General features: G+C 38.6%; 49 protein-coding genes and 2 pseudogenes (2 of these 51 only partly in view). 5 read left to right on the top strand and 46 right to left on the bottom strand.

The features are described 5' to 3' along the window. The 9 genes from dnaG to EZ444_RS07350 all read right to left on the bottom strand — a co-directional run. Nucleotides 1-252: the 5' end (the start) of a DNA primase gene (gene dnaG / locus EZ444_RS07390; protein WP_131608087.1), read on the bottom strand. Its footprint begins 1,737 nt before the window's first position; 252 of the gene's 1,989 nt are visible here — the first part of the coding sequence; the start codon lies at nucleotides 250-252; its stop codon lies beyond the left edge, outside the window. A gap of 76 nt (nucleotides 253-328) precedes the next feature. After that, nucleotides 329-1,006, bottom strand: a complete 678-nt coding sequence (locus tag EZ444_RS07385; RefSeq protein ID WP_225874661.1) for an SGNH/GDSL hydrolase family protein — start codon at nucleotides 1,004-1,006, stop codon at nucleotides 329-331. A gap of 44 nt (nucleotides 1,007-1,050) precedes the next feature. Beyond that, the gene (locus tag EZ444_RS07380; RefSeq protein WP_131608086.1) at nucleotides 1,051-1,989 is read right to left on the bottom strand and encodes a hypothetical protein; all 939 of its coding nucleotides are present in this window, start codon (nucleotides 1,987-1,989) and stop codon (nucleotides 1,051-1,053) included. After that, nucleotides 1,989-3,176 carry a M20 metallopeptidase family protein gene (locus EZ444_RS07375; protein WP_131608085.1) on the bottom strand — a complete coding sequence of 396 codons (1,188 nt, stop codon included), beginning with the start codon at nucleotides 3,174-3,176 and terminating at the stop codon, nucleotides 1,989-1,991. Before EZ444_RS07375 ends, EZ444_RS07380 begins: the two co-directional genes overlap by 1 nt. Further along, nucleotides 3,166-3,624 carry an SPOR domain-containing protein gene (locus EZ444_RS07370; RefSeq protein ID WP_165503551.1) on the bottom strand — a complete coding sequence of 153 codons (459 nt, stop codon included), beginning with the start codon at nucleotides 3,622-3,624 and terminating at the stop codon, nucleotides 3,166-3,168. Before EZ444_RS07370 ends, EZ444_RS07375 begins: the two co-directional genes overlap by 11 nt. A gap of 66 nt (nucleotides 3,625-3,690) precedes the next feature. Then, nucleotides 3,691-6,999: a preprotein translocase subunit SecA gene (gene secA / locus EZ444_RS07365; RefSeq protein ID WP_131608084.1), complete on the bottom strand. Its 3,309-nt coding sequence runs from the start codon at nucleotides 6,997-6,999 to the stop codon at nucleotides 3,691-3,693. Nucleotides 7,000-7,155: 156 nt separating this feature from the next. Then, nucleotides 7,156-7,455 carry a hypothetical protein gene (locus EZ444_RS07360; protein WP_131608083.1) on the bottom strand — a complete coding sequence of 100 codons (300 nt, stop codon included), beginning with the start codon at nucleotides 7,453-7,455 and terminating at the stop codon, nucleotides 7,156-7,158. Between the two features lie 119 nt (nucleotides 7,456-7,574). After that, the gene (locus tag EZ444_RS07355; RefSeq protein ID WP_131608082.1) at nucleotides 7,575-8,201 is read right to left on the bottom strand and encodes a hypothetical protein; all 627 of its coding nucleotides are present in this window, start codon (nucleotides 8,199-8,201) and stop codon (nucleotides 7,575-7,577) included. Beyond that, nucleotides 8,188-8,691 (bottom strand): RNA polymerase sigma factor, encoded by a 504-nt coding sequence (locus EZ444_RS07350; protein WP_205945225.1) that lies wholly within the window; start codon nucleotides 8,689-8,691, stop codon nucleotides 8,188-8,190. The genes EZ444_RS07355 and EZ444_RS07350 overlap by 14 nt, the downstream gene beginning before the upstream one ends. A 117-nt stretch (nucleotides 8,692-8,808) precedes the next feature. On the opposite strand from EZ444_RS07350, the gene EZ444_RS07345 reads away from it, so the two are divergent. Both EZ444_RS07345 and EZ444_RS07340 read left to right on the top strand, forming a co-directional pair. Then, nucleotides 8,809-9,705: a LysR family transcriptional regulator gene (locus EZ444_RS07345; protein ID WP_131608081.1), complete on the top strand. Its 897-nt coding sequence runs from the start codon at nucleotides 8,809-8,811 to the stop codon at nucleotides 9,703-9,705. 74 nt (nucleotides 9,706-9,779) lie between these two features. Beyond that, nucleotides 9,780-10,727, top strand: a complete 948-nt coding sequence (locus tag EZ444_RS07340; protein WP_131608080.1) for a YeiH family protein — start codon at nucleotides 9,780-9,782, stop codon at nucleotides 10,725-10,727. Between the two features lie 186 nt (nucleotides 10,728-10,913). Here EZ444_RS07340 and EZ444_RS07335 read toward each other — a convergent pair whose 3' ends face one another. The 13 genes and pseudogenes from EZ444_RS07335 to EZ444_RS27835 all read right to left on the bottom strand — a co-directional run. After that, a complete protein-coding gene (locus tag EZ444_RS07335; RefSeq protein ID WP_131608079.1) occupies nucleotides 10,914-11,444 on the bottom strand; it encodes a hypothetical protein in 531 nt (176 codons plus the stop codon). 85 nt (nucleotides 11,445-11,529) lie between these two features. Next, the gene (locus EZ444_RS07330) at nucleotides 11,530-11,868 is read right to left on the bottom strand and encodes a hypothetical protein (protein WP_131608078.1); all 339 of its coding nucleotides are present in this window, start codon (nucleotides 11,866-11,868) and stop codon (nucleotides 11,530-11,532) included. Between the two features lie 17 nt (nucleotides 11,869-11,885). Next, nucleotides 11,886-15,311, bottom strand: a complete 3,426-nt coding sequence (locus EZ444_RS07325; protein WP_165503550.1) for a DUF6443 domain-containing protein — start codon at nucleotides 15,309-15,311, stop codon at nucleotides 11,886-11,888. 12 nt (nucleotides 15,312-15,323) lie between these two features. Continuing rightward, nucleotides 15,324-18,854 carry a hypothetical protein gene (locus EZ444_RS07320; protein ID WP_205945224.1) on the bottom strand — a complete coding sequence of 1,177 codons (3,531 nt, stop codon included), beginning with the start codon at nucleotides 18,852-18,854 and terminating at the stop codon, nucleotides 15,324-15,326. Between the two features lie 203 nt (nucleotides 18,855-19,057). Then, a complete protein-coding gene (locus tag EZ444_RS27795; protein WP_225874673.1) occupies nucleotides 19,058-19,246 on the bottom strand; it encodes a helix-turn-helix domain-containing protein in 189 nt (62 codons plus the stop codon). Nucleotides 19,247-19,284: 38 nt separating this feature from the next. Beyond that, nucleotides 19,285-19,818 (bottom strand): hypothetical protein, encoded by a 534-nt coding sequence (locus tag EZ444_RS07310; protein WP_131608075.1) that lies wholly within the window; start codon nucleotides 19,816-19,818, stop codon nucleotides 19,285-19,287. A 3-nt stretch (nucleotides 19,819-19,821) separates the two neighbouring features. Further along, nucleotides 19,822-21,039: a PilN domain-containing protein gene (locus EZ444_RS07305; protein WP_131608074.1), complete on the bottom strand. Its 1,218-nt coding sequence runs from the start codon at nucleotides 21,037-21,039 to the stop codon at nucleotides 19,822-19,824. Nucleotide 21,040: 1 nt separating this feature from the next. After that, the gene (locus EZ444_RS07300; RefSeq protein ID WP_225874660.1) at nucleotides 21,041-23,002 is read right to left on the bottom strand and encodes a type II secretion system protein GspD; all 1,962 of its coding nucleotides are present in this window, start codon (nucleotides 23,000-23,002) and stop codon (nucleotides 21,041-21,043) included. Then, nucleotides 23,002-24,432: a GspE/PulE family protein gene (locus tag EZ444_RS07295; RefSeq protein ID WP_131608073.1), complete on the bottom strand. Its 1,431-nt coding sequence runs from the start codon at nucleotides 24,430-24,432 to the stop codon at nucleotides 23,002-23,004. Before EZ444_RS07295 ends, EZ444_RS07300 begins: the two co-directional genes overlap by 1 nt. Next, entirely contained in the window at nucleotides 24,407-24,898 is a 492-nt protein-coding gene (locus EZ444_RS07290; protein WP_165503549.1) for a prepilin peptidase, read from the bottom strand. Before EZ444_RS07290 ends, EZ444_RS07295 begins: the two co-directional genes overlap by 26 nt. A 20-nt stretch (nucleotides 24,899-24,918) precedes the next feature. Next, the gene (locus EZ444_RS07285) at nucleotides 24,919-25,338 is read right to left on the bottom strand and encodes a type IV pilin protein (protein ID WP_131608071.1); all 420 of its coding nucleotides are present in this window, start codon (nucleotides 25,336-25,338) and stop codon (nucleotides 24,919-24,921) included. 264 nt (nucleotides 25,339-25,602) lie between these two features. Further along, nucleotides 25,603-26,064 carry a hypothetical protein gene (locus EZ444_RS07280; RefSeq protein ID WP_131608070.1) on the bottom strand — a complete coding sequence of 154 codons (462 nt, stop codon included), beginning with the start codon at nucleotides 26,062-26,064 and terminating at the stop codon, nucleotides 25,603-25,605. Nucleotides 26,065-26,741: 677 nt separating this feature from the next. Then, a pseudogene (locus EZ444_RS27835) lies at nucleotides 26,742-26,885 on the bottom strand (RHS repeat-associated core domain-containing protein); the annotation flags it as partial. Nucleotides 26,886-27,242: 357 nt separating this feature from the next. Between EZ444_RS27835 and EZ444_RS07270 the strand changes: the two are divergent. Continuing rightward, complete coding sequence (locus EZ444_RS07270) at nucleotides 27,243-27,545, top strand: hypothetical protein (RefSeq protein WP_131608068.1); 303 nt, start codon at nucleotides 27,243-27,245, stop codon at nucleotides 27,543-27,545. Between the two features lie 52 nt (nucleotides 27,546-27,597). On the opposite strand, the gene EZ444_RS07265 is transcribed toward EZ444_RS07270, so the two are convergent. From EZ444_RS07265 to EZ444_RS07250, 5 genes are all read right to left on the bottom strand, one after another. Beyond that, entirely contained in the window at nucleotides 27,598-28,248 is a 651-nt protein-coding gene (locus EZ444_RS07265) for a site-specific integrase (protein ID WP_131608067.1), read from the bottom strand. Between the two features lie 320 nt (nucleotides 28,249-28,568). Further along, nucleotides 28,569-28,904, bottom strand: coding sequence for a hypothetical protein (locus EZ444_RS07260; protein ID WP_131608066.1), 336 nt, complete (start codon nucleotides 28,902-28,904; stop codon nucleotides 28,569-28,571). Nucleotides 28,905-28,915: 11 nt separating this feature from the next. Then, on the bottom strand, nucleotides 28,916-32,299 hold the full coding sequence (locus EZ444_RS07255) for a DUF6443 domain-containing protein (protein WP_131608065.1): 3,384 nt from the start codon (nucleotides 32,297-32,299) through the stop codon (nucleotides 28,916-28,918). Nucleotides 32,300-32,334: 35 nt separating this feature from the next. Continuing rightward, on the bottom strand, nucleotides 32,335-32,478 hold the full coding sequence (locus tag EZ444_RS27370) for a hypothetical protein (RefSeq protein ID WP_205945223.1): 144 nt from the start codon (nucleotides 32,476-32,478) through the stop codon (nucleotides 32,335-32,337). Between the two features lie 237 nt (nucleotides 32,479-32,715). Continuing rightward, entirely contained in the window at nucleotides 32,716-37,077 is a 4,362-nt protein-coding gene (locus EZ444_RS07250) for a hypothetical protein (protein ID WP_131608064.1), read from the bottom strand. A 536-nt stretch (nucleotides 37,078-37,613) separates the two neighbouring features. On the opposite strand from EZ444_RS07250, the gene EZ444_RS27160 reads away from it, so the two are divergent. Then, a complete protein-coding gene (locus EZ444_RS27160) occupies nucleotides 37,614-37,781 on the top strand; it encodes a hypothetical protein (RefSeq protein ID WP_165503547.1) in 168 nt (55 codons plus the stop codon). Next, nucleotides 37,774-38,035 (top strand): annotated as a pseudogene (locus tag EZ444_RS07245) (transposase); the annotation flags it as partial. The gene EZ444_RS27160 and the pseudogene EZ444_RS07245, both read left to right, overlap by 8 nt. Nucleotides 38,036-38,225: 190 nt before the next feature. On the opposite strand, the gene EZ444_RS07240 reads toward EZ444_RS07245, so the two are convergent. The 19 genes from EZ444_RS07240 to EZ444_RS07150 form a co-directional block, all read right to left on the bottom strand. Further along, nucleotides 38,226-38,993 (bottom strand): hypothetical protein, encoded by a 768-nt coding sequence (locus tag EZ444_RS07240; protein ID WP_131608063.1) that lies wholly within the window; start codon nucleotides 38,991-38,993, stop codon nucleotides 38,226-38,228. A gap of 1 nt (nucleotide 38,994) precedes the next feature. Next, nucleotides 38,995-39,717, bottom strand: a complete 723-nt coding sequence (locus EZ444_RS07235) for a hypothetical protein (RefSeq protein WP_131608062.1) — start codon at nucleotides 39,715-39,717, stop codon at nucleotides 38,995-38,997. An 85-nt stretch (nucleotides 39,718-39,802) separates the two neighbouring features. Then, on the bottom strand, nucleotides 39,803-40,687 hold the full coding sequence (locus EZ444_RS07230) for a hypothetical protein (RefSeq protein ID WP_131608061.1): 885 nt from the start codon (nucleotides 40,685-40,687) through the stop codon (nucleotides 39,803-39,805). Between the two features lie 27 nt (nucleotides 40,688-40,714). Further along, nucleotides 40,715-41,578 carry a hypothetical protein gene (locus EZ444_RS07225; RefSeq protein WP_131608060.1) on the bottom strand — a complete coding sequence of 288 codons (864 nt, stop codon included), beginning with the start codon at nucleotides 41,576-41,578 and terminating at the stop codon, nucleotides 40,715-40,717. Then, on the bottom strand, nucleotides 41,575-42,309 hold the full coding sequence (locus tag EZ444_RS07220; RefSeq protein WP_131608059.1) for a hypothetical protein: 735 nt from the start codon (nucleotides 42,307-42,309) through the stop codon (nucleotides 41,575-41,577). Before EZ444_RS07220 ends, EZ444_RS07225 begins: the two co-directional genes overlap by 4 nt. 1 nt (nucleotide 42,310) lies before the next feature. Continuing rightward, complete coding sequence (locus EZ444_RS07215; protein ID WP_165503546.1) at nucleotides 42,311-43,291, bottom strand: hypothetical protein; 981 nt, start codon at nucleotides 43,289-43,291, stop codon at nucleotides 42,311-42,313. Between the two features lie 22 nt (nucleotides 43,292-43,313). After that, a complete protein-coding gene (locus tag EZ444_RS07210; protein ID WP_131608057.1) occupies nucleotides 43,314-44,204 on the bottom strand; it encodes a hypothetical protein in 891 nt (296 codons plus the stop codon). Further along, complete coding sequence (locus tag EZ444_RS07205; protein ID WP_131608056.1) at nucleotides 44,201-44,566, bottom strand: hypothetical protein; 366 nt, start codon at nucleotides 44,564-44,566, stop codon at nucleotides 44,201-44,203. The genes EZ444_RS07210 and EZ444_RS07205 overlap by 4 nt, the downstream gene beginning before the upstream one ends. Next, nucleotides 44,532-44,915 carry a hypothetical protein gene (locus tag EZ444_RS07200; RefSeq protein ID WP_131608055.1) on the bottom strand — a complete coding sequence of 128 codons (384 nt, stop codon included), beginning with the start codon at nucleotides 44,913-44,915 and terminating at the stop codon, nucleotides 44,532-44,534. Before EZ444_RS07200 ends, EZ444_RS07205 begins: the two co-directional genes overlap by 35 nt. 317 nt (nucleotides 44,916-45,232) lie before the next feature. Further along, complete coding sequence (locus EZ444_RS07195) at nucleotides 45,233-45,925, bottom strand: hypothetical protein (protein ID WP_131608054.1); 693 nt, start codon at nucleotides 45,923-45,925, stop codon at nucleotides 45,233-45,235. Nucleotides 45,926-45,938: 13 nt separating this feature from the next. Continuing rightward, a complete protein-coding gene (locus tag EZ444_RS07190; protein WP_131608053.1) occupies nucleotides 45,939-46,811 on the bottom strand; it encodes a hypothetical protein in 873 nt (290 codons plus the stop codon). Between the two features lie 42 nt (nucleotides 46,812-46,853). Continuing rightward, nucleotides 46,854-47,576, bottom strand: a complete 723-nt coding sequence (locus EZ444_RS07185) for a hypothetical protein (protein ID WP_131608052.1) — start codon at nucleotides 47,574-47,576, stop codon at nucleotides 46,854-46,856. 206 nt (nucleotides 47,577-47,782) lie between these two features. Further along, a complete protein-coding gene (locus EZ444_RS07180; RefSeq protein WP_131608051.1) occupies nucleotides 47,783-48,133 on the bottom strand; it encodes a hypothetical protein in 351 nt (116 codons plus the stop codon). 804 nt (nucleotides 48,134-48,937) lie between these two features. After that, complete coding sequence (locus tag EZ444_RS07175; protein WP_131608050.1) at nucleotides 48,938-49,147, bottom strand: hypothetical protein; 210 nt, start codon at nucleotides 49,145-49,147, stop codon at nucleotides 48,938-48,940. Between the two features lie 5 nt (nucleotides 49,148-49,152). Next, entirely contained in the window at nucleotides 49,153-52,524 is a 3,372-nt protein-coding gene (locus tag EZ444_RS07170; RefSeq protein ID WP_205945222.1) for a DUF6443 domain-containing protein, read from the bottom strand. An 11-nt stretch (nucleotides 52,525-52,535) separates the two neighbouring features. Next, on the bottom strand, nucleotides 52,536-55,784 hold the full coding sequence (locus EZ444_RS07165; protein ID WP_131608049.1) for a hypothetical protein: 3,249 nt from the start codon (nucleotides 55,782-55,784) through the stop codon (nucleotides 52,536-52,538). 353 nt (nucleotides 55,785-56,137) lie between these two features. Beyond that, nucleotides 56,138-56,446, bottom strand: a complete 309-nt coding sequence (locus EZ444_RS07160) for a hypothetical protein (RefSeq protein ID WP_131608048.1) — start codon at nucleotides 56,444-56,446, stop codon at nucleotides 56,138-56,140. Nucleotides 56,447-56,464: 18 nt separating this feature from the next. Then, nucleotides 56,465-57,604: a type II secretion system F family protein gene (locus tag EZ444_RS07155; protein WP_131608047.1), complete on the bottom strand. Its 1,140-nt coding sequence runs from the start codon at nucleotides 57,602-57,604 to the stop codon at nucleotides 56,465-56,467. A 2-nt stretch (nucleotides 57,605-57,606) separates the two neighbouring features. Then, a protein-coding gene (locus EZ444_RS07150) for a prepilin-type N-terminal cleavage/methylation domain-containing protein (RefSeq protein WP_131608046.1) crosses the window boundary here: on the bottom strand, nucleotides 57,607-57,671 show its 3' end. 412 nt of this gene lie beyond the right edge of the window; 65 of the gene's 477 nt are visible here — the last part of the coding sequence; its start codon lies beyond the right edge, outside the window; the stop codon is at nucleotides 57,607-57,609.

Below are 57,671 nucleotides of genomic sequence, written 5' to 3'. Positions count from 1 at the left end.
CTTTAGCGCTTCCGGGTAAGAATACTTCTCGTGGTCCATAATAAAATGGACAGAGTCTCCCCCTTTACCGCAACCAAAGCACTTATAAATCCCTTTAGTAACCGAAACGTTAAAAGAGGGTGTTTTCTCATTATGAAAAGGGCAGTTTCCAATTAAACTGGTACCCCGCTTTTTTAGCGCAACAAAGTCACCCACCACCTCTTCAATACGGGCGGTGTCCATTATTTTGCTTATGGTATCCTGGTTAATCATTCTCGCTTAAATCTCTGTTCTATTTACCATTTTTCATTTTATAGCGGCTGTCTTTCCCAACAGCCGCTGCAATAACTTATTTCACTAAAGGCAGTAAAGCGTCTGCTAAAGTCCGGTTTCCTTTATCATTCAAATGTACCCCGTCAGAAGTTAAAATACCTTTTGCCAAATCCTCTGGATTGTTTGCCATATCGTAATCCGTAAACAGCTTTCTCAAATCAGCAATTGGAAGATTATTCTTTGCCGCTAACTCTCTTACTGCGGCCGAGTATTTATCCAACTCCGTATCCATTACATTTGCGCCGTTCTTTTTCTCGCCGATCACAGCGGGTGTGCAAAGCACAACCTTAGCGCCGCCAGCCTGTATTTTATTAATCAGACCTTGATAAAATTTAACAAACTTATCATAGTCAGTACCCGTTTTAGAGGTCAACTTATGCCAAACATCATTCACTCCGATGTAAATCACCACCAGGTCTGGCTTTTTATTCAGTACATCATCCTCCATTCTCAGGTATAGATCATATACTTTATTACCGCCAATACCGGCACCAATAATTTCATATTTAGCAGGATCTAAATCCTTTTTTATCAAATCAACATAACCGCCCGGCTTTATTCCAGCCGCGGTAATGGAGTCGCCAAAGAAAATAATTTTTTTAGACTTACTTTTCATCGCAGAGAAAAGCACCGCCAAGATTAGTGCAGGCAACAACAACAATAATTTAAAAGAAGATTTCATCATTAGGTTCATTATATATGGTTTAGGGGTTAAATAACTACGACTAAGTTAAAAAATTACTTCCCTTTTCCAAGACGGTAATCTCTTTGCAATACCAGCACACTTGCTTTTTCCGGCTTCTTCATTGGAACATTCCAATTGCCTTGATAGCTCACCTTAGCCGGCAACTTCTCCTCCCCAAAATAACCCATTTCAATATTCATTTGTACATTAAAATCAAAAAGCATATTGCTGTATTTCATATCTACATAACGACCTAAAATTTCAAAGTTGCGTTTATCAAAAATCGTTGTTAGCTCTTTAATCATCAGCCCATCCTTAGTCCAATTGCTTAGATCAGGCTTTACTGTAACCTTAAAACGGTAGACAGGAATAGAATCCAGATAGGTCCCGCTGAAAAAGCTATAATCATAATACTGCCGCATATTGGCTGTAAAGATCTCTGTTTTGCTTCCTATAAAAGGCAAACCCTTAACCGGTCGACCGGGAGAAAAGATCAACGTTTTCAGTTTATCCTTATATCCGGCAATGGCCCCGTCAGACTTTCCCACAGCAGATTCTGAAGAATAGGAAGACTGATAAGCATTCATAAAAATGTAGTCAAACATCTCAACCGTATAAAGATTGTATTTCCCGTTTTTCTTAAAAAGCTTACCGGTGTCTTGCTTTACCAGGTATTCCAACCATGGAGCGGCATTGTTCCGTTTCACCTTACGGTATAAACGTCCGGTTACCTTATTCTTTTTGTCATAGGTATAAATACTATTTTCGGCTACAAAGGAGTACTTCTTCATATTGCGAAAAGCCTGATAGAAGCTCGTATCAGTGGTTACAGCCCTAATAAAAGTCTCCACGCTTAAACGCTCCGAAGTAATGTTTACCGCAGAATCCAGCTGAATGGTTTTAATTGTATCCGGATTAAAGCGGGGAATAACCTGCCCAAAACCATTAAAACACAACATCACAAATGCCGTAAACAAAACTATTTTCTTCATTAATTACCCAGCTGTTTCACTGCCATATAAGCCATTAAGCCTGTCGACAACTTCAAAGCATCCTCGTCAATGTCAAAATTAGGTGTATGTACAGAATAATAGGTATCCTTGGCCTTATTACCGGTACCCAACCTATAGAAACAAGCATCCGTAATTTGCGAGTAATACGCAAAATCTTCCGCAGCCATCCAGATATCCAGATCAAGTACATTTTCCTTACCTAAATAATCTTCAGCACAAGCGCGGGCATTTGCCGTTACCTGCTCTTCATTGATCAAATAAGGATAGCCATCCATGATGGTAAACTCACAACTACCGCCCATGCTTTCGGCAATACCTTCTGCCATTTTCTTCATCAGGCGTTTAGCCTCTTTACGCCATTCTTCATTCAATGTTCTGAAAGTACCTTCCAGTTTTACTTCATTAGGAATGATATTCGTTGCACCATTGGCAATGACTTTACCAAAAGAAAGTACAGATGGCAAACGTGGATCCGCATTTCTGCTCACGATCTGTTGTAAAGCCACAATAATATGCGAAGTAATCAATACAGGATCTATATTTTGGTGTGGTTGTGCACCATGTCCGCCTTTACCGCGAACCGTCACATACAATTCATCTGTAGAAGCCATATAAATACCTGAGCGGAAACCAACCTTACCAGACTCAATCAAAGGCATCACATGCTGCCCTATGATATGCTGAGGCTTAGGATTCTCCAATACGCCTTCTTTAATCATAATGCTTGCCCCACCAGGCAACATCTCTTCTGCAGGTTGAAATATTAGTTTTACTACCCCTCCAAACTCTGCTTTCAGGCTATTCAAAATATAAGCCGTACCCAGCAAAGAAGAGCTATGCACATCATGCCCACAGGCGTGCATAACACCTGGGTTTTTAGAAGTATAAGGCTTATCATTAGCCTCCAATATCGGCAATGCGTCCATATCTGCACGCAAGGCGATGACCTTATCCGAAGGGAGCTCACCCGTAATCAATCCTACAACACCAGTATTAGCCATTTCAGTAAAAGGAATACCCCAGTCTGTCAAAATGCCTTTAATAAATGCCGAAGTCTGAAATTCCTTGAAAGAAAGCTCCGGATTAGCATGCAAATGCTGACGGTAACCAACTATCTGCTCAAAAATATCACCGGAAAGTGCCTGAATCTTATCTTTAATTATCATTGCTGTAATTTAAATTAGGTGCATTAATCTTTTCCCTAAAAATAAATAAGGTAGGGAACATCGGTCTAAGTTCATTCAATAAACGCTGTGCTTCCAGCCGCGTCCTGAAATCGCCAACCCGTAAATAATAATTTGGTTGCTTATAAGTAATGTAGGTATTTAACTCAGGGTAGCTTGCATTGAACTTACTCTGCTCGTTAAAAACCTCACGCCTGTCAGATCCATAAAAGATCTGAACCCGGTATCCCATTTGCGAAACAATTGTTGTTCCCGGCTTAGCACCCACCGCGCCCGAAGGGCTAGTAGCTGTAGACTTTAGGCTCAACTCTATGCGTTTGGCAATTAAACTGTCTATCATAGGGTCCTTTACTACCGAAACCACCCCCCTTGTTTGGGCAAATGCCATAGTAGAAAAACAACACAATAAACCAGTTAACAATTTCTTCATGAAAGGATATAAAAAAAGAATGCCGAATTCTTTACAAAACTCGGCATTCTATATGTTTAATACAAATTACAATCCTGCACCGTGGCAGTTTTTGTATTTCTTACCGCTACCACAAGGGCAAAGGTCGTTTCTACCTACAGTAACTTCTTTACGTATTGGTTGTTGAGGGGCTAGTTCACGGGTATCATCCATGACATCAGCAGTGCTACTTGACTGTCCAAACTCAGGCTTAGACATTTTCAATTTGCTTGGTGCAGGTCTTGGCGCCTGTGCTTCTCTGATATCATTAGGGTCTGCCTGTACAGGAATTCCGCCTTTGTATAAGAAGCTTACTACCTCTTTGTTCACCGCATTCAGCATGTTTTTGAACAAGTTAAAGGCTTCCATTTTATAAATGATCAATGGATCTTTCTGCTCGTAAACTGCATTTTGTACCGACTGCTTCAACTCATCCATCTCACGTAAATGCTCTTTCCATGATTCGTCGATCAAGGCCAACACAATCGTTTTTTCAAACGACTTGGTAATCTCACGACCACCATTGTCTATCGCCTTTTTAAGGCTAACAGGCACTTGGATGCTACGTAGTCCATCTGTAAATGGAACAACGATTTGTTCAATCTGCTCACCACGTTCAGCAAATACCTGGTTCAATACCGGCATCGCCTGACTGATAATTGCATCTGATTTCCTTGCATAGAAAGCCGTAACCTCTTCAAACAATCTATCCGTTAAATGATGAATACCTTTAGAGGTGAATTCTCCTTCATCAATAGCTGTATCAGCAGAGAAGTTTTTAATTACTTCCAGTTTAAACCCTTCGTAATTGCCTTCTTCTTTATATTCAGTAACGATATCTTCAGCAACATCAAATGTCATATTGCTCATATCTACGTCCAAACGATCGCCAAACAAGGCATTTCTACGTTTCGAATAGATCACCGTACGTTGTGAGTTCATTACATCATCATACTCTAACAAACGCTTACGAATACCAAAGTTGTTCTCTTCAACTTTCTTCTGTGCACGTTCAATAGATTTGGTAATCATCGAATGCTGAATCACCTCACCGTCCTCAATACCCATCTTCACCATGATGCTAGAGATCCTTTCAGATCCGAATAATCGCATTAAGTTATCTTCAAGAGATACGAAGAATTGAGATGAACCTGGATCACCCTGACGACCAGCACGACCACGCAACTGTCTGTCTACACGACGAGACTCATGACGCTCAGTACCTACAATCGCTAAACCACCAGCATCTTTAACGCCTGGGCCTAATTTAATATCCGTACCACGACCAGCCATGTTGGTTGCAATCGTAACCTGACCTGCCTGACCAGCTTCAGCAACAATATCAGCCTCTTTCTGGTGCATTTTCGCGTTCAACACATTGTGCTTAATTCCACGAAGTTTTAACATTCTACTTAGTAATTCCGAAATCTCTACCGAAGTCGTACCCACCAATACCGGGCGGCCTGCTTGCGTTAGTTTTACAATTTCTTCTGCCACTGCATTGTATTTTTCGCGTACTGTACGGTACACGTAATCTTGATGGTCTTTTCTTGAAATTACTCTGTTCGTAGGAATCTCTACTACATCTAATTTATAGATGGACCAGAACTCACCTGCTTCCGTAGTTGCAGTACCCGTCATACCGCAAAGCTTGTGGTACATTCTAAAGAAGTTCTGTAAAGTAACGGTAGCATAAGTTTGCGAAGCATCTTCTACTTTCACATTCTCTTTAGCCTCAATTGCCTGGTGTAAACCATCAGAATAACGACGACCATCCATAATACGGCCAGTCTGCTCATCAACAATCTTGATCTTTCCTTCGTCAATGATGTATTCTCCATCAATCTCAAACAAAGTATAAGCTTTCAATAACTGGTTTACAGAGTGAATACGTTCCGCTTTGATTGAATAATCGCGCATCAAAGCATCTTTCTTTGCAATTTTCTCTTCGCTGCTTAATGATGATTTCTCGATCTCAGCAATCTCAGTACCTACATCAGGCAATACAAAGAAATGTGCATCCTCACCAGATTTGGTGATCAGCTCAATACCTTTTTCAGTCAATTCAACCTGATTATTTTTCTCATCAATATAGAAGAACAGCTCCGAATCTACCTTAGGCATATTCTTAGACTGATCAGCCATATAATGATTCTCGGTTTTCAATAAGGTTTGTTTTACACTACCCTCACTCAAAAACTTAATCAAGGCTTTATTTTTAGGCAAACCACGGTGTGCACGTAAAAGTGCTAAACCACCTTCACCTTCTTCGGTTCCGGCTTTACCATCATTAATTAATTTCTTAGCTTCATTCAAAGCTCTGGTTACATATTCTTTCTGAGCATTTACCAGACGTTCAATCCTTGGTTTCAACTCATGAAACTCATGTTGATCACCAAAAGGAACTGGTCCAGAAATGATCAAAGGTGTACGGGCATCATCAATCAATACTGAATCGACCTCATCCACCATGGCAAAATGCAACTTACGTTGTACCAGTTGGTCTGGAGTCTGCGACATGTTGTCACGCAGATAATCAAAACCAAATTCGTTATTGGTACCATAAGTAATGTCAGCCAGATAAGCATTTCTACGCTCTTGTGAGTTTGGCTCATGCTTATCAATACAATCTACCGAGATACCATGGAACTCAAATAAAGGACCATTCCACTCCGAGTCACGACGAGCAAGGTAATCATTCACCGTTACGATGTGTACACCTTGTCCAGCTAATGCATTTAGGTATGCAGGCAATGTACTTACTAAGGTTTTACCCTCACCAGTAGCCATCTCGGCAATTTTACCACTATGCAACACCATACCACCGATCAACTGTACATCATAATGTACCATATTCCAAATCACCTCCACACCGGCAGCTTCCCAACGGTTTGACCAAAGTGCTTTATCACCTTGAATTACTACATTTTTCTTACGCGCAGCATAATCACGGTCAAACTGTGTAGCCGTAACCTCTAATGTTTCATTTTCAGACAGACGTCTCGAAGTTTCTTTAACTACAGCAAAGGCTTCTGGCAAGATCTCCTGCAAAACCACCTCTAGTTCTTTATCACGGTCTTTAATCAAAGCATCGATCTGATCGTACAAAGCTGTTTTTTCAGCTAATGACAATGTCTGACTTTCACCATCGGCTTTTAAACCCGCAATTTTACCATCAATTCCCGCTAATGTTTTAGCAATAACATCCTTAAAGTATACTGTTTTATTACGCAGCTCATCATTACTTAATGACGACAGCTTTGCATATTCTTCGTTTATTTTTACGACAATCGGCTGTAATGCCTTTATATCTCTTTCTGATTTGCTTCCAAAAATCTTGGTTAAAAATCCTAACATATTATGTTTTGTGTTTATATTTCTTTTAAAATGATCAAATTACAACAACCAAGCCATGTAGCCAAATGAGCCACAATGTCAGTTGCAGGGTACGAAAAGTACAGCATACACTATACTTGGGGCGGTTAGCCCGTATTTTATTTAAGAGGGAGTGGGTTAGGGACTGTTATTTTTAGTCTGCTCTTTTATCGTCAGATCGACTATAACATAATTATTGATCCTTTGTTTTTCAATCTTTTTCTCAGGTAACAAACCTATTGAGGTCAATTCACTGGCAGACAAAAAGAAAGGATGTCTCTGGTCATCAGGCAAATTCAACCTGACAGATGCTGCATCTTTGTCTATCTGCTGACTGTTACAAAACTTCGTTACCAGGCGCAATCCTTCAACCCGATCAGCCTTTGCAAGGTTGGTCAGACTAAAAAAGACTAACGAAAGAGTAACAATATGTTTCATGTTGGCGGCAAAAAATTAGTTAATATGCAATGCTCCAGCCCCCAAATCTAATTTTAATCTTTTAAATAATGAAATTCAGGACTCACAAATTACATTACCAGCCCTCTAAATCCAATCATTTATTGAGGATTTAGTTCTCTCAATTCCTCAAGATCTGCTCTGAAGCCTTTTTCTTCTTCTCCCAAATTAGGCCAATTCGGCTTTTTCCCAGCGTAATAAAATGAAAAAACGATCAAGGCACAGAAAACCAGTACAGAAAAAACTGCAGGCCATACTCCATACTTAGGTATATCGGTTATAATACGCGAAAAAGATAGCAGTATAGACGAAAAGAACGTAACCATGACCGTATATTTAAGAAACCCTCTGTATTTTACATAAACGGCAATGATCTGCAACAACGCTTCCTGTAGGTTTTGCCTGTCCAGACTTACTTCATTAAGCGACAGGCGTGCTCTGAACAAAAATATCGCCATCCCGATACAACTTAGTGTTAAAGCTGCAAGTGGCAGGTACTGTGCCCTTGAGGTATAATCAAATGGATTCCCGAAAAAACAAAATGCAAGGCATACGGTGTAAAACAAAAAAAGACATATCATCCCGGTATACCGCCTGCTAATCCCGGCTATTCTTGACACAGACCTTTCCCTAATCATACTTGCAATCACCTTCTGGTTAATTTCTTCTGTAGCCTGTAATCTACTGTCATACTCCAGCCATGCTGTTTTCAACTCATCTAAGTTCATAACGATCTGATTTAATTATTTTTTCCAGCTTTATTTTAATCCTATTGATCCGCACCCCGACATTACTCTTGCTGATCCCAATGATCTCACTAATTTCTTCGTAATTTTTCTCTTCCAGGTATAGCAGAATGATTGCCCTTTCTATCTCTGTCAGGCATAAAATAGCACGATTTAACATCGATATCTGCTCATCATTATCAGAAAAGGTACTCATATCCGGAATCTGAAACTCTTCGCCTGACAATGACATCCGCTCAGGCCTTTTACTTTCTTTTCTAAAAATGGTGATTGCAGTATTCAAAGCAACCCGGTACATCCAGGTACTTTGCTTCGACTCCGATCTGAAGGATGGAAATGCTTTCCAAAGCTGTAACACAATCTCTTGGAACAGGTCGTTCTTATCTTCCTGATTTGCGCCATAGAGGTTACATACCTTGAATATGATTCCGCGATGTGTGTTTATCATTTCGACGAATACCTTTTCCATCATTTTTCAATTTGCACAATAAGTCGCAGAACCCTTTAGGAAATTACACATTCGCTAAAATTTCTCTTGAGTTTAAATTGTGGTGATTTAGTAATTTCGCATATTTGCTAGAAAAACCACATGTCCGATTTCCGTTTAGCTGTTTTTCATACTGTTGCCAAAAGACTTAGCTTCACCAAAGCTGCCGAAGAATTATTCATTAGTCAGCCTGCCGTTACGAAGCATATCCATGAGCTAGAACAGGAATATGACAGCAAATTATTTGACCGTAATGGAAATACCATCAAGCTTACCCCGGCAGGAAACCTATTGTTAAAACATGCAGAAACCGTTTTTGCCATTTATAGGGCTATAGATTTCGACATGAATGCCCTACAACAAAAAGACAAGGGATTGTTGCACCTCGGCGCGAGTACAACCATATCCCAATATATCATTGCCCCAATTCTAGCTGGCTTTAAAAAGAAATTTGCCGAGATTGAATTAAAGCTGATTACCGGCAATACAGAACAAATAGAAAAAGCATTAATCGACAAAGAGATTGAACTTGGAATTGTAGAAGGGCAGTCGAAAAATCAGGAGATTAGCTATTCCGACTTCATCAAAGATGAGATCGTATTGGTTTGTCATAAAGACCACCCCCTTGCAAAAACTACCGAGATTGAGGCTTCAGCACTTCCTTCGTACAACTTTATTGTGCGTGAACAAGGATCTGGAACACGTCAGGTGATTGATCATGCATTAAAAACTCAGGGCCTAAATTTATCCGACCTACCGGTCGAAATCCAGCTAGGCAACACCGAAAGTATCAAAGCCTACCTATTACACTCTACAGCAGTAGCCTTTTTATCTATCCATGCGATTAGCAGAGAGCTATTAAGTGGAGAGTTACGTATCATAGAGATAAAAGACATCAGTATAACCCGGAACTTCTATTTCATTCATCTTAAGGGCAAATCAGACCCCATTGCAGAGAAAATGATGCGGTTTGCAAGGCTGCATTATAACTTGAAGTAATGTCGGATAAACATTCGGAATAACAATACCCCAGCTGACCAAGGTATTTTTGCGGTATTAAATCTGCAATACGAATGGAATACCCTATAAAACATCTCAGTCAGAAAATCATCTTTATAACCGCAGCAGTACTTTCCTTGCTCCCATTTATCTCCCCAGCTATTGCTCTATTAATGGGACTGGTCCTGGCGCAAGTAATGGAGCACCCCTATGCTGCTGCAAGTCAAAAAGCAACACATATTTTATTAAAGATTTCGGTTATAGGTCTGGGCTTTGGAATGAACATCTTTAGCACTATCGAAGCAGGTAAAGAAGGTATATTATTTACCGTTGCCTCCATCTTTGGCGTATTAACCATTGGCTACCTCATCGGAAGATTGCTAAAAATAGACTTTAAAACTTCTTCTTTAATCTCCGCCGGAACTGCAATCTGCGGTGGAAGTGCCATCGCAGCCCTTTCCCCAGTCATGAAAGCCAATCCAAAACAGATTTCTGTTGCGCTAGGAACGGTATTTATTCTCAACTCCATAGCCCTATTCCTTTTTCCGGTGATTGGCCACTTGTTTCACCTTTCACAAACTCAATTTGGCCTGTGGTGTGCTATTGCTATCCACGATACCAGTTCAGTTGTAGGTGCAGCAAGTAAATATGGCGAACAGGCGCTTCAAATAGCGACTACAGTAAAACTGGCGAGAGCATTATGGATCATCCCAGTATCCCTTGCAGCTACTTATTTCTTTAAAACTGACAGAACTAAAATGCAGGTTCCTTATTTTATTGGATTATTTATTCTGGCCACCCTCGCAAATACTTACATACCAGTTGTTGCCAAAGCGGGGCCGTATTTAGTTGACTTTGCCAAAGCTGGGCTAAGCTTAACCTTATTCCTCATCGGTTCCGGCTTATCGTTTAAAACCTTTAAAAGTGTTGGTATTAGTCCGCTTGTTCAGGGCACTGTCTTATGGATATTGATATCAATTGCTAGTCTTTGTACGATTATGGTGTTGAACCGGATTAATTAGCTGAACTTAAAGATCGCCATATAATCTTTAAGTTCCTTAATACCATGCTCCCCAAAAAGAAATCTAAGAATTCTTTAAGCGCAATATTATTGCATTACAGCGACTTTTACTTTACACAATAGGCAGACCAAGTGCTTGGCTTTGTTTTTATCTAATCTTAGCCAACCCATAAATGTTTTTTTATCACTATTTCTCCTCTTCCATTGGCAGGTCTAAATAGGTAATCAACAAACTGGTTGCCGCAAAAATTTTACCATTCTTCAAATAGATAACAAAATGGCTATATCCATACCAAGGCAACACAGATGATCTAGGCTCCGCCTTTGTTGATATAGCTACACCTAAAGCAATAACAGATTTAGCTGCCTGAAAAGAAGCGCCCATACTTCCAGTTATTTGACTTCCGTCTGTTTGAGCTAAAATAGAATCAGTCTGACTTTCGCCTAACAACAGAACTGCTGCTCCTGCAAGATCCAACCCATAAGTACCCAAGCCTATTGCATCTGCGAGAGCATTATCAGCCTTAGATATAATATGAGTTTTCCCACTTACAGAGGTTGTGATCTGGGAGGAGAAAGCACCAACGCTTCCTTTGATAAAAGAATGTTTAAGCCGATGCAACAGATAGAAGGACTCTTTGATGATGACAAGTCTCACCTGATTGCCATCATTGGCGCTTTTATCCGGGATTCCAATACCAGAAAAGAATACAATCAATAAACAACAGAGCCCAGTTTACAACCAGGCTCTGAGATTATATTTTTAGGGTGGCTATAACTCCACCAATGTGACTTTATAAAATCTAATCAAATAAGGGTGGTAATTCTTCATAATAATCCTTTTGATATTTATACTCTTCAACGCTACTCAATCCAACACTATATTCAAATAAATCAAAGTCAAAAGTAAAAGGAACTTCCTTATCTAAATAGTCTTTATGCTTTTTATATAGCTCTTTATTTATTAAATAACCTATAGAATCATCAAACAAAAATCTTTCATCGGTGACTTGATCCTTAAAAAGCTCTTCGAGTTTCTGATAAGTTATGTGTGATATATTAATAAATCCAAAAACAAAATCAGTTCCTTTTAGAACAACCTCTAAATCAACCTTATAATAATATTTCTTTTTCACTTTCATAAAATTCAAATTAATAACTAGTTCCCTGAAAAAGCAAGAATTAATACTATAACCATTAATGTTGTTGCCATAGCCCCATTTCTAGCAGCCGCACCTGTAGCTGGGTAAGTAACCTTTGGAAATTCAAATCCTTTTTGAATTATAGTACTTCCGGCATCCGGCTCTTCTGTACTAAATCTATTATAAGAAGGCCTTCGACCTTTAACCTGACTGTTTTCAATCTCATCTCCTGTCTCGGGATCTCTAGCTCCTTGATGTTCTCCTTGAGAATTATAGATTTCAATTTCGCCATGTTGAGAGTCCCATTCCCCCCAAGAACCATTAGATATTTTATTTTTCCTATTCTCTTCATCCGCTTTCTTACCGCCTTCCTTTTTACCACCTGCATAAGTTTTACCTAAATCCCATGCAGTCCTTGCTCCCCCTTGCCTAGGTAGCATTTTAGAGCCGGGGAATCCCGGAAGTCCCTTTTTAAATTCTGCAGGAACAGGGTGGTGATCACCTTCCTTTGTCTTTTCCTTGCTCTTTTTCTCCTCCTTACTTTTCTTATTCTTATCTCCTGGACCACCAAACCCTCCTACCAACTCTCTGAACATATCCTGAGCATCTTCTGCTGATTCAGAAAACTGATTCCCATGGGAATCAGTAGTCCACATTCCATCAGGATCAATATTTCGTATGGGATTATTTAAAGCGTAGTTATATGGAGAGTATCTTCTTCCCAACTCAGCCAAGGGATCTATAGTATTCCAGCGGCCTATCACCGGATCATAGAATCTTGCCCCATAATCAAGCTGTCCCAGCTCTTCCTGCAACTCCTTGCCGTTATAAAGATATTTATTAACTCCACCATCACCAAATCTTTTCCCAAATGCATAATAATCGTCACTCTGCAATCCCTCCAACAAATGTGTGACAGGATTCTCATGGAAAGTATAACGAACATTGCCCAAATGATCCCTCAGGTTATATTCATAACTGTACACCCCGCCACTGTTCCTAGCCACCCCTTCTTCAGTATGAATGATATCAATCACACTCCCATTGTACTCTATTCCATTGATGTAATCACGATTAACCCCATTACTCACCTTTTTAAGCTTCCGACCAATTGCGTCATAAGTATAAGCCAGATTTACCCCTGTTCCCGTCGCACTTACCGGAAGGCTTAGCAGATTATAGCTTAAACTAACACCCAATCTCCCATCAGTAGTCGCACTCCCATTTTCATTATATCCATACAACCCGGTAGCCAATGGACCATTCAGAATTTGCTTTAAACGGTTACCATGATAATCATAGGTTGCAGTCGCCCCACCATCCCTGCTCATCGTAGCAATATTGCCCATGGCATCATAAGTTAAAACTTCACTACGCGATATTGTTCCTGTACTGGTACCATTCAACAACCGATTTAAAGGATCATAACTATAGGTAAAAGTATTTGGATAACTATCCGAAGCTCCCCATTCCTGATTGGCAATATTACCATTGTATTGAGGAGTGGTACCAAGATCATATTTCAACTTAACGCTGAACTCATTTGACCTACTTTTGTTTAACCAGCCCCGCTCGTTATAAGCATAATCAGTATGCTGTAAAAAGCTAGTCCCATTGTCTATACTATGCAAATCCTTTCTCAGCAACTGGCCTACCTCGTTATATGTCAGTTTGCTCAGCACAACCTCATCTGCACCATTGATGGATTCCATAGTAGCTAATTTCCTGCCCATATGATCGTATTCATAACGGGTAGCAATCGTAGTAGTTGCTCCGTTCCCAATATGTGTACGAGTGCTGGCCATCAGCTCCCCGGCAAAATTATAGTTGTGATCAACCACATCGCTGCCACCTAAATGGTTCTCGCTTTTACTTTGGATCATCCTTCCTTCTGCATCATAATAGCTTACGCTTAGGGATCTTGTTGTGGTACCCGGAATGTAAACGTAACTACCGGTCAGCAGGCCTTTAGTTCTTTCGGCAGTAACCTGCCCTAAGCCTGTATTGGGAGCACCAAAGGTATTGCCCGGAAAAGCATAGTCATCGTAATAATTGACAATGTGGTAATTGGTAATAGTTTGTGGAAAGGCATCTGTGGTATAACCAATTTCGCTGCCACTTCTACTTTCCCAAAAAGAACTCTGGCCATTCACTATACCTTGCAGGTGTGCTCTTGAATTACCATCGGCATAAAGACCCGTGATCACTCCCCTCCCCAACGCATCATACTTGGTAAACAACCATAGATTGCCCAGCTTCTGGACTCCATCCCGACTCAGCACTACCTGATCCAGCTTATTATATACCAACTCCTCCCAATCTTTACCTGGGATCCTTTTTTCGATCAGCCTATTGCGCCCATCATAACGATACTGATAACAATAATCATTGAGTGCAGTTTGATTAGGTACCACCTCCGCATCCGGATTCGCACCAGGAGGCAAAACGAAACTTAAGTTACCCAGATCATCATAAACATAATAGGTGCTCAAGGCTCCCGTTTGGTCGAAAGTTCTTTTCAAAACGACACGGCCTTCTTTATCTTTGTATTCTTCTACAGTACCAGCTTTAACATTTGCTGTTTTCCAATTCTCATCTTTACTGATGCTGAGGTAAAGCTCATTCGGATTATAAAATCCAGTACCCGAAAGGACTCTTTCATGCTCATGATCAACTGTAGTCACTGCAGCAGCCGTATATAACCGTACCGCAAAACCGGTGCTGCTATAAGCCGTCGAACTGTTATTTGATCCATATTCTATCTTTTGGGTATGACCAGCAGTCAACTGCCAGTTAACCCCAGGGGCACCTTGCTCCAACACCCGGTTTAAGGGCGAGGCCTCGAAGCGGGTTTCGGCAAAAGCCGTATTGGTGATACTTGCTACGCCTGCAGGTGGAGCGTTATAAAAGGCGACCTGTTCGCTTACTGAGGAGGGCCTAAAGCTACCGTAACCTCCCGCATTGGTGGTATAAGGCAGGTATTTGTATTGTTCACGACCAAAAGCATCGTAAACTACAGGCTGTACCAAATCTTTAAAAGAAGGACTACCTTGTACGGTAACAGTTTGCAGCGGGCGGCCCAATCCATCAATGTATTGAATGGTTTGATTGACAGCACAAACGCTTCGGGTTTGATTGATATTACCTTCATTTACACCTGCTGTTTTAAATACTTTAGTGCTGATGTAATTCTGAGTCGTACTCGCACTGCCAATCAGGTCAACACATTCCTGAAAGCTAGCTCCTGTAAAAATCCTTACATTGCTTCCTGCCGGGATGTAAAAACCATCTGTGAGCGTTACACTGCCTGTGGCTTTAATTTCAGTCTGGTTACTATATGTGTTTAAACTAATATGTTGAAACTGTTGGGCTCTGACTTTTGCACCGAATAACGTCGAAAAAACAAAAATTATGATGGATAAAAGTTTAAATAGCTTATTCATAAGAGCGCGCGTTTAAGGTTTATAATGGTATTCGTAGCTTTTAACAATATTCCCTTGCTGATCTTTAATATGCTTTAAACGTTGAAAACCATCATATTCGTAATAAGTAATCATACCCTTGGCATCAGTCGCACTGGTCATGCCCACTAAAGGCGTGAAAGTATATGTTGAAATTTGAGCAGTTGGAAACGCAACCTTTAAAGGATTGATAAAACTGTCTATACTAGCCTTATTAGGCATTGACAGGCTAAAAGCGTTTAGAGCTGATTCGCCCAAAAAATTTACGATTGATGCATAATCCAAGTTTTTTATTTCTACTACCGGATATTGATAATTATAACTCCAAATCGAACAAATAGAAATTTCATTTTCTTTGTGATATTCTACGAGATTACCTTTTACATCAAATTTATCATATGTAACCTGTCTTTCTAATTGTCCCACTGGTGGGTCAGTAATGTTAGGATGGGTATTTGGAAAATTAGCCGCATAAACTGATTTAGGCAGCACCAGATTGGAGGTTGAGGCATCTTTAGCATAGACAAACTTCTCTTCATGTAATTTTTTTAACCCATTATATCTTTCTGTTTTAACTGGAGCCCCTATTCTATTTGAACTAATCAATTCCGGCATCAATGGCTCAGTTGGTAAATCATGAGGGTAATAAAATCTTGAAATAAGTGTCTCATTTAGAGAATTAGACCTTTCTATCCGACTTAATCCTTGATAGGCTGGAAGTGATTCATAATAATAATTCTCAGTTTGTGTAATGATATTTGAACCGTTATAATCATTAGTTGTTTTACTTTTTAATTTATCAAACCCAGAATATATTCTGAAATAAGGAATCTTTACTGGAGGTGATACAATTTTATAGGGATACCCACTAGCTTTGCCCCCCTCATCATAAACGGTCGAAGCATTATCAAAACTATATAGAGGCGTTAAAAGGTTTATGCCATAACTAATAACTGGATTATCATGCCTTCTGTCAATTACGATATCCCATTTATCTTCATTAAAACCAGCATAACCATATACAGCTCCTTTAATAAGAGATGTATTAATTTCTTCAACACTCCCCTTATCTATTTCGTTATTTAACCCATAGTAGTCGAATGTATCTTCAGACAACAAAACATTGCCTTTGTACTTTTTATTCGATAATAATTTACCGCTTTGCCAAGGCTTTGGTTCAGTTTCTTTATAGTATTCCTTCAAATATCCAGCCTGAAGACTTGGCTTATAACTGAAAGAAAATTCTTCCTTAATTTCATCAGAACCTCCAATTATTCTTTTAACAACATTAGTATATCCTACAATACTGCCTTGCGTTTTTGTTATCGGCAATACTGATTCCGAACAGATACGATATCCATAATATGGACTCCAGCCTTGCGGACTATTAGAGTTTGGTTGAATCGAGACTATGTATTCTTTATAATGAGGAATACTAAATAAATGACCAGAAGAAAAATTACCCGCTTCAGTATAATCATAGGTTGTCTTATACTCACTTTGGTTTTCTCGGTCTATTATTTCTTTTATTCTCAGCCCCCCAACGCGTATATCACTAAAGTTTTTATTCCTATAGGATAACCTAACAATAGTGTTATGACCGTAATTTACAACATGTCCGTATTGATCGTACCAAGTGCTCATCACATATGAAGGAGGAGTAATCATTTTTACATAAATCCTGTACACCCCATCAGGTAAAAAAGGCAATTTCGCTTTTACTTTGGCTCGGCTGTAATCATCCCTGTTGGCAGAAGTCAAACTTTGATAATGACTAAAAACTCCTCCTGATTTTTTCTCTAATCCAATTTCGATACTATATGCCCATAAATTTAACTGAGAATGTGTAATTGCAGGATTGATAAAAGTAGTTTCTACAAACAAGCTTGGATCTCCGAGAAATACATCATTGTAATCCTGCACAGTAAATTCATTCCCATAAACAGTTCTTTCTGTGTTGTTCGAATTAACTACGTCAGGGGTAGGAAAACAATCTGAAAGCGATTCCCCCCGCACGAGCAATTCTTGTTTAACCACATCATAGCCGTCATTTGAAAGATCTTTCATCTGTGAAAACAATTCATACCATCTTACTTTATTATCCTCAAAATTATACTCCCTCTCAAACCCCGTGGGGAATTTTATTTTTTTTATCGTAAAAACCTTTTTAGTAGCAGAATTAATATCTCTAAAAGTATTTAAGCCGGTAAGATTGCTCTCTAATGGGATCAACGACGAAGGAATTAAAGACTGATTATTATCTGCCCCATTGTAATAGCCCCAATGATCTCTCCCGCTCGTTCTTTTTGAGGGAATATTACCATCTGAGTGATACTCAAACCTATACTTTTCAACGCCGTTTGATACATTGTCCAATACATATAAAGAATCCAACTTCAAACGATCGTCAAAAATAGGATCTCGAGCCACTGAAGGTCGATTTCCAACAAAGTAACTTTGGTAAAACTGCCAAATCCGTATTTGATTATTACTATTATCAGACAATATAATCTTGCTTAATCTGGGTGCTGGCAATCCCGCATTAGGATTATTAACATCATTTGCTGTAGCATTTATATCTAAGCGATCCCTTACATACACAAAATCTAATTTCCCTTCTTTGAAATTAATCGAATTTATTAGTTTTTCATAAGCTATATGCCCCCCCTCTTCTGTCCCAATATACCCTCCCCCATTAAGATATGGAACCCTTAATTCTGAACTATACAGACCTTTCACACCATACTCATTATCAACATACAAAAAGTCGATAGTACTATTTTTAATTGTTGTGATTTTTTTAACAAACCAACTCTGATCAAAATGATCACCGAACATTCTAGTAGACTCAGTAGCTCCATCCCCTAATGTAATTTTAACACCATCACTTTTAGTAATTACAAATTTTTGAATCCTGTTATCCATAAGTGTTTGATCTATTCTTATATCATCCAATGGAAAAGTCACAAATTTCCGTTCTTGTTGATTAAATTTAAAAAGACCGCTCTTACCCAGAAAATTGTAATAAAAATCATCTGGTCTTAAATCAGTTGCCCTCCCCCCTAATCCAGTTTTATATGGATCGTTATAAGTATTCACAGAGTGATATTCCTCCGCTCTATTACCAAAAGTTAAAAGACTATTAGGATTATTACAATAAGGAAAACAAACGACTGGAATAGGAGTCGTATTGGTGGCATAGTCTTTCACCAAATCCTGTTTCAAAACACCAATTTTATAACTCTCGTTAAAAAACCCTCTTTCATCCGGCCTTCCATTAGCACTTCGAACAATTGAACCACCCCAATTTAACCTTACCCCAATTCCAACATTTGTAGCCTCTTCGTTTACAAATATTCCACTGGTATTAAATGAAATACTAATAGGCACTTGTACTCCATCTTGCGAAATGGTATATATAGGAATAGAAACATCGGGCTGTCCAGTGTAATACGATACCGGGGCGGCGACACTTTTAAATAGAGCTGTAGTTTGCGGAGTTGCTGGTATATTGTTCATATCCATTAGTCGTTGGGCTATAGCCTCTTCCAGCCCAACAAATAACAATACAAAAAAAACAATGAATCTACTCATAAATCAAGCGTTAGTAAACAGAATAAAACTAAAGTTCTTTAATAGAAGAACAAATTAATATCACATAGCGGGAGGTTTTAAACCATAGCTAAATGGAATAAAGTATAGTAAAGAGCTATAAATGAAATCTAATATTAGTGTGACGGCCTACTTAACATATCTTGGGGAGAAATTTCCAATAAATTAAGAATAGCTATCAAGCGGTAAACCGAACACCTACACTTTCCAGCTTCAATTTTACTATAAGCGTTTTGAGATATTTTCAATTTAGCAGCCATGTACTCCTGTGAAAGATTTTTAGAACGCCTATTTGTCCTAATCATTAAACCTAATTCAGAATAAAATTTTTCCTCCATGAGCTCTATTTTAAATTTCCCCTAAAATCCAGCCTCAGCACGCATTTCTTCCCTCTATCCCCGACCACATCCGTCTTTGGCGCCTTTACCTGCAACGCAGAAATCTTTCCTATCCCAGTACTACGCTCCAGCGTATCCACTAACTTAACCAGCTGTATAAACCCACCGTAAAAATACAAGGACTGCGACCTTCCCACCGAAGTGCTATCCACCTCTACAGGTGGCCTCTCCAATGTAAAATCAACCGAAACATTCTGTTTCGCCGCAATGGCCGACGACTGCATCCACAATTTATCGTTCCATTGCTCATCTACTTTATAGCTTTTCAGTATCAAGTTCAATGCAGCTAATTTCTGTTGCACATAAGCTGGATTAAAAGAAATGTCATTAACCTTTTCCGATTTCTCCTTCAACTTACGATTCAGCTTTACCGCCTCAAAAGTTTTATCAAAGGCTAGAAACCAGCACAACAATAGCCCCAACACAAATAGAGGAAGCAACAACTTGTTTTTCTGAATATGATCTAACCTACTCAACATAGCCTAATATTTTAAAAGTATAGTAAACATCTGTGTCTCGCGCTGGTCATCAGCAGTATATTTCTCCAGCTGCACATCCTTCACCCAATTCTTTTGTTTCAACTCGTAAATCCAGCCATTAATGGCATATACACTACCCGTCTGCCCTTTTATCTTCATGCTCCCTAGTTCAAGGGGAGCCTCCTTAATCAAACCAATACGACTTCCAATTAAAGGGTTAATATGCAACTCATCCAGCGTAACATCCTTCGGCATAGAAGCACCAATCTGATCACACAAAAAGGCATACTTATAGCTCTTATTCCAACCTAACTTCTTTACCAAAGCCTCTTTCTCCTTTACATCCTGTTCTAGCTTTGCCCGGTTCTCAAAAATGTACGACTGCCGCCCTGCCTTACTCATCAATTCCTCATTGCTCGAATTATACCCAGTCAATAGAAAAAAATTAAGCATTAGCAGGATGAAAAAGAAAAATACCATGGCCATGCCATATTGCTTAAACTTCAACTTAGCAGAAAGCCCTATCAATCTATCTTTGATAGCATCAGCCTCCACTTCAACCACATCCAAACGATCGTGTAAAATCAACTGAAAAGCAGCAGCATAAGCCAGCAAAAATTCCTCAGGAATCGTTTCTATATCTATCTTCAACGGAAAACCAGCATTAGTTCCAGCGGCATAACTATAATCAATCCATTCCTTAGCCTCATTCAGGACCACCTGGTGCCCATCAAATTTCAAAGTATCACCATACGAATTCAACTGAGGGATCACCTGATCAGTGGCAAAAGGCCCCAAACTTAACATCAATACCTCTGCACCCTGCTTCTTAAAAACCGCCATTACCGCATCTGCTATTTCCCTTCTCACAATGGCTACAAAAGAGTGCGCCCCTGCCGGAAAATGCTGTACATAAAACTCATCCAGTTTCAGTGTCGGAAAAAGATGTTGTAGCGTTTGCGCAGAAGCCACCTCTAGCCTTGCCGTCTTTTTAATCAACACGCCCTTACCCATCAAAGTAACCGCAAGCGGCTCATCCAATACAAAATCGGTAATCTTCGCCGAAGTACCCGAATAGCGCTTCTTCCCATCTATTTGGATCAGCTTTTTACGAAGCGATAACTTCAATAACCTTACATCATAGCTGCCATCCTGCTTCAAATGCACTTCTGCCCCTGCGCAACTGTTAAAACCATGATGTAAACCCAACAGCGAAGCCATACTAATAAATGATTGTAGGCTTAATAAATACGATCGTCACCACTTTGCTGTTCGATTTGCTTTTGCTGCTAAACAACCATTTCAAGATTGGTATCCTCGATAATATCGGAACCCCAGAACCGCTCTCACTACTCTCCGTACGTTCCAAGCCACCCAAAATAATCATATCTTCATTTTTAGCTCTTACGATCGATTCGAACTTACTTGTTGAGGTTGGTGGCGGCGCATTTTCAGGTGGATCACCGATAAAGTCAGAAATATCAACCTTAATATTTAAAGTCACCTGACTATCGCCCGAAACTAAAGGCTTAATCCTAATTTCCAGATTTGCATCCACTGGCGTAAACTGCTCTGTTACCACAGTCTGGGTGGTTAATGATGGAATTACATTCTGTGTTTTCGTGCTATAATACCTTTTACTACCGATACTTAGATTAGCCGTATGCCCGTTTAAAGTCGAAAGCTTAGGAACAGACCTGACTTCAACATTGCTGTTGTTTTCCAATGCACTCAGCGTCACATAAAAATTAGGAGTCACCCGCCCAATATTGATGGAATTGTTCCGCCCTAACCTGCCCAACAGATCATTGATCGCACCCGAACCAAAAGTATAATTTAAACCAGGAAACACCGTTCCTCCTCTTTTAATACTGTCTGATACTCCAGCCGTAATTCCCGTCTTAATGCTCTTGCCTTTGCGAACATCTATTAACGTCACTTCTATTAAAACCATTGGCACCAGCTTATCCAACTGTTTCACATAAGCTTCAATTTCTGCTATTTGTGGCGCAGAACCCGATAAAAGGATGGTATTCTGCTCCCTAAATTCCTTGATCTCCACCCCCTTGCGCCATTCCGTAGGGATCATATTCTGAATCGTATCAATAGATCGATTTTGAAGCTTCAATAATTTATGTGTGCGCAAGCCCTCATTCCTTCTGTCGCCAATCAGGTAAACACCATCCTCAACCCGATAGGTATATTCTGTGCCCTGAAATATAGAAGCCAATAAATTATCAAAGCTGATATCGTTTACCCGAGAGGTAATGCTCCCTTTAATATCCGAATACAGAAAATAGCTGACATTGATTTCCTGTGCCCCATTCTTCACCACATCCATGATAGGCACATTCACAGCGTCTATACTCAAAAGCTTTTTCCCTTGAAGAATCCGGTTCGACAATCTAAAACCACTATTGGATGTCCCACCTGCCGAATTTAAAGGTTTAGGATTTCTCCTGATTGCCGTATTCTTTTCACTGTTGATGTAAAGCTCTTCTCCATCGCCCAAAGCCTCAAACACATACACATTGTCATTCGTTTTAACCAGCTTCAAGTCGTTGGCATAAGCAATTTTTTCTAAGGCCGTTTCAAAAGGGGCATCGGACAAAAAAGCAGTCACTTTTTTAGAAAGCAAAGCATTGGGCACTACCACATTCTTTTGCGAAAGCTGTGTAATTTTACGCGCCACCTTTGATAGCGTATCACTATTTAACTCTACACTCAGCGAGTTGTCGGCCTTGTTATAGCGGACATTAATTTCTTTCATAGGCACAACTGGTCGTACTTCCTGCACCTTGGTGACCGACATAATCGATCCCACCAGGTTGATGTCCAAACCATATTCCTTAGTTAGAAACACCAGTACATTCAGCGCCGTTTCGTTGGTAAAATTATTGTAGACCTTAAAATTAAGGCTAGGATCAATATTAATATTTAGGTTGTTAGCCTGTGCAAGGGCACGTAAAAACTCCTGTGCCGAAACGTTAGATACATTCAACTGTACCTTCTGGTTTAATCCCGGAACAGTAATGGCCAGATTCTTCAATCGTTCTTCCACTATCCGTACCCGATCTGTAGTTGTAGGCATTTGTGCCATAGCTACGTTAAATTGAAAAAACAACAGCAATGTACAGATCATACCTTGCACTAATCCTTTATAACTGATGGTCTGAGCGTTCATTAATTTGTAAATAATAATGGATAAATTTCTTCTATGGTGGTCTCACCCGAAGCAAAAAGAGCGAAAGCATTTTCACCCAAAGTTTTAATTCCCCTTTCGGCAAGCAAAGGGTTAATGTACATGTTGCCTTGTTTTATTTCATGTGTTAATTCCTGATCCAAGGGGATCACTTCATATACTGCCTTACGACCGCTATATCCTGTATAATAACAATGTTCACAGCCCTTAGCTACATAATGTTCTGTAACCGCCGAAAACGGCTTAAACTGTCTAGGATAAGCAACCACATCAAAAGCTTCCTGCACCTTACACTTACTGCACAGCAAACGTAGCAGACGTTGCGCAACAGAGGTATTTAAGGTATTTGCCACTAAAAACGGTGGAATGCCCATATCCATTAAACGCGACACCGTTCCCCAAGCCGAGTTGGTGTGCACTGTAGAAAGCACCAGGTGACCAGTTAAGGCTGCCCGTATAGCCATATTCGCGGTCTCAGGATCTCTAATCTCCCCCACCATAATCACATCCGGATCCTGCCTTAAAAAGGTGCGCAATGCCGCAGCAAAAGTAAGCCCAATGCTTTCCTTTAACTGAACCTGATTAATGCCTTGTAAAGTGTATTCAATAGGATCTTCTATGGTCAATATATTGCGGGTTTCTTTGTTCAGGTATTTCAACGTAGCATACAGGGTCGTCGTTTTCCCCGATCCGGTAGGTCCACTAATTAATATAATCCCATTAGGTCTTTTTACCCCTTGGAGGTAATTGGCCAAATCAAAATCCGAGAAACCAACATGATTCAAGTCAATATTTGCGGCGTTGTTGTTCAATAAACGCAGCACGACCTTCTCGCCATGTAAAGTAGGCAGTACAGACACCCGGATGTCAAAAGCTTCTTCACCTTCTTTAAAATTGATACGACCATCCTGTGGCAAACGCTTTTCGGCAATATCCAGATTCGCCATAATCTTGATCTTATTGATCAAAGCAGGATACTCTGTTTTTTTAAGTACATAACGCTCCACCATCATCCCATCTATGCGGATCCTTACACGACATTTCTCCTCATAAATCTCTATATGAATATCACTGCTTTTCAAGCCCCTGGCCTCACGAATCAAGTCGTTCAAAAAACCATCCCCCTCAATGGCCAATGCTATTTTCTGAAACTGATGCTGCCCGTTTTCTTTTAAGTAATGCTTGTTGAGCAACATGCTGATGGTGGCCAAAGGCTGCTGTTCCAGACTGATATTTTTACCCAGCACAACTTCTAACTCATCGCTTAATTGGCTTACATCTGTGTCATCATCACATAAGAGTATCAGTCCCGAAGAATTACTTTCTTTTGGCAAAATCCGATAGTGCCATGCCTGCTCCTTGCTAATTGCATGGATAAATGCGGGATCAAAAGTATAGCCAGCTGTCATCATATAACATAAATTTTGGAGAGACAAAATCAACCAGCATGACCAGAACCAACAATCCAGCCTGCAATCCTGCCAGAGGAATATGGGGGTTGTTGGTTTTACCTTTTAACGAAGCGACAACAATAGTATATAACAGTACTGCAATCAAGCTTATCACATAAAATAAAATGTAATTTACTGGCGATAGGTAGAAAGGAATGGCTGCTAAAAACAAAACATCGCCCCAGCCCAGATAATCATTAGTCAGATTTATTACTTTCTTATTTTTAATAGAAAAATAACTCCAAAGGATCAGTAGCTGAACCATTAGAAAGGAGATACCATACGTAGCATTTATGAATGCTTCTTGTAAGCCCTTCAGATTATATTTGGACATAAACATCACTGCAGCTAATACAGGAAAGCACAGCCAGTATACCGCCCGGTAAACGAGATCCTGATAGCAGATAAAAGCCAGGCATAATAGCATTACAACTTGCAATAAGACCATTAATCTGCTACTACTTCTTTCAGATTCTTTGCCTGATCGATCTCCCAGACATTAAAAGTTCCATCCCCATCGAAATCAGTAACCGCTGTAGCACGAGCAAGGAAAGTATTGTTTGTGGAATTGACTATTTCAATTTTGTAATTAGCCCTGCCGTCTTTTCCATCTGTAGTTAACTTCTCCTGGATAAAACCAAGCTCGGTCAGATCGGAACTATACTTAGATTTCTCGTAGAAGAAACTTTGCTGCAAAGTTGAAAGGTGCTCTAACTGAACTTTAGCTTCTGTACTTTTTGCCTTAGTAATTAAGGGCAATAAATTAGGGAGTGCCAGTAAAACCAAAATACCAATAATAACCAATACAACCAGTATTTCTGTAAGCGTATATGCTTTAACCTTTTGTTTTAGGAGCCGTTTAATCATGAGCAGCGATAATTTTCACCTAATTTAATATTTTAATTGGATAGGGAGAGAAAATATTAAATTTAATTCACTTCACCTCCTTTGAGCCTCAAATAGGCTATAAGCCCTCTCTTGAACTAAAATACGTACCTAATCATGTACTGAATTTCCCCGAATCCCTTTCATCTAAGCAATTGGACAGCCACATTCTGGCGAATCTATATAACACTCTTGATCCCCAGTTCCAAAGATTTGAATGCAACCCAGAACCCTTTATTATAACATCTAATTACATACATTCATATCACCTTCTTCAATCCCTCCAGCACCATAAGAAAGATCAAATTCTTCTGCATCTCCATTCTTATAAAGAAATTTCTCCTTCCCGCTATTATTCATATTAATCTCTACATAATTTATTATTTTATCTTTCATAAAAATTCCACCAGACATTGTTGCTATTCCATCTTTAATTTTTAAACCACGAGACTGTTTAAACAAATAGAAATCACTAACATTCGAATAATCGAGCTTAATACAAATCATATAATATTGTTTCCCATAGCGATCTATAATAGAAAAATGAATAACCTTTCCCTTTAATTGAATCCGGCTTAAATTTTCATCTATAGATGCATTATTTTCTGCTTTTATTTTATCATTGCCCTTTTCCACAATGATCATAATTAATATAAAAACGATTACTATTCCTAGAATGAATAACAAGGTTTTCGAGTTTTGTTTCATATTATATTTTATTAAAAAGGTAAAAGATGAGTTGCCCAATTTGCTACTTTGCTATACCAAGGCATTTTGTTAGATTCAACACCTGGGCTTGTGAGCCTGGTAGTCCCTTTATGTACCCCTCCAGAGACGCTACCACCTCCAAACACCCCACCAGAAGGACCAATAGCAATAGATGCACCAAGTGACCACACAGTCCAAGACTTATCTGAGGACGTAGAATATTGACCACTGACATTAACATCTCCAATAAGTGGCTTATAAGAACCTGAAACTCCTCCACCACTATAATCTCCTGCAAACCCCATCGGTGAATTTGAATTATTTACCCCAGCCTCAGGATGATTAAACGCCAAAAAATAGCTTTTTCCTGCACCAATGCTCGCTTCGGCACTTGTTGTTCCCAAGACAGCCTGCCCTTCTACACCAACATAATCATGCCAAACCCCAGAATATTTTCCTCCAAGAAACATTGTACTTAGTTTATAACCGCTACCACTATATCCTGTTCCAAATGTTGCTGTCGCAATTGCAGATGTTTGATATCCAAAAGCGACGTTAGATACATCAGCAATAGAATGATTACCACTGAAATCAACTTTTGCATTTAATTCCAAATTAATGGCTGTTGTTTTTATAGTCAAACTAGATTTATTTAAACCCCTAATTATAATATCGTTCGATTCCCTACCATCAGGATCAATAAAACGGATAGGGTTACTACTTCCATATACATAGGGTGAAAATTCTCGGCTCTTCTCCGCCAGCGGATCAATCACATTCCATCTTCCAATCACTGGATCATAAAACCTTGCTCCATAATCTAACACCCTTACGCAACTTTTTCAAGGTTCACCGGATTCGCTGGCAGCGACTTTTCAGCTTTATAAAGAACGTTCCTTTTATCGTAAAGTTAGTTTTTTGTTCGGGTTTTACAAGTGGAGTAATTTCGTTCTTCGGAGAGTTTCTGCGGTAGGTAAGGCTGATCATATGTTACAGCAAAGATAGCCTCAGAAGGAAAAGCAGTAAAGGGACTTTCGCGGCATAAACGCTCTTATCCTGCCCGCAATGGCCATTTATTCCACGTTCCCTTGACAGCTCTCCCTTCTTCCGCTTTTGGGGGCTTAACAAATGATCACCCCAAACCTCTATTCTCGTTGGAGCATTGATGGAGCAAGTTTATGTTTTTGCTATACAAAAACTACTTTTACTACTCCCGTTGGTTGCTTTTGGGTGGTGACCTCTTACTGATGGAAAGTGCTTTGGCAGTGAGGAGGAAAGAGCGGCTCTTTCTATCAGTAAGAGGTTCCAAAGGGGTTTGGGGAATGGAAGATTCCCCAACTACTATACTGCGAAGCACCATGCTGCCGCAGGCTTCTGGTACCAGAGTATACCGGCGAGTAACTCTTTTCGGCCTTGCCGATAGTGTGAAGGTGGTAAAGTATACCCGGAGTATACTTCAAACCCCTCTAGCGGTAGCGTAAGGGCAGAGAATAGGGCTGCTGCCCAATTCCCGCTTGCTCATTTTTTATGCTCTTATTTTAAGGGATGGTGTTTGTTCAGGGCTTCTTTCAGATCCTCCAGATTACTGGTCTGGTAACGCTCTGTAGAGCTTACATATCGGTGGCCAGCCATATACTGGACTGTCCGTAAGTCCTTTTCCTTCAGCCATTCAGTGATCACACTCTGGCGGATCTGTACCGCATTTTTATACTTAGGATTTAGTTTACGCAAAGCCTGGTTAATGTGGTATAAGCTGTTTTTGATATTTTCACAACCATTCATACTGATAAAAAGCTGGTGGATCTGCTTAGCTGCTTTCATTGCTTTGGGTTTTCTTCCTGAACGTTCTTTGCTACGTTCCGACAATATCTTTGACCTGGTCACATGGATGTATTCATATAGTTCCATAACCTGGAAGGCTTCCAGCTTCAATATCCTGCTGTTACTCTGTCCTGATGCCGGAACATAGAGTTTCCCTTCCTTTAATTTAACATGGCCGGCCTCCAGTTTATGCAGTTCCGCATTGCTGACACCCTGATAGATCAGCAGGGACAACATGACCTTATTTCGCTGGCTGCGTTCATCTTTAACCGCATAGCTCTCATATAAAGCTTCGAGTGGCAAGGTTGCAAAGGCTTTAGGCGTTACACCCCAGGCCATCAAGAGCTTCACTGAAGATGCCATTATCAACTACTTCCACGATCAGAGTTATTTCAACTACCAGTGCACTTTTAACCCGCTGGACAAGGTAATGGAACTCTATGAACGTCTGTTACAAGCTGAAAGGGAAAAGAACGAACTCTTAAAAGGCAGTAAGTAACCCTCTGTAGCAGAAACCAAGTTGCGAAGGTTTCCTCTCCTTCGCTCCTAAGCGAAGGCAAGCAGGTTTTTGGGTACCCAAAAACACAACTTGCAGGTATAAAAACAACAATAGGCTGCATAAACAGATATGCAGCCTATCGGCTAAATAGTAAAGCGTCATACTTAAAGTGCCAAGTTGATAGCTATTTCTCCCAACAACTAATACATAATACGATTCCTAATTCACCAATTCTCTTAGTGATATCAGGCCAAAACTCCATATTGCATTGCTGCTCATATTCATATAAATACCAAAAGGTTATCATATCGGTTTTAATTCCAATCTTATTTAACTTCTGTAGATTACTTGATATTAAATCAGTAAAAACATTCAAAGCATCTAAAAATTGGGGAGAGCTTTCTTCAATTGTCAAGCTCCATCCCATTGATGAATCATCACTGGATACCCCCAAAATACCTTCAATATTTTTTTTCCCCTGCTCATTGCAGTTTATCCTTATTTCGTATGCTGTACCCATATATTCTACTTTTATTTTAAGTATTCCGAAGCTTTAAGAGTGGTTTGAAAGGTTTTACCCTTATATGGTCCATTACCGATCAACTGTATATTACCTCCAACAACGCCCACATCGGGATTCCCCCCAACCTTTTTCACAAAATCTCCTGCATTTCTTAATATCTCTTTCTTTATTACTCTATGAAAAACATCTCTATTTACGGCAATTTTCCCAAAATACAATAACTTACTCCCTCCTTTCGCTCCAGCAAGCATCACACCGGAAACAGAAGGTTTTTTACCTCTAAACAATCCAATTAAAGAAGCAGTTAATCTAGTCTTATCTTCCAGCGATCCGTCTGAATAAATGTCAGAAATATTACTTGGGGCACTTTTTATACCATCCCACCATTCACTAAGAGATTGCGGATCATCTTCTGTTGCTGGCCTAATTGGAGCAAGTGCATTAGCCAAATCTTTTAAACCAGAAACAAGACCATCCAACAACTGTTCACTTTTAGGCTTCTCTTTCTTCTTTTTATCATCCTGATCCCCTTGCTGAGATGCTTTTAGCTGTCCAAATAAAGCTTGGGCATCAGCTCCCGTATAAAGATCTCCACCACCAACACCTTGACCATAAAGAATATCCATTCCATCTGGATCAGTATTATTCACAGGGTTGTTATCAGTATAATTATAAGGGGATAAACTTTGAAACTTCTCCGCCAGCGGATCCACTACATTCCACCTTCCAATAACCGGGTCATAGAACCTTGCGCCGTAATCGAGCTGTCCCAGCTCCTCCTGCAACTCCTTGCCATTGTAAAGATATTTATTATCATTCGATGCTGCAAGGGATTGTTTCCTCAGCCCAAATGAATAGTAATCATCTTTTTGAAGCACCTCCAAAACACCTGTCGAAGGATTTTTGTAAAATGTAGCTCTGGTATTACCCAAGTGATCTGATAAAGTATATTCATAAGTATAACCATTACCATTCCTTCTCGCCAGCCCTTCTTCTGTCTGAATGAAATCTATAGCGCCATTCAAATATTGGATCCCCGATACATAATCGGTAATCATACCTCCACTAACCTTCCTTAATTTATTCCCGACAGCATCATAATTATAAACAATATTTCCCTCCCCATCCTTATTAACCAACCGGGGAAGATTCAGAAGGTTATATTCAAGGACTGCTCCGTTTCTACCATCTTTAACTGCGTTACCATTATTATCATACTCATAAATACCGGTATTCAATCCTCCAGTGATCCCGTTAAGCTTATTACCAGAATAACTATAAACATTTGGACTGCCCCCATCACGCAGCAGCGAACTAATATTACCCATCTTATCATAAGAAAGCACCTCGCTCATCACAATACCAGAACTAACACCACTTTTTAACCGGTTCAGTTTATCATAACTGTACAAATACTTATTGTTGTACGCGGCTCCCCATTCCTGGGTCGCAATATTTCCATTGTATTGCGGAGAACTTAAAGTATCATAACCCAGTTTCAAACTAAACTGGTTAGAAATACTTTCTTTTAGCCAGCCCCTTTCATTATAAGCATATCTGCTCTGCTGCAATCCATCATGTAATTTCTTCTCTATCAGTTGCCCCAATTCATTGTAAATATTTTCACTCAAAAGCACTTCATCATCCGAATTGATCTTTTGATAACTTCTCAATTTACGTCCCGCATGATTGTAATCATAGCGGTTAGCTATAACTGTACTCACCCCATTAACAATATGAGTCCTGGTTGTGTTGAGTAATTCCCCAATAAAATCATACGTATTTTTTTGGATGTCTGTCCCCCCCAAATGATTGGTAGATTTCAAAGTTATTAGCCTATTTTTATCATCATAACAGTTTACACTAAGTAACACCTTTGGAGTGCTTTCTAAAGTCCAGATTTTTTTACCAGTAAGCTGCCCCCTTACATAGTCTCCCGAAATTTCGCCAACGCCGGGCTGGCCAAAACTATTTCCGGGAAAATCATAGTCATCATAATAACTAATTGTTAATGGACTAAAACCACCAGAAGGATAGCTATTAGTTGTATAACCATAATTCAACGTATTGTCCCTCTTATCCCACATCACAGTTTCCAATTCCAGGATAGCCTGCAACGCAGCACGACTCCCCCCATTAGTAAGAATTCCCGTCATAATGGTTCTTCCCAAGGCATCATAGCGCATAAAGTTCCACTCCTGACGTCCCAATTGATTCGCATTCTGACTCAACACCAACTGATCGCGCTTATTATAAACCAAAGCAACCAAACCTACACCCGGAAGTTTCTTTTCTATCAATCTCCCAAAGCCATCATAACTATACTGATAACAATAACTGGCTAAAACCGTTGAATCAGGCAAACCCGAATCAGGTTCTGCTCCTGGAGGAAGTACAAAACTCAGATTACCAAAATCATCATACACATAATACGTAGAGAGTGACTCAATACTGTTGTCATCTCTTCTATTAAAATAACGTTTCAAAACAACCTGACCTTCATTATTCTTGTATTCTTCGACGGTCCCCGTCTGTCCATCAGCAACAGTCCAGTTCTCATCCTTGGTAATGGTTAAAATCAGCTGACCTACCGCATACCAACCACCATCTATCAATGTACGGATATGATCTGTACCAGCAGCAGCACGATATAACTTGACCCCATAATTACCACTTTGTGTAGTATTACTCCCATAAACAATCCTCTGGGTATGACCTGCCGAGATTTGCCAACTAGCACCAGGAGCGCCCTGCTGCTCTACCCTATTTAAGGGAGAAGCTTCAAATACGGTTTCTGCAAAAGGAAAAGGGTTTCTGACCACTCCGTTAGCCTGTTGGGGGCCACTACCTCCTGCCGGATTATAGAAAGCGAAAACTCCTTGCCCGGCTGTCAATGCATTACTCCGATAACTACCGCCCGGAGTTCCCTCATCTGCATAAGGAAGATACTTAACCGGCTCACGTCCCATTGTATCATATACTACTGGAAATACCAGATCTTTTAAAGATGGACTACCTTTTACCTGTACAGTCTGAATCGGTCTTCCCAGGCCATCTAAGTATTTAATGGTTTGACTAAGCTCGCAGGCATTCAATCCCAACAACTGTTCAGGACTCGTTACACCGCTTTTTTTAATAGTGCTGACAAGCTGGTAATTCCGACCGACGCTAGGTACAGTACCCAATGGCATACAGTAATTGATAACAGGGACTGAAATATAAGCTCGAAAGTTGCTGCCTGCAGCAACGTGAAATCCAGATGTAAAAGTTATGCTTCCCGAAGCAGTAATTTCACTTTGATTAGCATAATTATCAAAAGTTAAGTGCTGGCAAAAAGCATCTGTAATTAAAGTATGTAATCCTATTACAAGGATGAGTAAATATTTGATCATAAATAGTTTAATCCGGATAAAGTTTTATATCTTTTTTAAAAGCGAGTACGTCTTAACGACCGTACATTTATCGTATTTTCTTTATCCGTCTGCAGTTCTTTCAGCTTCTTAGTCTTCTCGGCTATCAATTGATCAATTTTAGTACGTCTCTCAGCTTCTCCCAATTTTGTATTGGTCATAGCAGCAACAATTAGTTCCCTGTAATCAGAATTTAACCGATCAATCTTTTCAATTCTTGTAGAATCCTTATGAACGAGTTTACGATAATTATGAGTCTGTATTTTATTTTTTAATGTGTCAGAGGGAGTAGGCTTCTGTCCATAACTCTTAAGACCAAGATTTGTCAATGCAAGTAATAAACTAAAACGTAAAATATCTTTTATCATGTTATCTGGAATTATTAAATGGATAGATTATTATGGGCCTACAGTAATTGAATAATTTTGATTGGCAGAAAAAGTTTCCATAACATTTGCTCCGGTAGCATTAGTAATTATTTTTTGACTTCCAAACCAAACTGTACCAATGGGTGCGTCCGTGTTTAAATAAATATTATAATTACCTGGAGATAGCTCAAATGATTGATTATATCCAGGAATTATCAACGCATCTCTTCTTATCAATTCAGAAGTTGCAGTATTAAAAAAAGTTACCGATTCAATATTACATTGTGCTGGTGCATATTCATAATAAGTATTTTGTATTGTTACCCTGGTCTTTTTCGGCATTTCAGCTCCAATCTTTGAGTAAACCAATTTTTCAACCTGAACCACGGAATTGTTTAGGTCCTTTATAAAATGTCGGTTCATCTTCTCATCATAAAAAGTTTCGGTATAACGCTTGCTTTGATCAAAAGAAATATAAGGAGTGTGGTTCGGCAAGTAACCAGTAGCTTTAAAAAGAGTGTTTTCTGGTACAGCTAGAAATAACCCCAAATTATACAGCTCTTGTTCATATCCAAATAAAAATTCAATCGATTTTATTTGCGAAGCATTTGTTAATGTACTTAAGATCAATTTACTCTTAACTATATTATCACTAGAAGGCAACACTATTGTTTCCAGCGGTGAGTATGTATTATTTTTATATTTGATTCTATAAGCATATTTGTTTCCTACCCGACTCCCTACTCTGGAAGCATATAAGTCTAAATTGACATTTGTCGAAATCAGATTATCCACATCTATTGACAGAGGTATGTGACTAACCGGTAAATCTTGTTTAGCCATTGGCACAACAACTGCAGTAGCAGAATCATTAAATAAGATATCATAATACTCAAAATCAGCATAGAAAAAATTTCCTAATATATCTAAGTAGGCATTAACTTCAAAATAGTTAAACCCATAGTCAGTAAGTGTACCAGACATCACAAGAAATTCTTCGGATGGCATCAAGTTTTTTGCCTTTTTATATTCCACGTATGCTTTTATAAAGCCGTTCATGCTATTTATATTAGCCATCATAAAAACCAGATTATTTAAAGCTCGAAAAGTAGGATTCTGCATGTATGTAAAATACATTTGCGGGTAATTAATCTGAAAATTGAGCATAGCGGAATCAATACCCAATGCATAAAACCTGTGATTGATACTAAGAAAAATCTCACGCCTGTTATTGAAAAATGGAGCGTCAGAGAACCTTACATTCTCTTTATATGAGGGACCATAATATTTTTGAAAGAGCTTATATTTATCGTAATACTCATGTCGTTGATAAGGGCTGGAATCAAATGCGAGCAAATTTTTGGGGTCTACATTCTCGGCTTCCAATAACAGATCTCCATTAAAAGGATCATATTTAACAGCTTTTAAGTTATTCCCTGTTCGACCTTTTCCTCCACTCATTCTAAGAAAATTGCTTCCTTCATCCCACAATTTTAAATGAATAGGAGCGCCGTAAAGCTGGTTAGTTTCCCAAAAAACAGTAGTATAAGGAGCATTAGTGTTAAGGGATTGAACATATCCTTGTGCACCAGGAGATAAAGGAGCAACAACATTTAAACGATACTCTTTTTCAGGCAGAAGATAAGTTTTTCCTTTTACAATACGACTGACATATTCATTAATAGTCCCAGAGACCAGCCTAAAACTTGCCCCTACATCTATAGATTTCCACAATTGCTCTTCAATAACCGTGGCCTGCCTACCCTGGTTTTTTAACATGCTTATTGGATTTTCAGCAGGCAACTGATAATCAGCCGCGTATTTAATTTTTTTGGTCAAAACATCCCCATTACTGCTTGTTGTTCTTATTTCTGTAGGATTTAAATGAGCGGGATTGCCATAATTATAAGTTATTATAGATTGAACAGGTTTAATCCCAGATGAATTAAGTAACCATGTATATAAATCTGGTTTCTCTACGGGGGAGTTACTAGTCCCCAAAGGTATATTGTAATCTGAATTATAAATATTGGTTTCTTCTTCCTTTAACAATGACAAATAACCTGTAGTCAGTTGATACTTTATTGGCCTTTCGGATGAGTGTACACGAGGCTCATAGTTAGGAATATATTGCCTAAAATATGGATTTATAGAATAAAGGCTACCTTCAAAATTAATTTGAGCGACTTCTGTATTCTGATAAATTTGTTTAAGGTTCTCCTCATCATATGAAATAATGCTTTTTTTTAACTGAGGTAAGGACTTAATTGAACTACCAAAAGTCCCCATTGTAGGCCATCCATATTCTGAAAACGGTGTATTTACGCCATAAGTGTTTTTTTTAATGCCTACAATTTTACCAGCAGCATCATAATCGATTTTTGCCGTTAACAATTTATGAAAAATAAACTGGCAAGACTCAATTTCAAAACTCGGAGTGGCTAAAGCCTGAAGGTATTTATATCCTGTGGCCGCACCATCACTCCGTACTTCTTCAACGTAATGATAAAGCACACCATTATTGCTATTATCTACATACAGCGTTCCCATATCAACAAAATCAGAAAAAACATGAACATCATATCCCCCTTGGTAAAAATATGGAACTGCGAATGTTTTCTTTTCCCACTCGGTAAGTGCTCCAGTGCTTTTAAGAACAGTACTGTTATTAAGCAAAGGGAATTTGTATTTATAAGACACCGTTTGTTCTTTGCTACCATCATAAGTAGTAATACTCTTAATGCGTATTCCCCCTATTGGTATATTTTGATTTAGCTGAGGATGGTAAATTTCATTCCCTTCATATTTAAAACTTATAGTTCCCCCGAGTAAATTGGTCACTTTCTTTAAACTATGGTAAACAGCAGCACTATCAACAGGGTTACGGTCAGCATAATAATTATCCGATGGTATTTCAGGTGGTATTACACTAGGTAAAATGTTAGTTGAAAAATCGCTTCTTAGAAAATTCTGATTTTTTGAAAAAACGCTAGCAGCCGAACCACTATAATAAGAACCATATGCAAGATCAAGGCTAAACCTTGCCATACTCCATTTCCCATTGTAATAACCCCAATAATCTGTTGAAGGGCTAGAAACGTTGAGCGTCTCATGATAATAATCAAAATCATATTGCTGCTCGGCTTTTCCGGTAGGTGTAAATACCATTACTTTTTTCAGAAACCCCATATCCGACTGTACATCAAACAAATATGTCTTTAGAAGCTCTCCTGCAATTGTCTTATGTTCTATTTTTGAAATTAAATAATTCTGCTTATTGCTACTGTTTTTTTCCACATAAGAGAAGTCAACAATATCCGTTCGTGTAATGATTCTTTTAATTAATTTATTAGAAAACAACGTATTATGCCGATATCCCGAAATTTCAAATTTCTTTTCATCATTTAATCCATACATTTGACTAAGTACTCCCTTAAGATCACCTATGTATTGATTATTTTCAAGATATAAATTACTAAATTCTCCAACTAACATATTAAATTGATTCATATATGAATTCCAGACTGACTGATTCATACTTGAGAAATTGCCCAAACTATCGGTATATTGACTTATATATAATGATTGTTTTAAAGAGGTTAGGGTAGAATTAGCATTTTGAAGTTGGTTTCTAACAAAATTAAGTTGAGCACTGCTATTGCCATAATTATTATTAAGAGACTCTAACTGAGCATTTAAAGCGCCGTCATTATTCAACTTTGGAGATAACATAGGCATACCATATTGCACATATGAAAATCCAGCATTATCTTTTTCCTCCAAATAAGAATTAGTGTATTCAAAATTAATATCCCCATTATTTATAACCGATATTTTGGTTAAATACCAAAATGTTACAGCACTAATTAAGCTTGAATTTCCATCTGCGGGACTCTTTATATATGAATTAGATGGATCTCCACTTTGAAAAGTATATACAGTCCCCTGTGTGTCTGTAATCTTAAAACCATGAATGTAATAAAAACTATCTGATAAGCACTCGATCACTATATCAGTTCTCTCTAAAGGATTTACAACCAGCTTTCCAGCCTCTAAAGTAATTACAAACTTAATTGCAACCCCATTTATGTTAACACTAAAGATATCAGACTCACCATCTACCTTCCCTTTCCCTACTTTAGCTTCATGAGCCAACAGCGCAGTTGGATCTGTAGGAATTGGATTTAATAATATACCATAAGTCCTATCTTCATCCGCAAATCCACCACGTATATTTCTGTTAACTATTCCTCCACCATAATTCAGAGACCAGCCCAAGCCTGCGATATCCACCTTGGTTGATAACTTTATTCCAGAGGCGTTATAATTTAAAGATATAGGAATTTGATATCCATCTTGTCCGATACTTAATAAAGGAATGTTGTAGCTCATGATCCCTGTAGTATGGTCTACAGAAGATGACCCTTTAAAGTTTGTAAGCCCCTCAGAAATTGTTCCCACACCAACATCCTGGCCAAAACTGTAAGAACAAATTAAACATAAATAGAAAAAAACAATTGAATGAAAGCTCCTGAGCATAGAAACGGTTAAGTAATAATACAGATAATTTTGCCTTAAAGATCAAACTCTTTAAGGCATACAGCGTGCACTAAAGAAAATAAGTCAAAAACTTATCCTATTGAAAATCAAAAAGAAAAATCAAAAATTTAGTTTTTTATTTTTTTAAAGGCACAAAAATGTATTGAGGTCGCCTAAAGTAACTCCAATAAAAAAACAAATCATAAAATGATAAAAATTATAATTAAGACCATTTTATTCAAGAGGGCGTAAAATAAACTGTGTCAACTGGTTAATTATTAACTTAGAGACACAGTTTATAAAATGAGAAGATGAGCAGCTCGATCACGAGCAAATGAAGCAAAAAGCCCTAGAGCAATTGCGTTCGGGCAAATCACTGTATGGTAAAGATGGGGCTTTCGCTCCTTTACTCCACTTCCTCTGGTACCATTACCATAGAAACCCCAAGCGATCGGAGTTCTACCTTTGAACCAGGGTTGATTCGCAAACGTGAAACTATTCTTGCAGAGAGTCTGGAGCATAAGATTATTGGCATGTATGGTCTTGGATGGATATAAAATGCTTTTAGGGATGTATGTCTCTCAAAATGAAGGTGCCAATTTTTGGCTATCTGTGCTCACTGATTTACAGAACAGCGGTGTAAAAGATATTCTGATTGCCTGTATTGATGACTTGAATGGCTTTCCCTGCTATAAATACGGTATTCCCTCAAACCGAGATTCAGACCTGTGTAGTACATCAAATCCGCAACAGTTTGAAATATGTGGCCTCTAAAGACCAAAAAGCATTTATGGTTGACCTAAAGCCTGTCTAATAATAACATCAGCCAGAAGTAGACTATGCCATTAAGTAATTGGGGGGGGTACTGCACAAAAACTTGCAATTTGGTTTCCTGACCGGATGGTGTTAGATTTGAATTAAAACGAGCAAGACGGTAACTCTAATGAATCACCGCCTTGAACACAGTTTATTTTACATACCCTTATTCAAAGAAATATCATTTATTCTCCCGTCGATGGTGAGGCCATAATCTTAATTGGCTTAAGCTCATCTATCTCTTTTTGCTGTATTTCATTTTTCTTTTCTAATGCAATCAAATGCAAAGTCAACTCTTCTATTTTTTGTAGAAGCTTAGCATTCATCTCACCTAAATCAATTCCATTTGCTTTTACTTCTGCAGCAGAAGGAATCCCAGGTAAATGGCCTTTTTCTTTAATATAGGCTTCTGTTTCCCGAAGGGTAGGGAATTGATAAGATTTGGTAAATACATAATCTGGCCAGTTTGCGGTTTCTACTTTAATCTCATGAGCCCTAATTTTACCATTTACTGAGAGCTTTTCTGCAGGCAATAAGGTTCCTATTCCGATATTGCCAATTGGATCAATTGCAAGCGCAGAAATATCTGTTCCATCGCCACTAACTATATTAAGCCTCATTCCTTGATCGAGCAACCTGATATAAGACCCACCTTTAGAATTACTAATTCTACTTACGCCAACCAGACTGTTATATACATTATTTCCTATCCCAGTACCAGAAAATGTCCAGCCTGGCTCACTTGCCCATAACGTAAGATCTGCAACCTTTGTTGGGTCTGGGTTAAAATAGTGCATATTCAAATTTGTAGCCCCATGACTTCCCACAAGCTGAAGTAGATTCTGTGGGCTTGTCGTACCTACCCCAACATTTCCACTCATTGGAAATGCATTTGTCTGTGCTATGGAAACTGAAAAAGACAGCATCCCAATTAGGAAAAAATATTGTTTCATTCTATTTGAGTTTTGATTTCAAGTATTCAATTTCCTTGTCATATTTTTCATTTTGAAGTTTACTCTGTTTAGTCAGTTCGATCATATGCAAAGTCAACTCTTCTATTTTTTGTAGAAGCTTAGCATTCATCTCGCCTAAATCAATTCCGTTGGCTTTTACTTCTGCTGCCGATGGAATACCTGGTAAATGGCCTTTTTCTTTAATATGAACTTCTGTTTCTTGCAGCGTTGGGAGTTTATAATCTTTCATAAACACATAATCTGGCCAGGGAGAAGCTTCTACTTTAATCTCTTGTGCTCGAATTTTGCCATTAACGGATAATTTCTCTCTTGGCGATGTTGTTCCTATACCTACGTTGCCATTGGCCGCAAGTCTCATCGCCAAATTACCATCTGATGCTAGATGTTGATCTACAGTATTGTTAGTGAAAAAATCCAAAAAACCTCCGGCTAAACTATTACCTGCCCTTATTTCATTTTGAGAGTTGTTCCCAAATATTAAAAAAGCCTGGGCACCAGGTTGGACGCCAAATGAAGTTTTATAGTTGCCTGGATAGCTTGCCGGCGTTAGGGTAATTTTAGGGGCAATATTATATATTTCAATTTGTGAGGAGGGTGTAGTTGTTCCAATACCTACATTCCCATCTGGAGGAAATTTATTTGTTTGAGCAAAGGGAGCCATAGAAGAAAAAACAAGGATGAGCAAGAGATAATAGTGTCTCATAATTATTATGGTTTTGATTTTAATTTGTTTAACTCAGTTTTAAATTTATGTTATTGCCCCATAGAGGGGAGGACTTTTTTTATTTTTACTTACATCTTTTTTCAAGGCTTTCCAATCGCTCAATCAATTTTTCTATCATTTTATTTTGATCTTTAAACAACAGATGTTGCTTCTGTTCATTTTTATCCTTTTCAATCAAATGCAAAGTCAATTCTTCAATCTTCTGTAATAACTTTGCATTCATTTCCCCTAAATCAATACCATTGGCTTTTACTTCTGCAGCTGATGGGATCCCTGGCAAATGCCCTTTTTCCTTGATATACTTTTCTGTTTCCTGAAGAGATGGGAGATAGTAAGACTTTGTGAATACATAGTCCGGCCAGGGAGAGGCTTCCACTTTAATCTCTTGTGCTCGAATTTTACCATTAACTGCAAGCTTGTAAGCTTTAGGATCGGCAGTTCCAATGCCAATATTTCCATTTGCTGCAATAGTCATTCTTGGAATATTAGATGTCATAAATTGAAGTGGTGTAAATCCGCTATCGTCGAGGTAACTCACCGCAATAACGCCTTCGCTACCTGTATGGCTCATCCCTATAATACATTGATTTGTACTTGATTCGGTTAAAAATGCCCAAGGACTGGGATTCGTGGCTTTAACATGAAGTGTAGATCCACCATAAGCTCTCACAGATCCTACTCCAACTTTCCCATAAAGCCTAATGGTTCCAAGATCAGGGCTAATCACTAAATCACTTCCGTCATGTTGTATATATCCATTTCTGGAAATATTCCCTATGTCTTTGAAAGATAAATAAGAGTTTCCAAGTAGTGACAAACCTTCAGCCGCAGTATTTATGGATATCTTGTTAGTTGTGGTATTACCATTATCCGTTACACTTTGAAGTGTTTGTCCTTTTAAATTAAAGGACAATACAAATAGGATCATTATTGGTATGATATTTTTCATTATTGTTTTTTTTAAATGATCCACTATTTATTTCTTCTTTAATTCGTCAAGTTCTTTCCTCATTTTAATGAGATGCAAAGTCAGTTCCTCAATTTTCTGAAGTAACTTGGCATTCATTTCACCCAAATCAATTCCATTGGCTTTTACTTCTGCAGCAGAGGGGATCCCAGGCAAATGCCCTTTTTCTTTGATGTGCCGTTCGGTTTCTTTTAATGACTGTAATTCATGATCCTTAGCAAATACATAATCTGGCCAGTTTGCAGTTTCCACTTTTACTTCTTGAGCTCTGATCTTACCATTTACTGAAAGCTGATTATCAAAACTGGTCGTATTAATGCTAAGATTGCCTTCGGTAGATAAAACCGCATAGTCGATATCATAAACATTTACAATTGTACCCTCAGCAAAATCTGTGTTAAGATTTGTAATAGATAATGAGCTGGAAGTATATGGTCTTGATGAGGCTGAAATATAAATATGCTGATTACGACCATCCTCTTCCTCAACCAAAATTTTACCAGTGGAATGCTTGCTCCAATCTCCAAATGAAATGACCTGATTAATTGAATTTACAGTCGCATTTATTTTTGGAGCACTTACAATCTTAATCAAGGGTTTTACTACATATACAAGTACCGGAGTGTTTTGAGCAAAATCTGTATCAAGACCTCCAACATACATAGCATTCACATTATAGTTAAGTGGTGCCTGACTATAAACATGTCTATTCGTTCCATCCAAATGTTCGACAGATATGATACTATTTGCAAAAACGACCCAATTTGTAGCCAAAACAAGATGCGAACCAGAGGCGACTATGGCTTGCACTTTCTGGCCAAAAGATGGATTGGTTACTATAATTAATAATATCAGTTGAATAATCTTTTTCATTTTTTTTCTGCGATTAATTGTTTTAATTCTTCAATTTCCACCTTGAAAGCCGCTTGATTATTTTCGATTTGCTGTTTTTGTGTAATTATTTCTTTTTTCTGCTCTATTAAGTAAAGAGTCAGCTCTTCAATCTTTTTTAACAATGCTGCATTCATTTCTCCTAAATCGATACCATTGGCTTTCACTTCTGCTGCTGAGGGAATCCCAGGTAAATGACCATTATCCTCGATGTGCTTTTCTGTTTCCTGAAGAGATGGGAGAATATAAGTTGACTTAAATACATAATCAGGCCAGCTTCCTTGTAGTTGAACTTTAACGGATTCGGCAATCATATTTCCTGCGACAGCCAGTTTATATCCTTTGGTATCTGATGTTCCTATACCTACATTGGAACTACCTGGGCCCAAATTCACGAAACTAAACCCTTTTTCTGGATCTATTATAAATTGCGAGTACGCCGATCCGCTACCATTTTTTGATGTTTGAAACCTGATCTTACTTTTATCAGCATCGGTTCCAACCTGCTCAAAGTATCCTCCAATTCCATCCTGACCTGAATATAAGTAATTGGTATCATCACCTCCCCACCTAATGATACCTGTTAGATGCAAGTTAGCAAGGGGATTTGTTGTTCCGATTCCAACATTCCCACTCGAAGGAAAAACATTAGTCTGGGCAATGGAAGCTGAGATTGTAAATATTAACACTATTGGTAAAAAATAATATCTCATCTTATTTTAATTTGTTAAGGATTATAGTTTCTTCCAGTTTGTTTATCTTTTCACTTTGAATCTCATTTATCCTTTGCTGAGTTTCATTGTTCTTTTTCATCTCGATTAAATACAAAGTCAGTTCTTCAATCTTCTGTAATAATTTTGCATTCATTTCTCCTAAATCAATGCCATTGGCTTTTACTTCCGCCGCTGAAGGGATTCCAGGCAAATGGCCATTCTCCTTGATGTGATTTTCTATTTCGCGAAGAGATGGCAGAGTATAAGTTGACTTAAATACATAATCGGGCCAAGGAGAAGCTTCCACTTTAATCTCTTGTGCACGGATTTTGCCATTAACAGCTAACTTGTAGTCTTTTGGATCATTTGTTCCAATTCCCACATTCTTATTAGCCATAATGGCTATTGCGGCATTATTTACAGAAATATCAATTCCCTGGCCAATAAACAAAGAGTTTCCACCGGCAATTTGGCTGGCCGAAAAATCCCAATAAGATGTCCCCGAATAGCTACGAAGAACAGAGGCTCCTCCTGCAGAATTATAAGCTTGCACCAAGCTTAAGTCATTTATGGCAGAGGAATTTGCATAGATTCTATCTCCTGCTTTTATTCTACCGTTTACTTCCAATTTTTCAGATGGAGAATTGGTGCCAATACCTAAATTCCCAGATTGTGCAAATACCATTCTCGACGCGAACGAACCACCATTATAAGTCCAAAACTCTAAAGGCGATCCGATACCTGTATTGTTTTCAGAATATATAATCCCAGCTTGTGAAGATTGGTTGTAGCCTAAAGATATCCCTTTAGAGCCACTTGGATTCGTAAATGATGCCATGAGTGTCAAATCACTGGTAACATTATTGCCATTTAAAGAAACATGAAGGGGTACATTCGGATTAATTGTTCCGATGCCAACATCTCCATTGGTAGGAAATGTATTTGTTTGGGCATGAGAAATCGAGAATGAAAAAAGCGACATTATTATAAAAAAACTCTTCATATTATCTAAATTTAGATCTCAACTTTGCGATTTCCTTGTTTTGCTTTTCATCGCGTAATTCACTCTGTTTCTTGAGTTCAATTAAATGCAAGGTCAGTTCTTCAATCTTCTGCAACAGCTTAGCATTCATTTCGCCTAAATCAATACCATTGGCTTTTACTTCTGCTGCAGAAGGAATCCCCGGCAAATGGCCTTTCTCTTTAATATGCTTTTCTGTTTCCTGAAGAGTCGGTAATGAATAAGAATCGGCGAACACATAGTCTGGCCAAGGGGAAGCCTCCACTTTAATCTCCTGAGCTCGGATTTTGCCATTAACTGCTAAACGGTAATTTTTAGGATCTGTGGTCCCAATTCCAATATTTCCCGAAGCGCATATACGCATGGCTTCAGACCCTACTGTTGTATTTTGCCCATTAGGATAAAATGTTAGGTAACCAATAAAGGATGACCTATTATCTATCCTAAACTCCCCACTTGAAGCTGAAGAACAAAGTAAAGTAGGATAAGCATCATCTCCCAAAGCTATTGTACCAGTATGTGGACCATCTTTCACATGTAACCGACTGAAGGGGTTACTTGTTCCAATCCCAACATTACCTATCTCAAAACTATAAGAACTAGCAAAGAATTTGAGATTCTGATTGGTTGCTTGGTCACGAGCTTGAATAAATGCATTATTTCTATCAAAAGTCCCTAGATATAGCCGGGCATTACCCGGAGTTCCGATAGTTCCTAATCCACTTACATCTAACTGAAACCCATTTTCAGGATTTAATGTTCCAATCCCAACATTTCCACTTGCTGGAAATGTATTAGTTTGAGCAATAGAAGGTGAAACTAAAAACAATATCGCTATTGATAAAAAATAACTTTTCGTAAGGCTTCTTTTCATTTTTTAGATTTTAAGTGATTTAATTCTATTTTTATTCCCCTAACTTCTTCTTGAAGCGCCTTCTGATTTTTATCCTGCTCGATCAAGTGCAATGTCAGTTCCTCTATCTTTTGCAATAACTTAGCGTTCATTTCACCTAGATTAATTCCTTCGGCTTCTACTTCTTTTGTAGATGGGATGCCTGGTAAATAGCCTTTTTCTTTAATGTGCTTTTCTATTTTCTGAAGGGATGGGAGTTGATAAGATTTAGTAAAGACATAGTCCGGCCAACTTCCTTGCAGTTTAACGGTTACAGCCTCTGCAACGATATTACCCGCTAATGCTAGTTTATAGCCCCTCGTGTCTAGTGTCCCAACCCACATTCCCAGCTGTTACCCGCAATCCAGCTCCTTGAATATCTACATAACTCTTTCCAAACAAAATACCTGGATCTAATATTATCCCCGTATCCCATGAAAGCCTTAGCTGTTGAAAATTTGGCCCCGTCCAAGCACCTGCGGTTCTATGTATTCCATAAGCCAAGGGATTAGGATTATACCAGGTAATTCCATCTGGGTTGTCAGAATGATCTTCTAAATTATTGAAACTAATTTTTGCAGTTGGATTGGTTGTTCCAATTCCAACATTGCCATTCGAAGGAAAAACATTAGTCTGGGCAATAGAGGGTGAAACTGAGAATATTAGTACTATTGATAAAAAACAATGTCTCATCTTACTTTAATTAAAAAACGTCTTTTATTGATTACCCAGACTCCAAAATTTGGATTGTCTTTCCAATATTAAAAAAACCTAGTGCAGTCTACATGCACTAAAGAAAATAATTAAAAAGTACTCGAAGAATAAAAATCGATGGATTAAGCCATCCAATGCAATAAAAACAAAAAACTAAAAAAAGTCAATATACCTCAGTGCATAAAACCGACAACCAAATTCTTAAAACAGCATTATATTTACCGGCCCCCTCAAACCCCGTCCTGTAATAAGTAAGCTTCCGGTTCGGCTTCTTAAATAGACATCAACAATAATTATTATGGTTTTGATTTTAATGCATTGATTTCGGCTCGAAGCATTTGATTTTGATCATCATTAACCTTTTGCTGAATTCTATTTTCCTTTTTCATCTCAATTAAATACAAAGTCAGTTCCTCAATCTTCTTCAGAAGTTTTGCATTCATTTCTCCCAAATCAATCCCGTTGGTATTTACCTCTTCAGCAGAAGGAATTCCAGGCAAATGCCCTTTTTCTTTAATATGTTTTTCTGTTTCCTGAAGAGTCGGTAATGCATAAGAATTCGTGAACACATAGTCTGGCCATACACTCTGCAGCTTAACCTTTATAGATTCAGCAATCATATCCCCCGCGACTGCTAGTTTATAACCTTTGGTATCTGTAGTGCCAATTCCCACCTTTCCATCTGTTTCCAACAATACTCTGCTCCAGGCAGTAGTAGGACTATCATTTGTTTTTCGAAAAAACAATTCCTGATTAAAAAAACTCCCCGCAAATTGCATTGCAAAATTGTTAATCGTATTACTATGCCTTACGTCTAAAAGATGCCACCAACTACTTGCTCCAGTTGGAAAATTTACCGGAACATTTGCGTCATAGAATCCCGAGACTGCACCCGCATCACCTTGCAGCCCGGCATCATTTCTACTTTGACCTATGCTTAATATTGGAAGTAGTAAAATGATAACTAATAGTTTGTAGCTCTTTTTCATTTCAAGTGCTGGTTTATTTTTTAGTTTCAATTGTTTTAACCCTCTTTTCAAGATCAATAATGTAAAGTGTAAGCTCTTCTATTTTTTGTAGCAGTTTAGCATTCATCTCTCCCAAATCAATACCATTGGTCTTTACTTCTTCAGCCGATGGGATCCCCGGCAAATGCCCTTTTTCTCTGATGTGTTTTTCTGTTTCCTGAAGTCGGGGGAGTTGGTAAGATTTAGTGAAGACATAATCCGGCCAGTTAGCTGTCTCTACTTTGATTTCATGTGCGCGGATTTTACCATTAACAGCAAGCTTATAACCATTCAGATTAGTTGTACCAATTCCTACTCCATTATCATTCCACCGACTACTTCCTGGCATAAACACATCTCCTGCAAGTCTGTTTCGATAAGGGATGCTAACTGTATTCGTTCCAGTAAGCGGTTCATCAACAGCTGTCCAGCCCTGAAACCAGCTTAACGTTTCATTATCACCCTGCCCGAAAGCGCTCACGGTGAAGCGTTGAAAATAAGATTTATCATTGATGTAGATAACGACCTTTCCTCCTTCGTTGGATAAATAAACCGACGGAGTATAAGCGCCTGAGGATGAAAGTCTAGGATTGTAGAAGTAATAAGTCCCAGGATCATTTGAAGCTGGATTCCACCACACATAATATACGAGTGTTAAGCTTATAGGATCCGAAGTCCCATAATTATACCCTTTAATTGTAATTGTAGGCATCCCTCCATCGGGTACAAACGGGAGGTTCGTCTTAATTTTGACACCATGGAGGGGCGTCCCATTGAGGCTATAACTTAAGATATTGTCATAATTCTGAGCAAGAGCAATGCCTGACAAAAGCGTTCCTGCAAGAAACAGGATTAGAAACTTTTTCATTTCTTTAAGATTTGTTTATGTAATCAGGAAATAATTATTCTATTATTTATCCATTCTGGATTTAAGCTTATTAATTTCACTTTGATATTGTTGGTTTAGCAACTCCTGCCTTTCATTTTTCTTCTCCATCTTTATCAAATGCAATGTCAACTCCTCGATCTTTTGTAAGAGTTTCGCATTCATTTCCCCAAGATCAATTCCATTGGCTTTCACTTCCGCAGCTGACGGAATACCAGGCAAGTGACCTTTTTCTTTGATGTGTTTTTCTATTTCCTGAAGAGATGGGAATTGATAAGATTTAGTGAAGACATAATCCGGCCAGTTTCCTTGAAGTTTAACTGTCACAGCCTCCGCAACCACATTACCTGCTACAGCCAATTTATAGCCCTTAGTGTTTAGTGTACCAATGCCCACATTTCCAGATGTCACCCGCAGTCCCGCTCCTTGAACATCTACATAACTATTTCCATACAAACTGCCCGGGTCTAATATTATCCCCGTTTCCCATCCAAGCCTTAGCTGTTGATAACTTGGCTCAATCCAAGGACCTGCGGTTCTGTGTATTCCATAGGCCGTAGGCCTAGGATTATACCAGGTAATTCCATCTGGATTGTTAGAAGCATCATTTAAATTGTTAAAACTAATTTTTGCAGTAGGATTTGTTGTTCCAATTCCGACGTTCCCCGTTTCAGGAAATGTATTTGTTTGCGCAGAGGAAAATTTGAAAAAAATAAACAAGAAGGAAAAAAGAAATATGGATTTCATTTAATTCTATTAATTGTAAAACTGATATAAGTTGATTGTTTGAGGCATTATTAAGAGATCAATAGAAAGATTCCCTTTGGTGGAGTTCGAGAGCATAAGAGAGTATTAAACAAGTGTAATTATATTAACTAATATATATATATTAAAAAATAAAGAAATTAAATTATGATTGATCCGAGGAAAGAGTCTAATACAACACCTTGAGTTTATTTTAACCCTTTAACATTATCCCGTCTTAGTATAAAGCCCTCAAAAAATAGATTGTCTCCTTTAAAAACTATTAATTTCTCATTAAGACTTTTATAATGTCTTTCATCTTTGTATGGAATATCAAATCCCATTACCTTACTAGTAAGCTTAATGCTCTTATCATTTACCCATTCAAAAGTACCTTCTGAATAGCCTAACCGCTCGTAATAGTAAAACTGATTTGCATTCTTAAACACAAATACATTTTCTCCTGACATCCCCATGTGTCCTGTGGAATATGTACTCCCTGAAACATCAATCCTGTTAACATACAGAAATCGCTTAGAAATACCAAACTTTTCGGCCATACAATCCGAAGAACCTGTTGCCTCTCCGGAAATACACCCACGAATTCTTTTTAAAGCGTTAAAAACTATTACTCATTTGAAATATTGGCAGATACATGGCTATTAGTGTGATGCTATTTTTTCAAAGAAATAAACCTTTCACCTCTTCCCAACCCTGATGAGCTGGATCATTTTGGCAGGTAAAAATCAAAAGCAGAAAGGCTTTTATGCAAAGATTCCCCTTGTCCAGCGTAATCCCCCTCATGCAACTACTTATTTTTGATTATTAGTTTTTTCTATCATAGTTATAGCTTCAACTCCGTTATACTTGCAAGAAATATATCAGTGGCAATAGGCAGATGATCAATTGAATCAGCAAAAACTTCATTTTTGCAGTGGTTTAATAATCTCAAACCATTCAATTTAACATGAACAATATGATTTTTTTGTCAATAGACATTATAATCACTCTTGAATCTGATTCGTTTGCTCTGGTTTTATACTTCCAGATTTGTCCCGATTTAATTTGTCTAATCATAATAGAGGGTTAATCTCCAACTATTAAAACCCCACCAATAATACCCAACAAGTTCTCCTTGAAGTCTGTTATTCTCCCAAATAATAATCGATCCTTATTGACATAATTTATATTAATTTGTAGATGTTATAAATTAGTGAAATTGCCCCAATAACAACAAAAAGAAGCCAATATTTTTTAATTGCACTCCATCCATCATTATTTGAGAATTTTGCCATTAGGCCAATTGATAAAAACAAAAATGATGAGAGCAACTTGACAAATATTTCAAATTTCATAATCTACAGTTAAATTTGAGCCGGCAATGATTTAAAAATAAATCCTATACCAACCATAGTACACATAATAACGCTACCCCATAAACCAATATAGGTAGAAAGTGTGGGCCCTTCCCAATTTGTTTCTTCTGAAGAAGGTTTTTCATTCTTAACATTCCGATATATCAGATATGCCGCTATTAAAAAGCCAACGCCAATAAAAAAAAGTTTAAAATCCATATTATTTATTTTTTGTCCCTTAACTTATCTAACGTTTTATCTGTTTGCGATTTAATACCACTTTCTACAAGCCCCACTGCCTGTTTAACCCCTTCTTTAATTTGTGGTGAAATACTCGGTGTAGGCCCTGGTATCAGTTGGTCTACCGCTTTATCTCCTATTTTCCCCACAACCTCATAGGTTGCTTCATTTGCCGCAGTAATTGCAGCATTTTTACCACTTCCCGCAATTAATTCTACAGCTATTTCTAAACCAGCCCCAGCGATTGAAACGGCCTTACCTGCTGCCGCAAGTCCTGCACCAGGTGCGGCGCCTACCCCCGCAATGGGCGCCCCGGCCACAGCTGCAACCCCTCCGATAACAGCTGTTTTGTCACCTACATCTTGCATGCCTTTCGCCACGCTTAAAAGAGTTTCCTTATTTTCAGCAGTCCACTTTTGAGTTGCGACCCCAGCTTTAGTAACCGCAGATGCAGTTTGATTATAAGCGCTTTTTGTGGTTGATAAGGCTTTATCATAAGTCTTGGAAACGGTAGATACAGTAGAAGTATATGCTTTCTTTAAATCAGCCATAGATGGCCACGGCCACATCCCATCCGGGTCAATAAACCTAATGGGATTATCAAAAGTATAGGTATATGGTGACCATCTTCTACCAAGCTCAGCTTTAGGATCTATGACATTCCACCTTCCAATAACCGGATCATAGAATCTTGCCCCATAATCAAGCTGTCCCAGCTCTTCCTGCAACTCCTTGCCGTTATAAAGATATTTATTAACTCCACCATCACCAAATCTTTTCCCAAATGCATAATAATCATCACTCTGCAATCCCTCCAGCAAATGGGTGACAGGATTCTCATGGAAAGTATAGCGAACATTGCCCAAATGATCCGTCAGATTATATTCATAACTGTACAACCCGCCACTCTTCCTAGCCACCCCTTCTTCAGTATGAATGATATCAATCACACTCCCATTGTACTCTATTCCATTGATGTAATCACGATTAACCCCATTACTCACCTTTTTAAGCTTCCGACCAATTGCGTCATAAGTATAAGCCAGATTTACCCCTGTTCCCGTCGCACTTACCGGAAGGCTTAGCAGATTATAGCTTAAACTAACACCCAATCTTCCATCAGTAATCGCACTTCCATTTTCATCATATCCATACAACCCTGTTGCCAATGGACCATTCAGAATTTGCTTTAGACGATTACCATCATAATCATAGGTAGCCAGTGCCCCACCATCCCTGCTCAATGTAGCAATATTGCCCATGGCATCATAGGTTATGACTTCACTACGCGATGTCGTTCCTGTACTGGTACCATTCAATAACCTATTTAAGGGATCATAACTATAGGTAAAGGTATTTGGATAACTATCCGCAGCTCCCCAGTCCTGATTAGCAATATTACCATTGTATTGAGGATCGGTACCATCGTCATATTTCAGGTTAACACTGAACTCATTTGATCTACTTTTGTTTAACCAGCCCCGCTCATTATAAGCATAATCGGTATGCTGTAAAAAGTTGGCACCGTTATCCGTACTATGTAAGTCCTTTCTCAGCAGCTGACCAAGCTCATTATAAGTCAGTTTGCTCAGCACAACCTCATCCGCACTATTGATGGACTCCATAGTTGCTAATTTCCTGCCCATATGGTCGTATTCATAACGAGTGGCAATGGTCGTGGTTGCCCCGTTTCCAATATGCGTACGAGTACTGCCCATTAACTCCCCAGCAAAATTATAGTTGTTATCAACCACATCGCTGCCACCTAAATGGTTCTCGCTTTTGCTTTGGATCATCCTTCCTTCTGCATCATAATAGCTTACGCTCAGGGATCTTGTTGTGGTACCCGGAATGTAAACGTAACTACCGGTCAGCAGGCCTTTAGTTCTTTCGGCAGTAACCTGACCTAAGCCTGTATTGGGAGTACCAAAGGTATTACCCGGAAAAGCATAGTCATCGTAATAATTGATGATGTGGTAATTGGTAATAGTTTGCGGAAAGGCAGCTGAAGTGTAACCAATTTCACTGCTGCTCCTGCTTTCCCAAAGAGAGTTTTGCCCATTCACTGTACCCTGTAAACTAGCTCGTGAGCTACCATCGGCATAAAGGCCAGTGATTAAAACCCTGCCCAATGCATCATACTTGGTAAACAACCATTGATTGCCTACCTTCTGGACTCCATCCCGGCTCAGTACCACCTGATCCAGCTTATTATAAACCAACTCTTCCCAGTCTTTCCCTGGGATCCGCTTTTCGATCAACCTCTTGCGCCCATCGTAACGGTACTGGTAACAATAATCATTGAGTACCGTTTGATTAGGGACCACCTCAACATCCGGATTCGCGCCAGGAGGCAAAACAAAACTTAAGTTACCCAGATCATCATAAACATAATAGGTGCTCAAGGCTCCGGTTTGGTCGAAAGTTCTTTTCAAAACAATACGGCCTTCTTTATCTTTGTATTCTTCTACAGTACCAGCTTTACCATTTGCTGTTTTCCAGTTTTCATCTTTGCTGATGCTGAGGTAAAGCTCATTCGGATTATAAAATCCAGTACCCGAAAGAATTCTTTCATGCTCATGATCAACTGTAGTCACTGCAGCAGCAGTATATAACCGTACAGCAAAACCGGTGCTGTTGTAGGCTGTCGAACTGTTATTTGATCCATATTCTATTTTTTGGGTATGACCAGCGTTCAACTGCCAGTTAACCCCGGGTGCCCCCTGTTCCAACACCCGGTTTAATGGCGAGGCTTCATAACGGGTTTCGGCAAAAGCCGTATTGGTAATGCTTGCAATTCCTGCAGGTGGAGTATTGTAATAGGCTACCTGTTCGCTTACTGAAGAATGCCTAAAGCTTCCGTAGCCCCCCGCATTAGTGGTATAAGGCAGGTATTTGTATTGTTCACGTCCAAAAGCATCGTAAACCACAGGCTGTACCAAATCTTTAAAAGAAGGACTGCCTTGCACGGTAACCGTTTGCATAGGGCGCCCCAATCCATCAATGTATTGAATGGTTTGATTGACAGCACAAACGCTTCGGGTTTGATTGATATTCCCTTCATTTACACCTGCTGTTTTAAATACTTTAGTGCTGATGTAATTCTGATTCGTACTCGCACTGCCAACCAGATCAACACATTCCTGAAAGCTAGCGCCTGTAAAAATCCTTACATTGCTTCCTGCAAGAATGTAAAAACCATCTGTAAGCGTTACACTACCTGTGGCCTTAATCTCAGTTTGATTACTATAAGTGCTTAAACTAATATGTTGTAACTGTTGGGCTTTGACTTTTGCACCGAATAACGTCGAAAAAACAAAAATTATGATGGACGAAATTTTAAATAGCTTGTTCATAAAGAGCGCATTTAAGGTTTATAATGGTATTCGTAGCTTTTCACAATATTCTCATTCTGATCCTTAATAAACTTCAACCGTTGAAAACCATCATATTCATAATAAGCAATCATGCCTTTGGCATCTGTAGAGCTTGTCGTACCAATCAATGGGGCATAGATATAAGTAGTTATATGAGCATCCTTTAACCTTGTGTCTGTTCTTAGGGCAGCAAGGAAATTATACACATCGACATCACTTGGGTTGTGATTATTGCAAAAAGAATTTATTGCAGCCACCCCACCAAGAACAGCTTCTACTGTTGCATAATCTGCATTTTTTATTTCTGCAATAGCCTTACTTTTACCATAACCCCATACATAACAAGTTTTATTTCCACCATCAATATTTACTGAAAGCAAGTTCCCCATATCATCGTACTGAATATAGTTTTGATTAACAAATTCGTTAAGTCCATAGAAATGTTGCTGTTTAGAAAGGTTAAAATGCCCGAAATTCGAGAGCGCGAAAATATACTTGTCACCACTAATAAATGATGATCCGCCGATATCACTTACCTTTTTAACGACCTCAATCGGCTGTAAGTAATTCGCATTCCTTAACTCTTGCTTAACCAGCAATTCAGGCGGCGTTAACCCAAGGTCGAAGCTTAATGAATTATCGGATGCATACCGATAGTTTATTTCAAGTGCCTTATTGGAGCTAGTTAGGAAAGTTTCCTTATGTGGATATAACGCAGCTATGTCCTCATTAAAAAAATACTCCTTAGAAGTGCAGATTGAGTCCGTGCCATAGTAATAAACTTCAGATGTTGATTTTAGATACTTAAACCGGCTTTGCAAATAGTAAGGTTTCCAACATCCGGAAAGCAAGGGAGCACCAGCGCCGTTGTCATCACCTTCTAAAGAAACCCTGTATGCAATTATTGTTTTTTGATATGGATTATGGGAGTATTCGTCCATGTAATTATATAGATTCCTTACTTTCTTTAATAGTGTTTTATCTTCATTGTAATACTTCGAATATATTAGATCTCCCCTAGAATAAGCTCTATCTGTAATAGGTGTGATTGGGGAAAGTCCATCGTCTTCCCCCATTAGATCTCCATCATAATTAAAACTGAACTTTTGTTCTATGCGTCCATTTTTGCTTCTTATCGTCGTTACATCTGTATAAAAAACATAAGAGCCAGACTGACTGGTTAAAGGATAGCAACTTTGGGAAGAGAGCCCCGAAATAACACACGATCGGCCAGCACAAGTTTTTCTGAAAAAAAATTTCGGGTTTGAAAGCAACATCCCGCTTGTTAATAAACTATCATTGAATAAATTATATTTATATTCCGTTATTTCAACCTGGTTATTTTCAGGTTGATAATCTTCAATCTTTTTTATCCGTAGTCCCCCGGCTAATTCATTATCTTTTAAAAAAAGCTTCCCCAATCTTTCAAAAGTTTGTTGGGGAACTTTGTTTTCAATCCAACCAAGATCCAGTATATCAACAGAACAGGGATAATAATAATCAAGCTGTAATTCATACACGCCATTTGGTAAATTAAGTTCTTCTTCAAGCGTAACTTCGTATGGAGATGTCCGATTTACCTGTGAACTAGTTAATTTATTTACAATTCTAAAATGAAAGTCGCAGTTATTTCTAACATCGCCAATTATATAATATAATAATTTAGCACTGCCAGTTGCACTGTTAATAGTAATATCCTGCCTGTATCCAGAATACGGTTGATCTATAGGCGCTAACATATCGAGGTAAATTATATGACTCTGAGTATTGTCACCCTCTTCAACGATCTCCGAAGATGGGTCGTTCAAAACATAATTTCCTTCATAAAAATATTTTCTTTCGGCACCTGTAGGATATATCACTTTTGATAATATACAGGCAGCATTATAGCCAGATTTCGGTCTTCGGTCAGCTCCTTGCGTGTAATTTATTTGTGAGTAAGAATAGGTTCCATTAGGAATAAGTGTGTTACCATTTAATAAAGCTGGCCCATTGTAATAGCCCCAATAGTCCATGTTGGTAGATGTTCTAACCGGAAGCACCCCTTCATCATATTCGAATCTATGAGTGATACTATCTATACCTGAACCAGAACCGTAATCGGAAAAAGACAATAACTTTAATCTTTTATAAAGGTGCGATGACTGCGGCACATCTCCTCCTCCTGGAGGAAAATATCCGTAATTAAAATGAAAAGTCCTTGTCAGGGAATTTGCTTTATTAAACAATTTAATTCGGTCCAATTTCCGCCCGCCCATAAGATCAAGCCTTCCTGAATACTCCAAAGAAATTCTTCCTTCCCGAAAAACAATTTCCTGCAAATTGCTCTCTTGATTTTGAACATGGACTATAGTGCTTAGATTATCACCATCATTTAGGGTACACGGTCCCGTGATAGTTAATTTCCTAAACTCAACACCCCTACTCTCATAAGAAATTGTATTAAATGTGTAATTATAGTCAGCCAATCGAACGTCATTAACGTCATCGGCTTGAACTAAATGCCACGTTGAACTAAAGATTGGAATAGGACTTGCATTAGTATATGGATCCGTACCATTAAATGAAGGTTCAGTAAAGTCTACGGCACTCCTGGTACGGTCTGCGGTAGTACCGAAATAATATTTATTTCCCTTTTCATCTCTAAATATCCAGCCTAAAAAACCTACATTACCTGTACCAACAATTGGAACTATACTTATTCCATTCTGCTCTGTCATTACAACGTTTTTGTTCTCATCGAAGAAAAAGGATCCACTATTACCATTAAAACTGTACAAATACAGGTCGGGCTCAAGATCCAATAAATTTCGGCCTGCATTATAAGCTGGAACTAAAGAACCTGCAGAACTAAAGTTTGAAGGCTTAAACGTCGAATGATAATAACCTCCAGATAAATCACTACCAGGGACATCATCGGGTATCCCTCTCATAACTCTGGTAACGTTTCCACCCACAGGCAATGTCCACCCTAAACCAACTGAACTAGCAATTTCTTCGACCTTAATACCACCGCCATTATAATTTAAACTTATTCGTGCATGCGGATTTAAGTCCAGAACCGGAAAACTAACTGGAGGTATTCCGGAAAAAGTACCGACAGGTTGATCCATGAATTTATATAAGGCCGCCAAATTTGGCGTGATTGGAATATCAATTGCCTGCGGAAAAATAGTCTGCGCAACAGCTGAACCAATGAAATTCAAGTAAAGAATTGTGAGAAAAGCAAATTTATTCATTTATAAGGAGTTGATTGAATCTCCCAATTTTAAAAAACATCAGTGCAGCCCGTATGCCCCCAAGAAAATAATTTTTAAAAAAATTAAGCGGAAAAACAGCAAAATGACAACGTTAAAGCGAATAAATTGAATCATTTATTGAAATGGCTCAATTTATTCGCTGCAGAAAATCGACAACAAGCATTCTTAAAATTTAAATTCTGTTTATCAATTCAGATCTGATGATCTCAAATCTCTATGTACAACTATTACTCTTCTCTGTAGTAGTAAGTTTTCTTTAATCTCCTGTTTTATACCTTGGAGCACACGAAATTGAATGTTTGTATTTCAAATATGATAATAATACTTATTTCTTACAAAGGAATGATGTCGTAAATAACAACCATGGCTAAAGCCCCTTCTATTAACTTCATTAATTGTTTCTTCAGCTCTCTCTTTCGCTGAAATTTAAAATTAACATGTCCTTCTTCAAGGCAAGAATAGGTTAATTTCAACCGATCATAATGAATAGGAATATCCAACTCTTCTTTCATATATCTGATAAGATCAGACAGACTCCTGATAGAGATACCAAGCCGCTTCGCCAGATCTTGGCGACAGCCCGTCGATCCAGTCCTGGCCAGATCATGAATTGTTTTGATGTGCGTTAAATCTACTTTCATAATATCATTATATAAGCGTTAAAAACTATTACTCATTTGGAACATTGGTAAATACATCGCTATCAATATTACCCCAACCACCAGCCCTAAAAAAATGATGATCAATGGTTCCAATAAACTACTAATTGTATTGGTGCGATATTCCACTTCTTCCGTGTACTGTGCAGCTATTTTTTCAAAAAAATAATCCATTCTATTCACCTCTTCCCCAACCTTAATCAGTTGGATCATCTTGGCAGGATAAAAAGTAAAAGCAGACAGACTTTTATGCAAAGATTCCCCTTGCAAAATATCCTGTTCTACCTTCAACAAGGAAGTTTCAATGGGATAGTAATCGATCATCTGCCTTACCAGCGCAATAGACCGCAGCAAAGGTGTATCTGTACTCACCAGCAAACGCATGGTATTGGCAAAACGTGCCAGGTAAATTTTCTTCACCAGATCGCCAACCACCGGCACCTTAAGCACCAAACGTGAAGAAAAGCTTCTAAACCAATCAGCTTTACGTTTAAATAAATAAATGACCACCAACACCAGAACAAATAACACCAGAAATATAAAATACCGGTCAAACCAACCCGAAAAACTAATAATCAAAGCGGTAATCCAAGGCAACTTACCCCCAAAGCGTAAAAACACATCAGCAAACATAGGCACCACAAATTTGATCATAAAAAACACAGCACCAAGAGACGACAGCAACACAATTGCAGGATAAGTAACTGCACTTACAATCTTCCTACGCTGTTGTATCTTACTCTTGTAATACTTAGCGAGATCGGTCAATACATCACCCAACTTACCCGTCTCTTCCCCTATCCTGATGCTATAATATTCGTAGTCGCTAAACCGCTCTGTTTCCTTTAAAGCTTCCGATAAAGCAGCACCGGACAATATCCTTTGCCTAATCCCTTCAAACAAAGCCTTGTCTTTAGCTTGTTCCTGGTCTACCAAAATCAACTCCAAAGAGGTTCGCAAGTCGATACCCGATAAAAGCAAAGTGCTCAGCTCCACATACAAGCCTTCCTTTTTCTTATCCGACACCTGTTTGCTGCCAAAACTGATGTCCTTATTCAGAAACGCAAACAAATCGGCATCGCCGCTTTTCCGAACCGGTTGCTTTTTTTTCTGATAGCGTGATATATCTATTGAAGGCATAATTATTTAAATAAATCCTGAGCACTATATATTTTTTGGTAATGAAGAGGAATCGACTGACCCTGCA

This window comes from Pedobacter hiemivivus (genome assembly GCF_004331685.1).
In the GTDB taxonomy this organism is placed as follows: Bacteria; Bacteroidota; Bacteroidia; order Sphingobacteriales; family Sphingobacteriaceae; genus Pedobacter; species Pedobacter hiemivivus.
Note: the sequence above shows the minus strand (reverse complement) of the source record. Positions and strands in the feature narration are given on the sequence as shown.

Coding starts and splice junctions, on each gene's coding strand:
- EZ444_RS07190 (WP_131608053.1), bottom strand. CDS start 46,811: ATGAAAAAGTTTCTAATCCTGTTTCTTGCAGGAACGCTTTTGTCAGGC.
- EZ444_RS07355 (WP_131608082.1), bottom strand. CDS start 8,201: ATGAACTTAGATGAGTTGAAAACAGCATGGCTGGAGTATGACAGTAGA.
- EZ444_RS07325 (WP_165503550.1), bottom strand. CDS start 15,311: ATGAATAAGCTATTTAAACTTTTATCCATCATAATTTTTGTTTTTTCG.
- EZ444_RS07265 (WP_131608067.1), bottom strand. CDS start 28,248: ATGGCATCTTCAGTGAAGCTCTTGATGGCCTGGGGTGTAACGCCTAAA.
- EZ444_RS07330 (WP_131608078.1), bottom strand. CDS start 11,868: ATGAAAGTGAAAAAGAAATATTATTATAAGGTTGATTTAGAGGTTGTT.
- EZ444_RS07285 (WP_131608071.1), bottom strand. CDS start 25,338: ATGATTAAACGGCTCCTAAAACAAAAGGTTAAAGCATATACGCTTACA.
- EZ444_RS07210 (WP_131608057.1), bottom strand. CDS start 44,204: ATGAAAAGAAGCCTTACGAAAAGTTATTTTTTATCAATAGCGATATTG.
- EZ444_RS07175 (WP_131608050.1), bottom strand. CDS start 49,147: ATGGATTTTAAACTTTTTTTTATTGGCGTTGGCTTTTTAATAGCGGCA.
- EZ444_RS07200 (WP_131608055.1), bottom strand. CDS start 44,915: ATGAGACATTGTTTTTTATCAATAGTACTAATATTCTCAGTTTCACCC.
- EZ444_RS07350 (WP_205945225.1), bottom strand. CDS start 8,691: ATGATGGAAAAGGTATTCGTCGAAATGATAAACACACATCGCGGAATC.
- EZ444_RS07180 (WP_131608051.1), bottom strand. CDS start 48,133: ATGGCCGAAAAGTTTGGTATTTCTAAGCGATTTCTGTATGTTAACAGG.
- EZ444_RS07270 (WP_131608068.1), top strand. CDS start 27,243: ATGTTTTTGCTATACAAAAACTACTTTTACTACTCCCGTTGGTTGCTT.
- EZ444_RS07220 (WP_131608059.1), bottom strand. CDS start 42,309: ATGAGATATTATTTTTTACCAATAGTGTTAATATTTACAATCTCAGCT.
- EZ444_RS07225 (WP_131608060.1), bottom strand. CDS start 41,578: ATGAAAAAGATTATTCAACTGATATTATTAATTATAGTAACCAATCCA.
- EZ444_RS07235 (WP_131608062.1), bottom strand. CDS start 39,717: ATGAGACACTATTATCTCTTGCTCATCCTTGTTTTTTCTTCTATGGCT.
- EZ444_RS07375 (WP_131608085.1), bottom strand. CDS start 3,176: ATGATAATTAAAGATAAGATTCAGGCACTTTCCGGTGATATTTTTGAG.
- EZ444_RS07250 (WP_131608064.1), bottom strand. CDS start 37,077: ATGAGCTACAACATTCCTTTATTAAGTATCGGACAAGATGGATATCAA.
- EZ444_RS07300 (WP_225874660.1), bottom strand. CDS start 23,002: ATGAACGCTCAGACCATCAGTTATAAAGGATTAGTGCAAGGTATGATC.
- EZ444_RS07345 (WP_131608081.1), top strand. CDS start 8,809: ATGTCCGATTTCCGTTTAGCTGTTTTTCATACTGTTGCCAAAAGACTT.
- EZ444_RS07160 (WP_131608048.1), bottom strand. CDS start 56,446: ATGAAAGTAGATTTAACGCACATCAAAACAATTCATGATCTGGCCAGG.
- EZ444_RS07280 (WP_131608070.1), bottom strand. CDS start 26,064: ATGAAACAAAACTCGAAAACCTTGTTATTCATTCTAGGAATAGTAATC.
- EZ444_RS27795 (WP_225874673.1), bottom strand. CDS start 19,246: ATGATTAGGACAAATAGGCGTTCTAAAAATCTTTCACAGGAGTACATG.
- EZ444_RS07205 (WP_131608056.1), bottom strand. CDS start 44,566: ATGTGGGTTGGGACACTAGACACGAGGGGCTATAAACTAGCATTAGCG.
- EZ444_RS07185 (WP_131608052.1), bottom strand. CDS start 47,576: ATGAAATCCATATTTCTTTTTTCCTTCTTGTTTATTTTTTTCAAATTT.
- EZ444_RS07155 (WP_131608047.1), bottom strand. CDS start 57,604: ATGCCTTCAATAGATATATCACGCTATCAGAAAAAAAAGCAACCGGTT.
- EZ444_RS27370 (WP_205945223.1), bottom strand. CDS start 32,478: ATGACCAATACAAAATTGGGAGAAGCTGAGAGACGTACTAAAATTGAT.
- EZ444_RS07305 (WP_131608074.1), bottom strand. CDS start 21,039: ATGGCTTCGCTGTTGGGTTTACATCATGGTTTTAACAGTTGCGCAGGG.
- EZ444_RS07170 (WP_205945222.1), bottom strand. CDS start 52,524: ATGAACAAGCTATTTAAAATTTCGTCCATCATAATTTTTGTTTTTTCG.
- EZ444_RS07295 (WP_131608073.1), bottom strand. CDS start 24,432: ATGATGACAGCTGGCTATACTTTTGATCCCGCATTTATCCATGCAATT.
- EZ444_RS07380 (WP_131608086.1), bottom strand. CDS start 1,989: ATGAAGAAAATAGTTTTGTTTACGGCATTTGTGATGTTGTGTTTTAAT.
- EZ444_RS07255 (WP_131608065.1), bottom strand. CDS start 32,299: ATGATCAAATATTTACTCATCCTTGTAATAGGATTACATACTTTAATT.
- EZ444_RS07370 (WP_165503551.1), bottom strand. CDS start 3,624: ATGAAGAAATTGTTAACTGGTTTATTGTGTTGTTTTTCTACTATGGCA.
- EZ444_RS07195 (WP_131608054.1), bottom strand. CDS start 45,925: ATGAAAAAGAGCTACAAACTATTAGTTATCATTTTACTACTTCCAATA.
- EZ444_RS07320 (WP_205945224.1), bottom strand. CDS start 18,854: ATGGATATGAACAATATACCAGCAACTCCGCAAACTACAGCTCTATTT.
- EZ444_RS07215 (WP_165503546.1), bottom strand. CDS start 43,291: ATGTCGCTTTTTTCATTCTCGATTTCTCATGCCCAAACAAATACATTT.
- EZ444_RS07260 (WP_131608066.1), bottom strand. CDS start 28,904: ATGGGTACAGCATACGAAATAAGGATAAACTGCAATGAGCAGGGGAAA.
- EZ444_RS07385 (WP_225874661.1), bottom strand. CDS start 1,006: ATGAACCTAATGATGAAATCTTCTTTTAAATTATTGTTGTTGTTGCCT.
- EZ444_RS07240 (WP_131608063.1), bottom strand. CDS start 38,993: ATGAAACAATATTTTTTCCTAATTGGGATGCTGTCTTTTTCAGTTTCC.
- EZ444_RS27160 (WP_165503547.1), top strand. CDS start 37,614: ATGGGGCTTTCGCTCCTTTACTCCACTTCCTCTGGTACCATTACCATA.
- EZ444_RS07340 (WP_131608080.1), top strand. CDS start 9,780: ATGGAATACCCTATAAAACATCTCAGTCAGAAAATCATCTTTATAACC.
- EZ444_RS07310 (WP_131608075.1), bottom strand. CDS start 19,818: ATGTTGAGTAGGTTAGATCATATTCAGAAAAACAAGTTGTTGCTTCCT.
- EZ444_RS07165 (WP_131608049.1), bottom strand. CDS start 55,784: ATGAATAAATTTGCTTTTCTCACAATTCTTTACTTGAATTTCATTGGT.
- EZ444_RS07230 (WP_131608061.1), bottom strand. CDS start 40,687: ATGAAAAATATCATACCAATAATGATCCTATTTGTATTGTCCTTTAAT.
- secA (WP_131608084.1), bottom strand. CDS start 6,999: ATGTTAGGATTTTTAACCAAGATTTTTGGAAGCAAATCAGAAAGAGAT.
- EZ444_RS07360 (WP_131608083.1), bottom strand. CDS start 7,455: ATGAAACATATTGTTACTCTTTCGTTAGTCTTTTTTAGTCTGACCAAC.
- EZ444_RS07290 (WP_165503549.1), bottom strand. CDS start 24,898: ATGCTATTATGCCTGGCTTTTATCTGCTATCAGGATCTCGTTTACCGG.